The following is a 53,142-nucleotide window of genomic DNA, read 5'->3' as shown; positions in this document are numbered from 1 at the left end:
CACACTTCTCGTAATCTTATGATTGTTACCATGAATTGTTACATCTCTAGTTACATTCAAGTAGCCATCTACTTCGATATCTGCTCCTAGTTTGATTATAGGCACGTTAGAATCTGCCAATTTTGCAATTAGCTCTTCTTTGGTTGTAACAGTTACCGCACTTTGGGCACTAGGAGTAACTGACGTTGATATCCCTGCTTCTCCACGAATAGGGCTACTTTGACTTCCTTTGTATGCCAACACCTTAAATAAATATGGTAAATCATTAGTTAGTCCTGTCACAGTATAGCTAGTACCTGTTATTGGATCTGAAGTACTCATTCCACTAATCCAACCAGATGCGTTGCTAGGAGCGCTCGTTCCTTGATAATAATAAACCTCATACCCAACAGCACCTGAAACAGCAGTCCATGTTAGCGCAACTTCTCCATTCCCTGCACTTCCAGTAAGACTGGTGACTTGATCAACAGTTGGCGTACTACTTCCACCTCCACCTCCAGCTGGTGGTGTAACATTACCAACACGATCCTTCACACTATCATAGTTCGAAATAAAGTCTGACTCCTTCTTCCCATCTGCAAGAACTACCTTCTCAAGGGATGCTTTATCACCAACGTTCAACTTTGCATCTGGATTTTTAGCAGTGATCTCGCCAACTTTACCGTCCGTATTTAGCTTCATTGATGCATTGGATTCAACGTTTACTCGTTCAATATCTACTTTACCTGATAGTGTGATATCGCCCTTTGATTGAACAGCTAGATCGGTTACCTTTCCGCTAAGTTCTACTTCCTTAACACCGTCACGGATTGTTACCTTTGGAAGTGTAACTCCTTCTGCTGCGGTAATATTCGCATTTCGAGAAACACTCACATCTTTTACAGATGTGTTCCCTCTTGCTTCTACATTTACACCCGTTTTGTTTACATCAACGGAATTCAGCGATGAATTATTGAAGATCACTGTATTCTTTTTCGTATTAAGGATGGATACAGCTGCTGCTTTAACCTTAGCTTCTGTGATAAATGTTTTTCCTTGAACGGTTACGTTATCCGCATAGAAAACATTTTCAGCTTGACCGCCAACTTCAAAGTCGCCAGTAATCGTAACGTTTTTAAGAGTTACGTAGTCAGCACTCACTTTCACATGGCCATCAATTTTCGTATTTCCGCAATCTAGTACAACGTTGCCGCTATAGTTGGCATCTGTAGAATCTTTTCCACTGTTAGTCAGCACCAAGTATGTAATTTTATTAATTGTATTGTCTGAAGTTCCAAATAAAATTTTTGCACCTTTAAGTGCTTCTTTATTGTTTTCATTAAGTAAGCCTTTTAAATTATCGGCAATGTTATACGTTACTCCATTAATAGTAACAGTCGTATTCGTTACAGCTTCCAACACTTTTAGCTTTTCAGTTGGTGCAGGAAGTTGTGAACCACCAAGTAACTCAGAACGATAAACAAATGTAGCTGCTTGTCCACGAGTCACATTTTCCCCTGGTGCAAAAGTCGTTGAAGTCTTCCCAGTAGTAATCTCATAATCTACGAGAGTAGCAACCGCAGCACTATACCATGCGCCAGCTTTCACATCTGAGAATCTATTATTTGAACCACTCAAATCTAGGTTATATGCAGTTACAAGCATTTGAGCGAGTTCTGCACGGGTAATTGTTTCGTTTGGTTTAAAGGTTCCGTCTTTGTATCCATTGATAATCTTAGCATCTACTAAGGCATTGATTGCACCTGTATACCATTCACCAGCTTTCACATCGGTAAAATTTGATTTTGACGTATTCGAAGTATCAAGTTCGAGTACTTCTGCTAGCATTTGTGCAGCCTCTGAACGCTTAACATTTGCTTGTGGTTTATATGTTCCATCTGAATAGCCTTTAAGAACACCTTGTCCAACCAGATACTGAACAGCTTCATAATAAAAAGCATTACTTTGAACATCGGAAAAACTTGCACTAGCAGCATCAGCTGATGATACATTAACAGGGGCAATAGGAGCTGCGATCGTTGCAACTACAGCGGCACTTACGGAAGTGGCAAGAAATTTACGAAATGACCTTGGGTTATATGACATCTTACAAAATTCCTCCTTTTAAGTAGGTAGTAATATATGAATAGTGCACTATATATTTGTAAAAAACCTCCTTTTCCAGTAATGAACCTTAGTTAAAAATCATTATTTTTTAGGTCTATTGATACCTATTTCATAAAAATTGATAGTGCACTTCCAAATTAACAGGTTAATAGTCTTGTAATTTACGTAAGTCATTATGACTAATATATAGAAAATTATACCATTATTACCATTTGTCGAACCACTGTTATTTCTGGAAAGTTTCTACATTTTTTGACAACATCCAACTTTTTACGCGATTATATTTTGTATCTAAGGGTATATCTGTGTGTGTTTATGTCTTTTTTATGTCCATTTCTTGAAAATGTGACCTGGCGCACGATTGCTATAGACCTACTCCTATGTCCTCTAACTATCATCACAATACCTCGAACATTTTTTCTAAAAACCTTCCCAATATGAACTATAGTTCATGGTCTGATTCCTATTGCACATAGATAATAGGTGCAAAAAGGAAGGTGGTCCTCTTGGTTGACAAGCAAGCAATTAAAAAAAGCCTCGGCAAGTATATCAAACAACGAAGAGAGGCCATCGACATTCGGCAGGAGGAATTAGCATTTCGTGCTAACCTTTCGATGAGATATATAAGTCGCTTGAAAACGGCAAGCAAGCACCAACCGCCATAACACTATTTCATTTAGCCATTGGAGTTGAGGTGAAGCTTTCGGACCTTATTGAGTATGTAGAACAGGAAACTGATCCTTATAACCATATTAATCACCAAGATTAAGGCAAATATATTTCTCCTCAGCCACAACAACCACTTCCCTCCAACATATCCAACCAAATAAAGGAGTTCTCCAATATGACCACATTAGTACAGGATTATGAGATTTCTAAGCAAACTATGGCTCTACTCCCTGTTGCCCATATCGATTATTGTACAATTGTCTTAGAACCTGGCAGAATACAAATGCTAAATTAAGAATGTAAATAAGTGATCGTTTAAGTATGTACAGATTCGATAATATGGCTGCATAATATTCTTGAGGTGGATATTATGCATATGCAGATAAATATAAATACAGATATCGAAATTACTAGTCTTTTAGATCTACCTAAATTAAAAATGTTGATGGAGAGTTTAAAGATGAAAATCAATAAGAGTAAATTGGCTCGTGATATGGGCGTTGATCGGAGAACAATTGACAAATACTTAAAGGGTTATGAACAGAAAAGTACTAGGGAACGGTCATCAAAACTTGATGACTTTTACGAAGTCATTAAACTTCTTTTATCAGAAGAGTCAAAGCAGGTTTTTTATTACAAACGAGTATTGTGGCAATATTTAAAGGATAATCATGGGCTTGATTGTGCCCAATCTAGTTTCCGAAGGTACATATCTACTAAAGAGGAATTTCAAAGTTATTTTGATTCAGGAAAACGTAAGAGTTCAAATAGTGAGGTGATCCGTTTTGAAACACCACCAGCTGAGCAAGCACAATTGGATTGGAAGGAAAATATTCGGTACATTACCAAGGATGGTGAGATCCTATATGTAAATGTTTGTGTACTCCTACTCGCTCATTCAAGGTTTCGAACCTTTCACCTAGCTATCTCTAAATCTCAAAGTTTATTATTTTCATTCCTTACGGAAAGTTTTGAAGCATTTGGAGGAGTACCTAAAATGGTACTAACAGACAACATGAAAACTGTTATGGACGAGCCACGAACAGAATATCAAAAAGGAACAGTGAATGAGCGTTTTTATCAATTTAGTAAAGATATGGGGTTTGAAGTGAAGCCTTGTATTGCTGGTAGACCAAGGACAAAAGCGAAGGTAGAAGCTCCGATGAAACTACTCGATGAGATTCATGCTTATCAAGGAAAGTTTGATTATAAGGAACTTCATCAGTTTGTACAGAAGCTGTGTAATCGTATCAATAGTAGTTATCATCAGGGGACAGGGAAAATACCAATACTAGCACTACAAAAAGAAAGAAACCTCTTATCTCCATTACCACATGAACGAATAAGAGGTTTCTATAAAATTGATCGTATACAAGTGAAAGTAAATCCATCAAATATGGTTCCTTTCAAATCCAACCAGTATTCAGTCCCACCTGGATACATCGGGAAAACTCTTAGTTTACAAGTATACGATAACCATATCTATATTTATTATAACACGGAGTTAGTTGTCAAACACCCTATTAGTCAATCGAAGATTAATTACAAACCTGAACATTATATTGAGACTTTGGCTAGAGGGCTGCCGTCTTCCACCAACATAGAAGATCTGGCTAGAAAAAATTTAGAAGCAATTAACGAGGTGTATAAAAATGAATAGCAGTTATAACAAGCTTGTAGAGAATTTAGAGTATTTAAAGTTAAAACAGATGCTAGTACATTTGGATGATACGATTGATTTTATGACAAATAATCAATTGTCATTTACAGATACATTAATTAAGCTTACAGATTACGAAATAGATATGAAAGAAATAAACATGGTGAAATCAATGGTGAAGGTAGCAGCCTTCCCTCATCTAAAAGAAGTAAAAGACTTTGATTTTGATTTCCAGCCGACGATTAACAAACAACAGATATTAGACTTTACAACTCTAAGGTTTATTGAACAAAAAGAGAACATTGTTTTCTTAGGACCAAGCGGAGTTGGAAAGTCGCATTTGGCAACTTCAATTGGGATAGCAGCTGCCAAAAAAAGGACAAGTACGTACTTTATTAAGTGTAATGAGTTGATTATGAACTTAAAAAAAGCCAGACTTGAAAATCGGCTAGAAAATAGGCTGAAACATTATGCAAAATATAAGTTGCTTATTATCGATGAGATCGGATACCTCCCTATTGACGCAGAAGATGCGAAGTTATTTTTTCAGTTAATTGATTTGAGATATGAGCAGAAAAGTACCATTCTAACAACAAACGCTAGTTTTAAAAATTGGGGAGACATATTTCAGGATACCAAAATCGCCAATGCCATCTTAGACCGTGTTCTACATCACGCGACAGTAGTAAATATTATTGGAGATTCATACCGTCTAAAGGATCATTTTAAAAAAGAAAACACCAAACAGGGGGATAGATAATATGAATCCATCGAGACTAGCAGAAACAATACAGTTCTTTCGTTCATATGGAATAAAAAGTAATAATGAGCTAATAGAAGAATGGTTAAAAGCTATTTCAAACACACAGGCTTTTAATTTACCAGTAAGTGAGGAAGATCTATACGAATTTAATGAGTGGTGCAGATGGAAAGGCACGGCATATGAAGATGGCATTGATGATCAAACTAAAATCGCAAGATTATTAGAGGAAATAAAGGATCTAAAAAATGAAATCTCCAAGTTAAAAAATGAGAAAGCAAATATAGAAGATAAGCTAGGACTAGCTCCATTTTAATCAGTTATAACCTCCCCCAGCATCAAGGTTTGTAGGCTGGGGGAAACTTAAAAATATTCCTGAGCAAAAATGTACATTCTAAAATGATCAAAAGTGTACATTCTATAGTTGACATTTATAGCAGAAGACTCTATACAAATAAACGACCATTACAACTTATTAAGGAGTCCTGCTTAGATGGTGGTTCTACGTATGACGGTAGACGAACGGATGTCACTCATCTGACAGGTATACATAGTAAAGTACCGATCCCCATTCATCCGCTTGAAGAGATCTATTGCTTTCCAACTCATTCTGCAACCCAATTTGAGTGCAGCTGGCTTTTTTACAGGCACATTAAATCCTTTGATGCAAACAATCCATCATCGCAAACAATCATTACCTTTCAGGATTACCAGCAACTAGAGCTTGATGTCTCTCCTTATGTTATTGAAAAGCAAATGCATCGTACAGCGTTTTGCATGCTGCGCTTTGGCCATCGAACTGCTCCATCATCTTTCTACCAGCCTTCTTTTCTGTGAAAAAAAACCTCTGTTTCCCATTTACTCCTGCCACCATACCTGTACGCTCTTTCACCATAAATGAATATCTCAACTAAATTATTCTCAAACACTAGCACTTTTTCCTAGCCTATTGCTATATACACATTAAAGGAGGAGTTCAAAATGCTAAATAACGGTTCAATCGAAAAATTCTCTGCCTACTCACAGTTTACAACTGTGAAGGAATTCAATGCTCATGTCGAACAATGGCTCTCACAACATGGTCATAAGTTTTCAAAGGGAGAGCTCATTTGCCTTCAACGGTTACTTCGTTATTCTGTCAAAATCATCGGTGTTGCCAATGTCAAAATTGCCACCGTACTCAAGGTCATTAATGAGGAATATTACAGTAACGGCATCTCCCGCTCTACCTTCAAGCGAATGGGTGTCAAAGCAAAACAGCTTGGAATGGTTGAAGTGCTTGAGTTAAAGCGTGAAAGCGGCGGTCAATCAAGTAACCTCTATATTTTTCAACGCTATCCAGCATTCCGAAACCATAATGAACTACCGAACGACAAGCATACCGCAAACAACACTGATCATCATGGACAACATAAATACTCAACATGAACCACCAAACAGTGAACAATTGAACCACCAAAAAACTATTTTATCTTTAAAAACTACTACTAATAAAAAGATAAATAAACGTATAGAATCGCTAGTTCAACAATCTACTCTTGATCACACCTATACAAGCGACCGAGTCCCACTAGTATTTAAAAACCTAATGAAATCCTTCTGTGATCGTTTTGACAAAATTGAGGAATATTGGCGAATGGTCCAGATCGCTGCCTACAAAAACAACTACGACAATGGCCAACAAACAATGACCGATATTGCCATTCAATCGTTCAAGCAAATGATCCGTGGGATAAAGCAGCGAACAGTTCGAAAACCAATCGCTTATTTTTATGGGATTTTGATGAAGAAGTTTGAGAGTGAATATGTTAGAGAGTTAATTGAGTTAGTGCTTGGAGTTGGCTGTGTTACTGGTACATGGCTAGAGGGATGAGTATGGAGTGTAAGCATATGAGCATTCAAAGATCGAGATACTTGGTAGGGACTTATCATTTTAAAACTATGACTCTTTGTGATTAGGCTTGAAAGCCCTACAGAGATTATCCCTACAGAGCCTTTCTTATTTTATTTAACTATTTACTCTTTAGACAAGCTTCGTGTGGTGATAGGCACTGTTCCTAACTTCACAGGTTTTTTCACACATTTGGGCGGTGTCACCGTTACCCGATATATTTTTGAATTTACTTCATTTATTTACTTGATCATTTTTTGGTGTTCGTAGCAATAGACTTTACCTTCAAACTTTTTATTTTTTAGACAAAAAGTCTTCACTTTCTCTGAGACTACCTTTTTACAAGTTTCACATTGAGACTCTTTTCCTGGTTCCTTATCTGTTTTCTGCGCTTTTAAGGATTGCTCATGGTGTTGTCTAATTTTTGGATCGGCAATATTCGCTTTTGAGAATGCAGCGTAAATCTTTGATATATCATTTTCATTAAGTAATGGCTCTTTGTGTTCCAACTTCAATACAGATACTTTTCTATGTATAAATTCAGACAACTCAATGTCATAAACAATGATTTCATCTGAAGCAATTTTACGGAACTCCGTATCAACATTAAACGTACATCGCTTTGTAAAAGACACCATAGATACAAAATTTTTATGATACTTTTTGTCTATGATAGATTTAAGTGCTTGAATATGACCATAATTCTGCACAAATGGGTTCATCATTTTAAACTTTCCGTTGACAAGCCATGTCTTTCTGTCTTTGCTACCATAGATAGTACCTTGATAGTTTTTCGTTTCAATGACGATCACCCCATAGGGTGTGATAACTACATGGTCAATCTGGGAATACCCTGATTTTGCTTTTGGATTTTGGACAAGTAGATCACTTAGAAACCGACAATCCTTTGGCAACTGATCCAGTTGAATACAAATTTTGTACTCTCCTAATTCACCTTTTCTTTTCGAGATTTGTTCATTACTTCTTTTGGGCTTTGCAGCCTTTGTCTCCTTTTTCGGTTCTTTGTTTTTTGTTTGTATTTGATCTTTACTCTTCTTTAACAAATTCAAAAATTTAAACATAATTAACCCCTTTAACCATTCGCTGACTTTGCTATAATTGTATCTAACATTCTAATAACTTACATTTATTAGTTATGTATTCAATAATATTAAAACATTTAGAGTGGAGGTTTTTATGTCTATTTTTCGTTCGTTATATTTGTTCATTAAAGAGTCGCTACACTACCTCTTATACTTTCTTATACTTTACCTTAAGTCCTCTCACAACATCAAAATGGAAAACATTGCACTTAGGAGTCAATTAGCACTTTACATCCAGCACTATGAAAAACAGAAACTACCCAAACCGACACCAACTCCTGCATTTAGGCAGCTTTGGGTTTTCCTATCGAAGCATTTGGACAATTGGAAGTCTTCCTTAGTTCTTGTCAAACCTGAAACCGTTGTTAAATGGCATAGAACAGCTTTCAAATTTCATTGGAAATTAAAATCAAGAAAAACTGGAAGACCTAAAATATCTCGAGACACTATCCTCCTAATCAAACGTGTACATAAAGAAAACCCAATACTTTCACCAGAAAAAATTCACGAGAAACTACGTCTATTAGGAATAGAAAAACCTCCTGCGCCAAATACAATTGCTAAATACGTTCCTAGTACTAGAAAGCCACCTACTAACAAACAACTTCAATCTTGGAAGACATTCCTTAAAATTCACCAAAGTGATACTTGGGCAACTGACTTTTTCACCGTACCTACTTTAACCTTTGATGTTTTGTATGTTTTGGTGATTATTCATCATCAAACTCGTGAGATTATTCACTTTGGAGTGACGAGTAACCCTACTGCTGAATGGACAATACAACAATTTAGAAACGCTACACCTTATGGATATGTTCCAAAGTATCTCATCCATGATAACGACACCATTTTTCGCTCCAAAGCATTTCAAGGATTTTTAACCTCATCAGGAATTACATCCAAAAAAACAGCATATAAATCACCGTGGCAAAATGCGTATGCAGAAAGAGTGATTGGAACAATTAAACATGAATTGATAAATCAAATTATTCCGCTTAACCAATTACACTTACATAAGATTCTTTACGAATACATCTACGATTACTACAATACAAATCGAACTCATCAAGGTTTACGAGGGAATACACCAGTACCTTCTCCAGTTTACCTACCGACAACTGTAAAGAACACAAAATTAAAAGCTAATCCTGTACTGAATGGGCTTTACCATACATACAAAAAAGTAGCTTAAATGCTTACACCTTTATACTTACATATTTTTACTTTTCTGAGGGAAGGCTTCTTTGACATGCCTTTCTTTTTTGTGCTCATTCTACTTTCGAATATCTATCGCCATGATTGGCTAAAATTAACCTATTACTTTGTAAACTATCAATCTTGTAACGGCCAATACACTTTTTTTTGCTTCGGATCGACTTTTTGAAGGGCACATGTGAGCACACCCAATATTCATCGAGGAGTTAATCAATAATAAAAACTTGAGTAATTATTAAGCGATTTTTAATAAAAGTAATTTGATATTACATCTACTTAGAATAACTATTGCCTTTGTGTTTAAGGTGAGAAATTCAGATATAAGTTGGATTAATAATTACTTAGAAATGAATTGGAAGTCACTTGGAGAAAATGGATTGAGTGGGTAATTGGAAAAATTAAAAAGAAATAAAAGAGAGCTATCGCCTAAGCGATAACTCTTCTATTGTGTTCATCCGTAAAGAACATCATCTTCACTTCTGCCCACGAATGGTGCCTGGCACCGATGTTCCTTATGTTTCGAAACTTAGGAGTTTTACATTCAATGAATTGGAGCTAGTTTTTTTGAGGAAGGAGTTTGAGTTAACAATTAGGATGTAGGAAGAAAATAGAAAAGAGTTACCGCCGTTAAACGATAACTCTCTTCTTTATTGCTTAAAGTGTAGAGGGATTAAACCCCATAAGCACTTATTAAATTACTTCACTTCAATAGAACTAAAGTTTGCTTTATTACCAGCTGTGTCTTTAATATCGAAGTTAGTTCCAGTCTTAACTTTTAATCCAGCATTTAATTGGTCTACAGTAAATGCAGTTCCAACAGTGATTACAATTTTCTTATCATTAGTACCATGTGCAGCTGCTTCTACAGTACCTGTATAAGCTGTAGTACCATGTTCAATTTTGAAATCTACACCATTATTACCGTCAATAGTAGTAGCATCAATTGCTTCACTAAATGTTAGTGTAATTTCATTAGTATCAGTTAATTCTGCAAGTGTAACAGTTGGACGAACATTTTCAACTAAGTTTACAGATGTAGTTTTAGAATCCATTAATACACCTGCTTTAGATTTAACTCCACTAACAGTAATTGTTTTATTACCTGATGTAGTCACTGAATCATCATTTAATGTTAATAACACTCTTGCAGTTGCAGTATTTGATGTTAACTCGACTTTCTTAATAGATGCACCTTCAATGCTGTAGTTAGCATTAATAGCTGAGCTTCCATCTACTTCTCTATCGAATAATACTTCTACTGTGTTATTAGTTACTTGGTTTACTGCAGTAACTTCCGGTTTGTTACTTGTACTATCAACATCACGTTTGAAGTTGATATCTTTTTTCTCTGCACTTACATTACTAAATAAGTCAGTTACTATGCCTTCAGGTAATGTAATTGAATAATCTGCTTTCTCTAAGTTCTTAAGATTAATTTTAATCTGCTTAGACTTTGTAGCAGTAGAACTAACTCCATGTAGAGAAACAAAAACTTCGTTTTGTACATTAGTAGTAACACCAGTAGTAACTAATGTAACACCTGATGTTACATAGTCTTTTGTTTTCTTTGCAGAAGTAATATTATTTGAATTAAATCTTGGAGTGTCAGTAGAAGCACCATAGTTAGCAAGTTGTACTTCTTTATCATAAGTAACAATTAAATGCTCTACACCATTAATTTTTTGGACAACTGCAGTTTCTACTTTAGGTTTAACATCACTTACTGTTAAATTAACAACTCTTGACACAGCGTTTTCTGGAGTAACAAGGTTAGCACCTGCAAAATCATCTAAAACAACAGTAGTTAAACCAGTTGGTAATCCAGCTGTTTCAAAGTCCCCGCCAGTACTAGCGTCTAAAGTAACTACAACTTTCTTCTTGTTATCTTTATCAATTTCAACATTTGCTGCTGTAACTGTTACCGAACCAATATCAACTGTTGGTTTAATTGAAAGGTCACGGTCAAATAAAATTTCAACTTTATTTGTACCTGTTCTAGTAATACTTTCAACTTTAGCCTCTGCACTATCAGTTGTATTGTATTTAAGAGTTACTGTAGTAGGGTTTGGACTAATTAAATTGCCGTTATAGTCACTTACACCAACAATAGTCATAACAATATCTTTATCTCTATCCGCTGGGTCTAGAGCACTTAAATCAACATTAAATTTGCTAATGTCGTCAGCATTTCTTGATACTTTTGTAGCATCTAATGTTGTATTTGAATTGAAGCTTTTACCATCAGCACGTTTAAATTCGAATGTAACACCTGCAGAATTAGCTGGCTTAACAGGCTCACTAAAAGCAACTACTGCATCTGCAACATTTTTATAAGTTAACTGACCTAATGTAGGACGAGTTGTATCTTTAGAAGTGAAAGTACTTGTAAATTCTTTAATTTCGTTTCCAAGCTCATCAGTAACAGCTTTAGTAACTGCGATTGCATAAGTGCCATCAAAGTATTGTGTAGTAGGAGCAGTTAATGTAAGAGTTTTTCCGTCTGAACTTAATTCAGCTTTAGAATCATCAAAATCAGCAACATTTTTATCTAACTCTCCAGCAGCAGTAGCTAGAGGAACTCTACTTAAAGTAATGTTACCAGCTTGTAAAGTGTCATCTGAAGTATCGACAACTGTTGTTTTTTCTACAGCTTTATTAAATTTAATTTGAATTTGCTTAGAGTTAATCGCACTTACACTCGCAACAGCAAGTTCAGCTGGAGCTGGAGGTGCAGGAAGTTCTACACGTACTTCTTCAACTTCAGTTCTGTGTACGAATACAGCAGCTTGAGCACGAGTTACAGTTGCGTTTGGAGCAAATGTAGTTTTAGTTGTACCTTCAACTACTCCTAAAGAGTAAAGTGTATTTACAGCAGCTTCATACCATGCACCTTTAACTGTGTCAGTGAATGGGATTGTTACGTCTGCATCAGCTTCAAGCTCATATAATTCAACTACCATTTTAGCTAATTGAGCACGAGTGATTGTTGCATTTGGTTGGAATGTTCCGTTAGGGAAACCTTCTACGATACCAGCTTCTACTAATGCTTCAACAGCAGCAGAATACCATGCATCGTTCTTAGTGTCAGAGAATCCTAATGTTGGGTTCTCGCTAACTTCTAGTCCAAAAGCGTCAACAAGAATTTGAGCCGCTTGTGCACGAGTTACACCTTCACTTGGTTTGAAAGTTCCATCTGGGAAACCTTTGATTGCTTCTTTACCCACTAAATAATCTACTGCATCTGCATACCAGATTCCAGAAGTTACGTCTGGGAATGAAGAATCTGCAGCTACTGCTGAAGCGCCTGTTGCTACCATTGCAGCCGCTACTGATGTTGCTAAAAACTTACGATAAGACTTTGGTTGGTAAGCCATAAGAAAAAATCCTCCCTTTAATATGTACTATGTGTACGATGTATTTTCTAATTCAAGGTTGTTGCTAAGTTCTAAGACTATGAGATTACTATCTATCTATATAATCCTCTAATCTATAAACCTCGCCTCCTCAAATTAGCAAAGTCCAATTTTACCTGCAAGACTAGTATAGTTTCCTGAAAATATAATGTCAACTAGATTATGGTATATTCGACAAAACATTCATCGGTAAATTTTACCAGTCATTTTGCAAAGATGTAATTGGCAACTTTTACAGTTATGACTATTCTACAATACTTATTCAAAATTTCAAAGTTGTTTTTCTAATATTTTAATAGATGACACAAAATTGACCTTTAATTATGTATGTAGAGTGTCATAGTTTGATAATGTAACCAACACTCTTTGCGAACTCGTGATGCATCTGCCTATGCATCATGAGCACACGTTTATTTTCCCATTATTGACCCTTTTAGTCAATGGATTTCCTATTTTTTACTTTTAGCAATTATTACCTTGTGAGGCAGCTTTGAACATTTTGTTACGGAATTGTAATGTTTTAATAGATTTTCATATGTTAGACTTAAAATTGGTTATTTCGCCATTATCTGATAATTTCATTCACAGTTTTTGGTAACTGTTAAATAATAGAAAGAGTTTTGTTGAACTTAGGCAATATGTCGAAAATTTACATAAAAAAATAGGAGTGATAGTGTGTACAGAAGAATTTTCCTTCCATCATTGTTGTCTCTACTTCTTATGATTTTTACTTTAAACCCGTTGCAAGCAGATGCTAGTGTTCGAGAGTCGTTGGCCGCAAGTGCGAAAGCCCAAATTGGTGTTCCTTACAAATTTGGCGGTACGACGACAAGCGGTTTTGATTGTTCAGGCCTGATCGGTTATGTATTTCGTGAAAATGGAATTACATTACCTCGAACTGCAAGTGAACAATATCAATCTGGTACGAAAGTAGCAAAAGCTGACTTGCAGGTTGGAGACCTTGTATTCTTTGAAACATACAAACCAGGTCCATCCCACTCGGGAATATATGTTGGAGATAACAAATTTATTCATGCTTCTTCTTCAAAAGGTGTAACGACATCTTCCATTAATGATCCATATTATTGGGCACCGCGTTACTTAGGTGCAAAACGTATTGTGAAGGATGAGGAAGCAGAAGAAGTTGCAAAAACAGAAGTGTTAGCGACATTACCAGTCGGAGAGTATCATGATGTTCCTGAGAACCACTTTGCACATCAAGCGGTAAAAGAATTAAGTACAGCTGGAATTATTAGTGGCTATGAGCAGAGCTTATTTGAACCAAATGGCTTACTAACACGGGCACAGGTGGCTTCAATGATTGCAAAAGCCTTGGATTTAGATACGTCAGAAAACACTTCGATTTATAAAGATGTCCAAAGTGATAACTGGGCAGCTGGAGCGGTTTATGCCGTATATAAGGCTGGTATCTTAACTGGTTATGAAGATGGAACGTTTAAGCCGTCAGAGACTCTTAACCGTGAACAGGTCGCAGTACTACTTGCGAGAGCATTCCGTCTGCAACTACCTGAAGATGGACAAGCTTATAATGATATTGCTACAGACTACTGGGCTCATGAGGATATTCAAAAAGTAACAGCACGTGGGATTACACCTCGAAATGCTGAAAATACTTTCCGTCCGAAAGAAAATGTGACGCGTGCATCGTTTGCAGTGTTTTTACATAGGGCGCTTAATTAAATTTAGAATTTAGAATTAAAGAAATAAAGAAAAAGATCTGGAGCAACGCTTCCAGATCTTTTTTAATCTCTTGAACTTAATTTTTAATTCTAAATTCTTAATTCTAAATTCTAAATTCAAATTATTTTAATTTAAATTGGTCGTTGATGGCTCTTGTTAGGAGGACGCTGAATTCGGCTCTTGTGACGGGCTGATTTGGTTTGAAGGTGCCGTCTGGGTAGCCTGCGGTGATGTTTTCACCAACGAGTCGCTGGATTGCTCCGTGGGCGTAGTAGGTTGGTGATACGTCGCTAAATGTTATGGTTGCTGCTTTGTTAAGTGAAAAGGCGCGGACAAATAGGACCGCAAGCTCCCCTCTAGTTACATATCGGTTTGGACGAAATGTTCCGTCTTTGTAGCCAGCGAGCAGATTTTGTTCTTGTGCTGACTGAATAAAGCCTGATGCAAAATGGCTACTACTGACATCACTGTAGTCTGTTGCGCGTCTTGCACCGTTAATACCGAGGTGACGTCCAATCATTGTAATGGCTTCTGCTCTTGTTACTTCATTGTTCGGCTGGAATGTACCATCCTCATAGCCGCCGATAATGTTAGTTTTCGTTAAATAATCCACATGCGGGGCAAACCAATCTGTTTTTGTCACGTCTTTAAAGGAATGCAAAAGAATTGGATCATCGACAATGACATCAATCTTTGTATCTCTTTTCACTTCGATTTTGATTGGCTGACTTCGGTTTGATTCTTGCTTATCACGGTCGATCGCAATAATTTCATAGGAATATGTTCCTTCGTCTACTATATCAATATAGGTGAATGTTTGGTTTCCGACCTTGGCGATCCACTCTCCATTTCGGTACAGCTGATAGCTTTCGATTCCTGTTACACTCTCTGATGCTTTCCATGTCAGTTGGACTTGTAATTTGCTGTCCGTCTTATTGTCAATCATCGTTGCTTGAACACTTGTTGGTGGAGACGGTGGTGCTTTTTCTACCTTTAAGTCTTGCGGTACTTCAATCCTTCCGTACCCATATAACTCATCTTTTCCAGTTTCCCCTAAGTCAAAGGTGTGCTTATGAAGAAGCTCACGGAGATCCGTATGGGCAATACCTGGTCTCGCTTGTTTTAATAGAGCAAGCATTCCTGTAACATGCGGGGCCGCCATTGATGTTCCACTCATCGACTTATAGCTATTGCGTAAGTAGGTACTATAGATGGCAACTCCAGGAGCTGATACTTCAACTTCCTTTCCTATGGCTGAGAAATTAGTACGGCGGTCACGTTGGTCAACGGCGGCCACGGCAATAACATTTGAATAGGCGGCAGGATACTCAACAGCCTGTCCACTGTTCCCCGCTGCGGCAACGATTAATACACCTTTATTATAGGCTTGATCGATGGCTGCTTTTAAAAGCAATGATCCTTCTATCCCGCCTGCACTAAGGTTAATAATGTCCACATCTTTGTTAATCGCCCACTCGATCGCTCTGACTAAATCAGAGTGATAGCCGTTCCCCTCTTGATCAAGAGCTTTTGCGATATAAAGATCAATGTCCGGTGCCATCCCAGCTGTCCCAATGTCATTGTTCTGTGCAGCGACAATTCCAGCCACATGTGTCCCATGGCCATTGTCATCATTATAGTCTGTTGTGTAATTTGTAAAGGCAACCGCATCAGCAATTTTGAGATCAGGATGATTTTTGGCAATTCCCGTATCAATAAGCGCTACTTTGACACCCTTTCCAGTGACACTGTTCTTCCATACTTGTGGTGCATTTGTTCTATGTACTCCCCAATCAATCGTCTGTGTTACAGACACTTGCTTATCGACTTCAACAGATTTGATACGGGGATGATGTTGTAATGTTGATAGATAGTCGCTTGGTATGGATGCAGCGACGGCTGAAATACTAGGAAAACGGTGGTGGATCTCACCATTACCTTCTATTAATATGTGGTCATAAATTTTGTCATGAAAAGTAATGATGACTCGTTCGAACTCACCGGTTTCTGCTTGAATTCTATTATCGGTCGAAAAGCTAGGAAATAAAACTAGCAGAGAAAGAAGTAATAGTAAATAGATTGTTTTTTTCATAATGATGGCCCCTTTTAAACTCAGCTAAAATATCTTTTATTATACTATATCTAGAGTCTTCTAGTTTTGCTATATTTAAGAAATTTTTTGGTTGATTGTGGAAATTAGGTGCATGCACCCTTATTACTTTGTTGATGCTGGTTGGGGTGCGGGGTTTGGAGGATGCTGCAGTAAATGACGTGGAACGGAAAAAAGGGCTCAGAAAATGTATGGCGGCGGAAGGATGTTTTTTTGTTACGAAACTGTAATGTTACAATCATTTGCCATATGGTAGACTTAAAATTATAAATTCGTCATCTTTCGACATGTTAGCGAGTTGGTTGTTTGCTAGTGTCAGAATTGGATGAGAACATGAGATTGCTAGCTAGTAAGTTTTACAAAATAATAGAGGTGATGTTGTTTGTCAGCACGAAGGTTTTTTACTTCAATCATTGCTTTACTTATCATTATGATGGGGTTTCCTCCTCATAAGGCTGAGGCGAGTACGCGGGAGAATCTTGTCGCGAGTGCCAGGGCTCAGTTAGGCGTACCGTATTTATGGGGTGGGACGACGACGAGTGGATTTGATTGCTCAGGATTTCTTAGGTATATCTACAGGGAGAATGGGATTACTCTTCCTCGTACGGCAAGTGAGCAGTTTCAGGTAGGGACGAGTGTTACAAAGTCTGACCTACAGGTTGGGGATCTTGTTTTCTTTGAAACGTACAAGCCTGGTCCATCGCATTCCGGTATGTACATAGGTAATAATCAGTTTATTTCAGCTAAATCATCACGTGGTGTGGCGATTGCATCGATTAATGACCCTTATTATTGGGGATCGCGCTATATCGGAGCAAAGCGTGTAATTAATGAGGAAGCGGCTAACCAGCAGGTACTAGCGGCATTGGCTGTTGGTGAGTATCTTGATGTTCCTGAAAGTTATTGGGCTCGTCATGAAATTAAAATCATGAGTGAGCGTGGTATTGTCAGTGGCTTTGGCGAAGGGAAATTCATGCCAAATGAGCATTTAACTCGGGCACAGGCAGCATCAATGATTGCAAGGACGTTAGAATTAAATGTATCGAATACGACGTCCGTGTTTCCTGATGTGAAATCTGATCACTGGGCAGCAGCACCGATCTATGCGGTACAGGAAGCTGGGATTGTTAAAGGATATGAAGATGGTACGTTCAGACCAAATCAGGTGCTAACGCGTGAGGAAATCTCGATGTTATTGGTACGAGCATTTTCGATAGCCGAATCTAATGGGCAAACAACATACTCAGATGTTCGTGCTGACCATTGGGCAGCGGATGCAATACAGCGCATTACAGCGAGTGGGATTACGAGAGGCTTTGAAGATAATACGTTCAGGCCGAAAGAAAAAATAACGCGTGCACAGTTTACAGTGTTTGTGTACCGTGCGATGTAAGATGATTGTTGTTTGAGAGCGTTTGCGCCAGAGTGAGATGGTGCAAACGCTCTTTTTTTGTGGGGTGAGATGGTGCATTTTTTCTAATATTTGGGAGTTGGATTATAAATGAGTGAAATTGGCTTATAAATACTCAGATTTGGCTTAAAAAGTAGTAGATTTGGCTTATAAACGTGTGAAATTGGCTTATAAGTTGGGGTGTGGGATGGTCGGTGGGAGGCATGTTCTCTTGCGGTAGACAGATATGGTGATGATGTCTATATGTGGAGACATCATGAAATGTTTGTAGTTCATTTTTATCTTATTATTGTGATTGGTTACTGATCAATTAAGTAATAAATGGTTATGTACCATTTAGATTAATCACTTGTTATAATATAACAAATGTGGTGTATACAATGTCATTAAGTGAACGTATCATTCATGAAATTGATCAACTACGAGATAATGAGAAGCAAAAGTTCCTTAAGAAAATCAAAGAAAAATATTTTCAACTTCCAAAAGATGCTTTCGTTGTTGGAGAGAATTATGAGTTTGGCTAAATGATGAGGACGATGAGTCTGATAGGCTTTGATACCTACAAGATCGGTAGCACCAACATAGTTCTATATTTACTTAAATTGCAATTGTGACTTTAACTAATGTATAATATAAATAGATAAATTGTATATTAAAAAAGACTAGGCGCTGCGAACGCCTAGTCAATGCAACTACATGCCGCATGAAGAACGGCTGACCGAAATTAGATAGTTTATTTAGTAAGAAGTAACTACCCAACTCTTTGGTCGGAGCAAGGGGCGGTTACTTCTTCTTTTTGTTGGCGACAAGTGTAATAATCGATACAACTGCAATAATCATTGTAACGATTAATGTTCCAAATTGAATTAGCATATTCATTGCTTCGTATGTCACCATATTTTCACCCCCTCTCATGCAGGGAGTGTCAACCGCCATCCGCTATATATAGTTGCACTTCCATTATACCAAACGTATATTCCATTTTGTTATCTATTGATTTAATTTATTTGAAAATTTATCGTTTACTATATACAGAAAAAGCGGCACCCTCGGCGCTTTTTCTACTTTACTTATAAAGTTGCAGTAATCCTTGATAGATCGCTTCGGCGGAATCTTCGTCCACGAGCGGTGACAGACACTAGAAAAAATGATAATATAAAAGCATACTTTTTATTTAGAATATTTAAACGGCTTATGAATTGAATTACTTAAAATTTAATATTTCTTACTGGTGCCTCATGTTGAGGAGAATAGGGAAATCGAAAAACGATACGGAGCCCGCCACTGTAGTTGATGAGTCGCTGTTGATACCACTGGATGTAATCCGGGAAGGAGACAGTTGGACAATGATTCAGAGTCAGGAGACCTGCCAGTTTAAGAACATGTAATATCCCCGGCGCTTGGGATAATTATACTGGGTTTTGGCAGCAACCTCAGTCTATTTAGACTGGGGTTTTTTTATATTTATTTTTAAGGAGTGGTAAGTATGTGGTTAAATCAAGAAGAAAAAGAAGGCGTGTATAAGGCGATCTATAACCGGCGTGATATTCGGCATTTTCGTAAGGATCCAGTTCCCGAAGAAGTACTATTACGTATATTAAATGCAGCGCACCACGCTCCATCTGTAGGATACATGCAGCCGTGGAATTTTATCATTATTAAATCAGATGAAACGAAACAACAACTGAAAAAAGCAGTCGATAAAGAAATCCAAGCTCTCGGCTTGCACTTTGAAGGTGAAAGGGCGGAAAAATACAAAACCATTAAGGTAGAAGGGCTACTAGAAGCACCTGTCACTTTATGTGTGACGTGCGATCCAACCCGTGAAGGGCCGCACGTTATTGGTAGAAATTCGATACCAGAAACGGATGTATACTCCGTTGTGTGTGCAATTCAAAACCTTTGGTTGGCTGCATATGCAGAAAAGTTATCTGCTGGATGGGTAAGTTTCTACAAAAAGGGAGATATACGCCAAATACTGGGGATCCCGCCATACATTGATCCCGTTGCTTTGATTTCGATAGGATACCCCTATCATTATCCCGAAAAACCATTGTTGGAAAAAATCGGTTGGGGGAATCGCTACCCATTAGAAAACCTGCTTTTTGCAGATAAATGGGATGAAAAATATACATTGTAAGATTTAGGTTTAGGACACTTATTTGGTTTCTTAGACGACTTTCTTTTGTAAGCCCTAAACTTTAGTAGTAACGGACATCAGGTTAAAATACTGATACGCATATTCCAAAAAAAGCGCCTCTCTCGGCGCTTTTTTTCTACTTACTTATAAAATTGCAGTAACCCTTGATAGATTGCTTCGGCGGAATCTTCGCGGAACTGGGCTGTTTTCATTTTCCCTGCCTCGGTTTGGTTTGTGACAAAACCAAGTTCGACGAGAACGCTTGGCATTGTTGTATTTTTGATGACGTAGAAGCCAGCTTCTTTCACGCCGCGGTCACGCAGCTTTAGCTTTTCGGTTAGTTGCTTTTGAATCAAATCAGCTAATTTCTTACTGTCGGCACTACTGTTCGTTCTGTCCCAATACGTTTCCGTTCCGTTTGCAGACTCGGCACTCGCACCGTTCACATGGATACTGACAAAGGAATTAGCGTTTGCATTTTTGGCGATTTGCACTCGCTCATCAAGTGTCAGGAAAACATCGGTCGAGCGGGTCATCACCACTTTTGCACCTGCGGCCTCAAGCTTTTTCTGTAGTCGTAAACCGACATCGAGAACGATTTCTTTTTCAGTGACACCAAAAGCTGATGCCCCTGGATCACGACCGCCATGTCCTGGATCGACTGCGATCACTTTTCCATGAAGCGGCTTATCACTCGTATACGATATGTAGCTAGTATGAACGTATCCATGGATCGATTGGAACACAATTTCAGCCCAGCTGCCTTGAACACTTAGCACTTGCAGCCTTGTTCCATTTTGCAGACGAGCAATGGGATCCTGATCTGTGGATGGGGTTGGGCGAACATTAAGCCCTGTTGCTGCATTGACAACGATAGCATCTTTCACATCTGCCCCACTGATTTCAATTTCTGGCGGGCGGTATTCTGGATATAGCGTTCTTGCTAAAAATAAAGCGAACTCTACTCTTGTTGTTGCACCGTTCGGACGGAAGGTTCCATCTGGGTACCCAGTTGAAATTCGTGCGGTCGCTATTCGGTCAATTGAGGGGTAGGCCATATGGCTTTTTGGCACGTCAGAAAAGTTCGCTGCGCCTCCCTCTGTTAACGGGAACGCCCGTGTTAAAAACATCGCCATTTCCGCTCTTGTTACTGTTTTTGAAGGTCGGAACGCTCCGTCTTCATAGCCGCCAACGATTTTCTGATCTGAACCTGAAGCAATATAACCTGAAGCCCAGTGGCGAGCAGGAACATCTGAGAATTTGGTTGCTCTTTGTGTCCCATTCATGTTAATTGCCCGGCCAATCATTGTGACTGCCTCTGCCCTCGTTACAGGTGCATTCGGCTTAAATGTTCCATCAGGGAACCCTGCAATGATTTTGTCATCGACTAACCGACTCACTTCATTAATGTGCTCATTGCGAACATCGGAAAATTTTGTACTCGCCTCCACTACGGATCTACTACCCTTGAAATCTGCAAAAGTAGTAAAAGCCAAGACGAACACCAAAGCTAATACAACAAATTTCCTCATCTTTATCCTCCATAACTAAATTAAACACTCTAACTATGAGTCTATCATAATTTATTTTGTAGAAATACCACTAAAAAGGCCCAATTTTGGCGAAAAAAATAGTGTGAATTTAGTTTGGAGTTTGCAGTCATGGCGGGGTCAATCTGCTTAGATTTTCCTGCCACTTTTATCTAAAAATTATAACGACTTTCCTCGCTTCATCTCTTTGTACCAGTTTGTATGGCGTTCTTTGACATACCCTTTCAACATAACTGCTGAACGTTCCTGGTAAAAGATTGCGGTTTGCTTTATTGAATTGCAGTTTGATCCTGTGAGGATTGTTGATTACGGAGAGGACACCACAACGCTTATTTAGTTAAAATCAGCAATTATTTATGCTGCGCGGACATCAGAGACGTTATTCGTTTAATTTTTGTTCGGTTTATGCTATTTTTCGGGGAATAAGGTATCTCATGGCCGCGGAGCTCAATTCTTAATTGATTTTTGATATGATAACGTCCCTGGTGTCCGCCAACGGCATAAGCGGCATACTCACCGTCTAAAAAAGACCGCAAAAAAACACATCACAATTCCTCAATTAGAAATTACGATGTGCTTTTTCGTCAAAACATTCTCTTAGCACCCAGGTAGCGGTCGCTCCAGTATTTCGTATGTAAATTGCTGACGGTTACACCAGTCGAGCTGCCACTGTGGATGAAGTTGTTGTTGCCAATGTAGATACCGGCGTGCGATGGGCCAGTTGTATACGTTTCAAAAAAGACAAGGTCCCCGACGCGCAGCTCAGAAGCGTCCGATCCTTTGTTCCACATTTCAGCAACCGTTCTTGGCAGCTTAACGTCTTGTTTGTTGAAAACATACATAAGAAATCCGCTGCAATCAAATCCGGCAGGCGTCGTTCCGCCCCAAATATACGGCACACCGACATACTCTGCTGCATCTGCAATCATATTGAATGCATCCACTTTTTTCTGGGCTGGAGCTTCTTCATTTGCGCTCCCGCTTTTTGTATTTAAAACAAGAGTCAATTGGGCCGCAGTCTCAACAGTGTACAACCCATTTGCTGTTAAGCCTTGTTCCCTCTGAAAGCTGCGGATTGCCTCTTCGGTAACTGTCCCAAAATAGCCTGTAGCAGAACGGTTAAAGTGACCTGCTGAAGCTAAATTGTTTTGCAGCTGGGTTACGGCTTGTCCGCTGGTTCCGATTTTAATCAATGGCTCCGGCTGTGTTGGCTGTGGTGCCGCTGCCGGTGGAGTTGCTGTAGGATTAGGACTAGTATTAGAATTGGAGACTTGCTGTACAGCTCTTTCTTCACTTTTAACACCACTTAGCCTGCTCCATGTTTGTGGACCGACAATACCGTCAACCGTTAAGTTGTTGTTGTTTTGGAACTGCTCAACAGCTTTTTTTGTCACTTCACCAAAATAGCCAGTTGCCTCTTGGTTAAACACCCCTGCAGCTCGAAGCTGATTTTGCAGTTCAGTTACTGCTTGTCCACTTGAACCAACTCGGAGCAACTGTGTCAACTGCACGGGTGCTGCAGCTTGGGACGGTGCAGGAGACGGTGCGGACTTTGGAGCAGCTTGTGTGGTTTCGTTGACAGATACTTGCTTGTCACTTGTACCTAATAAGGCGGCTAATGTAAGTGGACCCGCTACACCTGTTTGCTGGATTTTGTGATCCCGCTGAAACTTCATTAGTGCCTGACGAGTGATTTCACCGAAATAACCTGTTGAGGTGTGGTGTGTAAAGTACCCTTTCTTTCTTAATGCTTCCTGGAGCTCTTTTACTTCGGGGTGATCCATCCCTAATCGAAGTGTTTGGTCGCCTAATGCTGCGTCTGTTACATTCGGCACCGCTAAAAATGCCCCGGCTGCTACCGTTGAAATAACAATTCCTTTCATATGTATGTGTTGATTTGCCATCGTAATCGCCTCCTGTCTTTCGTGTGTTTTCCTAATGTTCAGAATTTTCCTATATCTCATTCTACAATATAATTTTGTTTAACATAAAATAATTACACTAAAATTCCATTACAATTTTGTTAAAGTTAGCAGCTGTTTGCTACGATAACAAACAGAACACTCCATAATTTAACAATCATTATCATTCATTATAATCCAATCATGGGTAAAAAGGTGTCGAAAATTCAAAGCTTATGTGAAAAATTTGGGAAAATGTACTCTTTTTAGTAGGAATTAAGTAATTGTATCAGACTTTTTCCAAATTGGTTCTCGAGTATGATATGGTGACATGATATGGTGACAGACACCATAGAAAGACATTTGTAGTGAAATTGTCCACGGGCGGTGACTGTCACCAAAAAAATGTCACCACATAAAAACCACTGCCCCTATTCTTGGGCAGTGGTTGGCTTGCTCTTTATCATTATATGAAATTGGTGAGTTAACATCCTACTTAACTAAATTTCCGATCATTTCAGGTAAGAACAATGTTAATTGCGGAACATAGGTAACTAATAATAAAACTACAATTAAGATTAAGATTTGCGGTATGAGATACTTAAACATTGCCGGAACTTTAATATTTGCAATTTTTGCCGTAACGAATAGACAGACACCAAGTGGCGGCGTAACCATTCCAATCGTTAAGTTCACTGATAAAATAATCCCAAAGTGAACCAAATCAATTCCAGCTGCTATGACGAGTGGAAGGAATAATGGTGTAAAGATAGAAACCGCACTAATCGTATCAATAAATGTACCTGCAATAAGAAGGATCACATTAATTAATAGAAGTAATAAAAATGCGTTATCTGCAACTGGTCCTAGTAAATCGATCATCATTTCAGGAATACGATGATACGTTAAAATCCAAATAAACAAGGCTGCATTACCAATAAGGAATACAATTGAAGCCGTTGTCTTAGCCGTATTTAATAGAATCGGCATTAAATCTTTAAAACTTAATTCCTTATAAACAAACATTCCGATGATAATTGCATAGAATACCGCGATAACTCCAGATTCAGTAGCTGTAAAAACACCAGAAATAATTCCACCCAAAATAATTAACGGCATGATTAAAGCGAGCAATGCATCTTTGAAGCCAATCAGAAATTCTTTAAAACCAGGAAAACTGTCTCTCGCTTTATAGCCATTTTTGACTCCGACATAAAAGCAGTAAATCATCAGTCCAATTCCCATCAGAACTCCAGGTACGACCCCTGCAATGAACAAATCACCAATGGAAACACTTGCCATTACCCCGAATAAAATTAAGACAATACTCGGAGGGATAATTGGCCCGATTGTTGACGAAGTGGCAACTAAACTAGATGAAAACCGGTCATCATATCCTTCTTTTCTCATGGCAGGAATCATCATCCCACCTATTGCCGCCGCTGCAGCAATCGCTGTCCCTGTAAGTGCTGAGAAGAACATGCTTGAGATAACAACAACCATTGCTAGTCCACCAGGTAAAAATCCGACTAACATTTGTGAAAATCGAATTAGACGATTGGAAATTCCACCTTTCGTCATAATCTCCCCTGCTAGAATAAATAAAGGAACGGCAACTAATGTAAAACTTTCGATTCCATTAAATACCCTTCTCGGAATATTAACCAACATTGACGGATCAGTTAGGATAATTCCTACAAATGAAACAAAACCTAGTGCAAAAGCGATTGGAATACGAATAAGAATGAGTGCGAATAGTAACGGAACTAACCAAAGCATTTGATCACCTGCCTAATGTGGAAATACAACATAATGACACCGCTAATTGGAACTGATAAATAGACGTAAGCATATTTAATTGGCAGTAGTCCGACAATCTGTCCCGACGAAAAGTTTGCTTGAACAAGCTGATAACCGAAGTAGATAAAAATGACAATGATGATCCCGACAACAACAAACTCTAGGATCGTCGCAAGCTTTTTTACCCATTCAGGAGCATTATCCAACAAGTCAACTTGGAGATGCTCTTTATTTTTAATACATAAAGCAGCACCAAATAAGATACAGTAGACAAAACTAATTAATAATACCTCTTGGGACCATCCTAAAGGCTGTTTAAGAACATATCTAAAAAACACTTGTAAAAAAGTGACAATGACGGTAATTGCCAAAAAAGTTGAAACGAGTAACTCTAAAATTTTTCCTAAGAAGTAATCAACCTTCTCCATTTTTATCCCCTCAAATCTTTAAGATTTGCTTGAAAAGCGCAAGTGCCTTGCTCAGCCCGAAGAGACCTCGAGCGGCTAGCGCTTGCGCTAGACATCTTTGAAAAACAAATCCGGATGGAGCTCCATCCGGACCCGCCTATTATATTCCTTACTGAACGTTTAAAATGTCATCAATTAATGTTTGAGGTACTTGTTGACTTAACGTATCTTTCACATCTTTTGTTGCTTCAGCAAATGCTTCACGGTTTGGCTCAGTAACTGTAACGCCACTATCTTCAAGTGTTGCAAGGATTTCTTCTTCTTTCTCAAATAAGAAATCACGTTGGTACGTAGTTGTTTCTGCTACTGCAGCACGAACAATTTCACGATATTCTTCGTTTAATTGATCATATGCTCTGTTACTCATGACAACGATTGCCGGGCTGTACGTATGTGCTGTAAGTGATACATATTTTTGAACTTCATAAAATTTCATTGAATTAATTGTTGGTAATGGGTTTTCTTGTCCATCTACAACACCTTGATCAAGTGCAGAATATAATTCATTAAAGGCAACTGGTGTTGGGTTTGCACCTAATGCTTTCATATGTGCTTCCCATACTGGTGCAGGCTGAACACGGATATTCAATCCTTGTACATCTTCAGGATTCACAACTTCACTAGCGTTATTTGATAAGTGACGGAATCCAACTTCCCAATATCCTAAACCAACCATATTCTTTTCGTTCACTATATCTAGTAAGCTGCTGCCAACTTCTCCATCTAACGTAGCATACACATGATCACGATCACGGAATAAATATGGTAAGCCAAACACATTCATCTCTGGAACTGTATTGGCAAATGAACTGTCTGCTGCAACAGTCGTCATATCAATTGTTCCATCCAAAATTTGCTCTACTGCCTCAGCTTCACTTCCTAATGTAGCATTTGAATAGATTTCAATGCTTACATTACCTTCAGTTTTTTCCTCAACTAACTCTTTAAATTTTTCAGCAGCAACATGGTATTGGTGAGTTTCTGAACCACTATGCGCTAACTTTAATGTCACTTGCTCTGCTCCACTGTCTGTAGTGTCTCCACCTTCATTAGACGTCTCACTTCCGCCACAACCTGCTGCAAAACTAAGAATTCCAACTGCCGCTAATGCCATAAATGCTTTTTTAAATCTCTTCATTAGTAATTCCCCCTGTTTTTTAATTAATATATTTATATAATCTTGAAACACGACTCATAAATACGGGTACATTCTCTCTAACTTCGAGTACTTTTTGAAGATCAAGTTCTGTTGTAAGTGTCTCTTCTTTATTTTCTGTTCCTTGGAGCAGCACATCGCCCCATGGATCAACAAACATCGAATGCCCACAAAATTCTACTCCATCATGAACGCCAACTCGGTTTGCAGAAACGATATACATTTGATTTTCGATCGCACGGGCGATTTGGAGTGCCTTCCAATGATTTACTCTCGCTGACGGCCATTCTGCTAGAATAAATAACACTTGTGCGCCTTCTAGGGCAAGTGAGCGAGCCAGTTCTGGGAAGCGCATATCATAACAAATGATTAATCCCATCTTTACGCCTTCTAATTCAAAAACTTCTGCACCTGTTTGTCCACCTTCTAAATACAGATGCTCATCTAGCATCGGAACGAGGTGAATTTTATCGTATTGATAAATAAGTTCCCCACTTCGGTTAAACACGACGGCTCGGTTATAGATTTTGTCTCCTACCTTTTGCGCAATCGAGCCACCAATGATGTTGACTTGATGCTCAGAGGCTAGTCCACTTAAAAAGTCGATCGTTACTTGTTTTTCGTCATCAGCAATAGTTTTTAAATCTTCCAATGTGTAAGCTGTCGTCCACATTTCAGGCAGGACTAATGTGTCTGAATTCTCTTCCTTAACGACTTTTTCGGCCCATGCCTTAACTTTTTTACGATTTTCTTCTGGATTACCAGCGACAATATCCATTTGATATACTGAGATTTTCAAAGAAAAACCCTCCTAATCAACTAAGCTACTAACTAGATATTCAGAGCTAATTGAATCGTTTTTAATAGGATCAATCAGTTCCATTTTATAACCATCCCCGTAAACAAACCCATTTAAAAGAGGAACTGTGCCAGCAAATACAACCGCATTCGTTAACTGCACTGATTTATTTTTAAGGTACGTAAGTATTTCTTCAAGCGGAAGGATAGCGCTTACATTCTGCTCCTGATATGGCTTCCATTCTCCACCATCTAACACTTTTGAAACTAGTTTTAATTCATCCCAATACTCAACAACATCGTTTAGCTTCCAAGCCTTATTCGCCATTGGCTTTTCACAAATTTGTTTCGACTTATTAATATCAACCGTCTCTAAGCCTCGGTCAGTGTGATCGCTTCCGACTGACACATAAACATCTTCATTTGATTCTCCAAAAATAAGGACGATTTCAGCCTCGCCTGATGTTTCTTGACCAAGAACCTCAATTTCTTTTTCATTTGTTAAGCTTGAAAGTCTCACTGGATATAGCATTGGAACTTCTGGAGGTGCTGGAATTCCTAATTCAGCTAACTCATCAATATGTTCCTTTACTTTTTTCGTATCACGTCCTGAGTAACCTATACAGTATACGGATTCAACAGAAAAGTCTTTTTCCTCACCGTTCACTGCAATACTGATATTCTTTGTTGTCATACTATGCACTCCTAACTCTTTACTGTTTTTTCTATAATTGAAAGTAAAACTTTTTGACTGTTTTCAATATGTTCTTCAATCGCTTTCACAGCTTTTTCAACGGATCTTTCTTGTAATGCTTGTAAAATTGCTTCGTGTTCTTCGAGCGTTTCAGCTACCCGTTCTTTATTTTCAACAGCACGGATACCCAGACGGATAATCTGATCACTTAAATAATCAAGAAAATTGATCAGTCGATTATTATTTGTAAGTTTAGCAAGATACATATGGAACTCGCGGTCTTCATTGATAAATGCAACACGATCGACACTTTGTAATGCCTTCATTTTTTCATGAATGACTACTAGATCTTCGACATGTTTATCTTCAATTTTTTCAGTAACAAGCTCAACGACATATCTTTCGTTCGCATAACGGCACTGAAAAACTTCGATGACATCTTGCAGTTCGATATCCTTAACGATAACACCCTTCCAAGGAATCGTTTCAACCCAACCCTCATACTCTAACTTCTTCAGCGCTTCTCTAACGGGTGTTCGACTAACTCCTAACTCCTCTGCAATTCCACGCTCTTGTAAAAAGTCACCAGGATTAATCTTCCCACTTATAACTGCCTCTTTAAGCTCTTTATAAACTTGATCAGTGTATGAAATAAATTTACCAATCTTTCGCAAAACTAAATTCAATCCCCTCGAGTAAAATTATAAGTAAGTGATATTTGGTGCACGGTATGTGATATGTGGTGTGAGGTATGTGGTATACCAGTTAAGATATATTAAGAATAAAACATATCTTTAAAAAAGTCAAACTATTGTGTTAGATTTCCTGACTGATTTTCTCCCAATGTTCGGTGACACAATGTTCGGTGACAGTCACCAAAGAAAGACATTTGCGTTGAAAATGTCCACGGGCGGTGTCTGTCACCAAATTTCACCAATTGCCACTCATATTTTCTTAAAAATTGCACATAGTTAACTAGAGAATATTTTTGTATTAGTTACAATAATCTGGTCATATATGTTATTTTTGTATAGGGATTTTTTATAAGATTACATAGTAAAGGGGGTATTCAATGAATGTGACGAAGATCCAGTTGCCGTTACAAACACTGAGTCTTGTAGCGGGGTTTATGGTATGGGTCATTCTTTCCTCCCTTATGCCGTATATCCTTGAAGATATTCCAATGACGGCTAGTCAGATTGCTTGGGTAACGGCGGTTCCGGTTATTCTCGGATCATTGCTGAGGATTCCACTCGGTTATTGGACAAATCGGTTCGGTGCACGGCGTATTTTTTCGTTAAGCTTTGTTATTTTGCTGTTTCCTGTTTACTATATCAGCATCGCCACAACATTTACCGATTTACTCGTTGGCGGGTTATTTCTTGGGCTTAGCGGGGCTATTTTTTCCGTTGGTGTTACGGCCCTTCCGAAATATTATCCACAAAGTAAACTAGGAATGATCAACGGGATTTATGCCCTTGGGAATCTTGGAACAGCGATCACGGCCTTTCTGGCACCCGTACTCGCCAATCGCCTCGGCTGGTCAGGGGCAGTACAACTAAGCTTGTTCCTGGTTGCTCTGTTTGCCCTCCTCAATTTTTTCTTAGGTGATAAGCAAGAACGTAAGGTGACAACACCACTCGTTGATCAAATAAAAAGTGTCTATCGCAATCATAAATTATGGTTACTCAGTGCTTTTTATTTCATTACATTTGGTTCATTTGTAGCATTTACCGTTTATCTGCCGAATTTTTTAGTCAATCATTTTGGCTTAAACACCGTTGATGCCGGGTTACGAACAGCCGGGTTTATTTTGTTGGCTACCTTAATTCGGCCGCTCGGAGGCTGGCTTTCTGACAAGTTCAATGCGTACATTATTTTAATGTTTGTCTTTTTTGGAATGACGATTGCCGCAGTGCTTTTAGCGTTTATGCCGAACCTGACATTATATACGATCGGCTGCCTAACGATTGCGCTTTGTGCGGGTGTTGGGAACGGTGCTATTTTTAAATTGGTACCGATGTATTTTTCAAAGCAAGCAGGTGTCGTGAACGGAATTGTTGCTGCAACAGGGGGATTAGGCGGCTTCTTTCCTCCACTCATGCTAACGTTTCTCCATAATTTAACCGGGCATTATGCGATTGGGTTTATGGCGTTGTCACAGGTGGCACTAGCAAGCTTGATTCTTGTTGTATGGATGTACTACCAAGAAAAGCTCAGCTTAGCAGATAGGGTCATCGAAACAACAAAAGAAGCTGTGATGGTTACCGATAAGACTGGGACGATCACGATGGTAAATCCAGCATTTACATTATTGACAGGCTATGAAGCGAGTGATGCCCTTGGGAAAACACCAAGTATACTAAAGTCAGGCAAGATGGACCCGGATTTCTATGATTCGATGTGGAAAGTTTTGCAGAAAAAGGGATTTTGGCAAGGTGAAATTTGGAATAAGAAAAAGAACGGTGAGATTTATTTAGAATGGCTGACCATTAGCCCTCTGAAAAATGATGAAGGGGATATCGATGGCTACGTTGGCATGTTTTCAGATATTACGAAGGCATAGGTGGGCAATGTTTGAGCTGGTTGAGCGCGAGGGTGTTCGCCGTCAGCATTGTTGCCTGCCAAACCTTTGAATTTGGCAGTTTGGCGATTTGGCGGACATATAGTACGCTATTTTCCGGAAAAGGCCTGTTTTGAATGGCCAAGCGGACATATAGTACGCTATTTGACGTAAATCAGCCCAATAACTCCTCTAATTCCCTCAATAACGGAACGTATGTCCGTCAAACACCAAAAACGGTATTATTTCATGCAAATAAAGGATCTGTTGTCCGCGAGAACACCAACACTGGGTCTCACAGACAACTGATCTCTTATTTCGTTACTAGTGGTCCACACTCCAGTCCTTATCCTCACAATAATCCCATCCCCAATAAATCTAGTCATAACCTTTCACAGCACCATCCATTTGTAAGCATATATAAAAATAGCACGAGCGGTACCAGTCACTAGAAAACTCATCCCATAATGTTACAGCAAAAACGTCCTTTCTATATGTTACAATGGCTGTTGGGAAAGGAGCTGTATAATGAAGAAAATCTTTTTCACCATGTTGTTATTATTTATATCCTTGTTCATCACTTCACAAGCCTTAGCTGCAAATACCTTTTACTATTCAAAAAGTGAAATTCAAGACTTTTTATATGATAGTGAGAATAACCAGCTTGTTGCTGTTGCAAAGAATCATTTGATTTTTATTGATCCTGAAGATTTATCATTAAAGCATGAAATCAATCTTCATACCGATACAAAATGGAATGATTTTGTCATTGATCATGGAGATGTCTATGTAGCGATCCATGGCAATCAAATTTTACAAGTTGATTTAAACACATATGAGCAAAAAGGCATCCATCAATTACAGGAAGATGTGATTGAATTTGATGTTGTAGGTACAAAAATTTACTATTTAAATAGTCAGGGTGACTCTCTTAAAAGAGATGAAAGAATTCGAGTTTTTGACCGAACATCACAAACCGATCAGGTGTTATTTTCTCTAGGAGGCTATACGTACGATTTAATCATTGATGATTCCACTAATGTGATGTATATCCAAATGGAAGAAAAGAATGATACGTTTATCCAATCATTCAATTTAAATGATTCCAGTTTGATTAGTACATCTGATTCGTATCGATTAGAGCAAAACTTATCTCATCTTGATGATACGTTCCTTTATACTTCAAGAGGAAAATATGACAAAAACGACTTAATGAATATCACCTATCATAGTGATGATGACCGTTTTCTCTATTATTCAAACATCGTACCGTTAGATGAGAACACTTATTTCAAAATTGAAAATCACGGATTAGTAAAATATGTTTTCAATGGATCAGAATTTGTTATTGAAAAAGAAGCTCCTGTTCAGACCTATACAGACATTCAGCCATTAGACAATTATTTGTTAACTGATATTGACGGCCATTGGGCTTATGAAAACTTAGATCAATTTGTTAGTGCTAATCTTTTAGTAGGTTATGAAAATGCTGATGGTTCATTTAGTGCAAAACCAAATCGAACAATCACTCGTGCTGAATTTGTTGCATTACTAGTAAGGGGATTAGCGCTTAATACCGAAGAAATCGATGAGGAATTTAGTGATGTCAGCTCAAAAGATTGGTTTTATGAGCCGATCCGAATTGCAAGCGCCCTGGACATTGCAAATGGATTTGATGGTAATGAATTTAGACCTAAGAAGGAAATTACACGTGCTGAAATTGCCGCAATGATTTCTCGCTCATTTTCAAATACTATTTTATTTACTGGAAACGAGAAGCCATTTAAGGATGTTGCAGGCCACTGGGCAATCGAACCGATAACCAATACAAGCAAAGCTGGAATCATTGGAGGGTATCCTGATGGCAAGTTTGGTCCGGATAACAATGCTACACGTGCAGAAGCCATTTCCATGCTGACACGAGCATTAAATAAACAGTACACAGTGCTCCCTTATGATCATGAACTAACAAATGTTGTGATCAAAGAGCATATCCAAACAGAGCAATATTTGAACCATACAGATTATGAAACGGTAGCCAGTATTATTGAAACTACGACAACAGGTTATTATAAAACATCTGCTGTGTATTCATTGGGGACTTTTGCCGGACTAGCACAAGAAGGCATTCAGTTTAAGATGAACTCACAAGGAATCTTTGCTGAAGTCGTATCCAAAAGCAATTCATTTGCTGTTGTTAAAGTCGTTAATCCAAACCCTTACACTCAGTTTATGATAACTAACCTTGATGGTAAAATGGAGTACATTAATGAAGATTTAAGCGGTCTGTATTATTTAAAGAGATCAAGTGATTCAAATGATTGGAAAATTTATAATGTGATCTATAACAACTAATTTGTATCAACAAATTTGACTACTTCTTCTAAAAAAAGAAGTGGTCATTTTTTTCGCTTATCTTCCCGCATGTTCCCACTCCTAAAATATCATTTACTTAAAATCCTTCAAAATTTCACATAACCATAAGTTTGCAAAAGTATATACTTATAGTAAGGAAGAACATTAGATTCTTCCATTGTCGTTGTCCCAAATCCTTATATGAAAGGGGCGTAATAATATGAAAAGTTGGATTCATAAAGTATACGGAGCTACCAAGCACTATACAATGTGGGATTTTAGTTTGTTAAAAATTTGCCTGCTATCGTTGGGAATTTTATTTGGGGTGTATTTCTCACAATTTTTCGGATCATCTCTCGCTATCTTGTGGGCGATTTTCCTCGTTTCGTATTGCGTTATTATGTATAAAACCTTTGTGAAATATCTCCTTAAAAGGTGACTGTCACCGCAAAAAGACAATACCACCGCATTTGTACTGTGCGGTGGTCATTTTTTCACCAGAGCAATCCTCAAACCAGTGAGGAATTTCCTCTCCCCCACCATCAATCCTCCCCATGTAACGACACACGTTCACTGGACTCATTCACGTTTTTCATCAGCAATTCCAGTTTTTTCGCGCTTTGTTCCCATTCTTCTAAGTAAAGGATCGATTGCTTAAGTTCTCCTTCATCCCTTTTACATATCTTTTTGCTAGATTTTTATAATGAATAATATAATCAACGAACGTTAAAATGGTGCTCTTATTCCAGTAATTCCATTCAACTCTTCCTCGAGCAATAATGCTCTAGTTTCTTAAACGTATACAACCAATTTTCAACCGACATTCCGGCATGCTTTTTGAAATCAATAAAAGGTTGACCTAATGAACTAATCTCCATTTAAGTCAACCTCTTGCCGAAATAAAAGGTGACTAATAAAAGGTGACTGACACCGCAAATGGACATTTCTACCGTATATGTCCACGAGCGGTGTCAGTCACCAAAAAAAGACACTAAAAAAGAAAAAGCATTGCCAGAGTGCGGACACTCGGGCAATGCTTTCTTCATATATATTGTCTATTAGTTAGTTTGCTCTTCTTCTGCTTCTTCTTCTTCAGCTGGCTCTTCTACTTCTTCAGCTTCGTCAGCTGGTGCTTCTTCTTCAGCCGGCTCTTCTACTTCTTCAGCTTCGTCAGCTGGTGCTTCTTCTACTTCTTGAACGTCCTCAACTGGAGTTTCTTCTACTTCTTGCTCATCTACTTCTGCATCCCCACATGCTGCTAAAACTCCTACTGCTAATAATGCTGAAGCTGCTGTTAATAATACTTTCTTTTTCATTTTGTATTTCCCCCTAATTTTTGAAAGTTTGCTAACAACTTGCTTGCTAGCTCGAGATTAATATTAGCAAGCCCAAGGGAAACTGTCTACGAAATCAGATGGTTTTCTAAACTCTTTCACACTTTCACACAATTTAGTTATTTTTTACCGTATAGCGTACAAATAGCCATTCCACAGGTATTATTCCATACTTTTCGCCTAAAAAAAAGCGCCGCTAGCCTTTTACTAGTACGACGCCACCACTCTATCTATTCAAACAGCTATGCATCTCTTCCTCAAAAAACTGCTCCTTTGTCACTGGGCGACTAAAATGATAGCCTTGAGCATGATCACAGCCTTCTTCTTTTAAAAACCGCAGCTGTTCCCTTGTCTCGACCCCTTCACAAATAACAGAAAATCCAAGACTGTGTGCTAATCGGATGATGAACTTGATGATTTCAGCATCATCATCGTCACCATCACTAAATTGAATGAATGAACGATCAATTTTTAGACAATCAATCGGAAAACGCTTTAACTGACTTAACGACGAATAGCCTGTCCCAAAATCATCAAGGGCAATGCTTACTCCCAGTGATTTTAATTGCTTTAATTTTTCAATGGCCTGATCAACATTTTTAATCGCCATATTTTCCGTAATTTCAAGTGAAAGGCAAGCAGGATCAATCCCTGTCGTCTTTAACAGTTCTTCTACCTGGTTAACGAAATGATAATGATCAAACTGCTTTTGAGAAATGTTCACTGACAACTGTAGTCCGGCAAGACCTTTACTGTGCCATTCCTTCTGCTGCAAACACGCCGTTTTCATCACCCAATTATCAATGGCTACAATGAGGCCCGTCTCTTCCGCTAACGATAAAAAATCGCCCGGTGGTACTAAACCTTGCGTCGGGTGGTTCCAACGGACCAACGCCTCAACTCCAGACGTACCAAGTTCCTTAACATCAACCTGTTTCTGGTAATATACTTCTAACTGATTAAGTTCAATTGCACGTCGCAAATCCGTTTCGAGCTGCATACGCTCAAGCATATCTGCATCCATTTCTTCATTAAAGATCGTATAGTTATTGCGCCCTTCATCTTTGGAACGATACAAGGCACGATCGGCATTTTTCAGTAATGTGTTCGCATTTCTGCCATGTTCCGGATAAAAGCTTGCACCAATACTAACCGTTGTAAAAAACTCCCTCTCATCACTTTGGATTGGCCTGCGCAATGATTCAAAAAGTTCCTCAATTTTATCAGCTACTTCCTGTTTACTCGCAATATTTGGCAACATCACAACAAACTCGTCACCGCCAAATCGGGCGACGACACCATCTTCTCCAATCACCATTTGAAACCGTTTTGCAATCGCCTGAAGCAGCCGATCACCAACATGATGACCGAGTGTATCATTGACGACCTTGAACCGGTCGAGATCAATGAACAAAACCGCAAGCTTCTCCCCCTGCTTTTCGGCTTTTTCCAGACCTTTATTTAAGTGTTGTTCAAGTAACACCCGATTTGGCAACTCTGTTAATGTATCATGAAAAGCTAAATGTGTGATCGACGCTGACGCCTTCTTCCGCTCAGTGATGTCGCGAATAATTCCAATATAGTATGAATCTAGAGCACGCACTTTTTTTATATGTGTAATCGTAGCAAACGAATAATAGATTTCACCATTTTTCCGACGGTTAATTAACTCACCCGTCCATGTACCTTCACGGTGAATCGTCCCCCACATATCTTCAAATCGGCTTTGCGGTGTTTTCCCAGATTGCAGGAATTTGGGATTCTTAAACTGCATCTCTTCAAAATCATAACCTGTTATTTCTTCAAACGCAGGATTCGCTAAAATAATCCTTACCGCATAATCAGTAATAACGAGACCGTCCCTCATTTGATTAAATAACTTCCAAACATTCTCCTTATCATTGGCAAATTGTTCAAACGCTTCCTTTTTCATTTTACCTGCATCCCTCTACCCAATGTTTTGTGATCATTTTGCTTCGATTAAACTCCCTATTATTGTATCAGTCGAAAAACCTGCATTACATATAATATATTGTCAATTATTCAACACTGATTCAAATTATTCTATATTTATAAAAAAAGCCAATCCAAATCTCTTTGGATTGACTTTATGTATGTTTAGTTTTCCTTATCTCCTAACGCGAACATCAATTCAGTCTCTGCAACAACTTTACCGTCAACTGTTGCAACACCTTTTCCTTTACCAATTGAACCGCGAAGACGTGTAATTTCAACTTCAAGACGAAGCTGATCACCTGGCTTCACTTGTCCTTTAAAACGACATCCATCAATCCCGGCAAAGAACGCCAGACGACCTTTGTTTTCTTCCTTACTAAGCATCGCCACTGCCCCCACTTGAGCAAGAGCTTCAATAATAAGTACCCCAGGCATTACCGGATAATCCGGAAAATGTCCATTAAAGTACTCTTCATTTGCAGAAACATTCTTCAGCCCAACCGCACGCTGACCTTCCTCCATCTCCAAAATCCGATCCACTAACAAAAACGGATAACGATGCGGAATAATCTCCTTAATCTGTTCAATATTTAACAAGATGAAAACCTCCTTTTATTAGTTTAGAGTTTAGAGTGGAGAGTTTAGAGTTATGTATGTATAACTTCGAAGCTTTTTTAAAACACTTCGAAGTAATGGCTTGCTAAGATTTTAACTCTAAACTCTAAACTCTAAACTCTAAATTCGCTTTTAGTTTTTCTCCGTTCCTTCTGTCACTATATTAACGATGTGCTGCCAGGTTTCTACTTTCAGGGCGTCGGCGGGATGGCCGTCACCAATGATTCCGTAGCCAACAACGAGGCCTGCAACTAAACTGGCGGCAGCTAGAAAAATAATGATGATGAGACGAAGCCAAATCGGGATTAATCGAATTCGCCCCTTACGCTGTTTGCGAATTCTTTTTCGCCTTTCTCTTCTATTTTCATTATGAGGCTCTTGCTTTTGTTTCTCTTCTTTTTGCTCGGCCTTTTTGTTTTTTTCTCGCTTCTCCAATTCGTCACTCATGAAACTACTCCCCAATTGTTCACTTAGTTTGGCTTAACGAATTCCGTTGATAAGCCCCATCATTTGATCTGATAGATTGATTGCTTTTGCATTAAATTGATATGATCTTTGTGCGACAAGGAGATCGCTCATTTCCTTCGCTAGATCGACATTTGATCCTTCAAGAGCACCTTGCGTCATTCGGACTGCAGCCGGATTAACAATTTCTATTACGTCAGCCTGGTTAATATCCAGCTCAGCAAGGTTAGGCAGCGCAAAGCGGTTATCACCCATTTGCTGTAACAATTGCGGTCGATGTACCGTTGCAATCTCAATTGTATCGATAACTTGGCTCGTGCCATTTGCCATTTGTGCAACTACTTGTCCATTTTGATTAATGATAATCTCACTGTAATTTGCTGGTATAGTGATCGGACCATTATTTCCTAGTAAATAATGTCCTTCACTCGTTACAACATTAAGAAGATCAGGATTGGTACTGCTTGGTGTTAAATAAAAAGCGCCATCTCTCGTTAATTGGTTTGAGACAACATTACCATTACTCACTTGGATTTGAAAAAACTGCCCTTTATCGTTCAAAGCCAAGTCCAAAGCACGCCCAGTCGTTTGAACCGCGCCTTGATCCATCCGTATATTCGTCTGAGCCACTTTCGCTCCAGAGCCTACACGAATTCCATTTGGTGTTTGACGGTTGATTTCATGATAAGGCTGCGGCTGATTGTTCACCTGCTGAAAAAGCAAATCCGAAAACTGTGAGTCACGCCGCTTATAACCCGTCGTACTGCTGTTAGCCATATTATTTGATATCGTATCAATCTTCTTCTGCAATTGCCCCATCGTAGACGAAGCCGTTAACATGGATAAGTTCACGTTTCATAAACCCCTTTTTAGTTTAGAGTGTAGAGTTTATAGTGTAGAGTTGGTGCAGGTTTTTACAAGAAGTCTTTTAGTTAAAACCTTCGAAGCCTTTCACTCGAGGGTTTTAACTCTAAACTCTACACTCTTAACTCTAAACTATTACCCTATTCTCCCTACCTCATTAACCGCTTTTTCCAGGCTGCGGTCGTAGGCTTGGAGGACTTTTTGGTTGGCTTCGAATGCTCTGAAGGCGGTCATCATGTCGGTCATTGTGTCGTTAAGATCGACATTTGAGCGTTCGATGAAGCCTTGCTTTAGTTGATACGTAATATTCGGATTGCCGATCGCTGTAGGAAGAGCTTGTCCACCTTCAAGTCGGAATAAACCGCTTCCTTCCTTCACAAGGTTGGTTGGATCCTCAGCAAAGACAACATTCAGCTGACCTGCAACTCCTTGTGCGGTTGTAATCAATCCAAGTTCATTAACACTGAAATCTTCACTGCCAACTGCAATTCGTTGACCATTTTGGCCAAGTACATAATGTCCATCATTCGTAACAAGCATCCCTTGGCCGTCAATGGTAAAGTTACCATTTCGCGTATAGCGAGTCTCACCATTTTCAGCTTGTATCGCATAGAGCAGCATCCCTTGCTGCCCTTCATCATTAATTGGAACGAGTCCTTGCAATAGAGCGATGTCAGTACGATTCCCTGTCTCCTGCATGTCTCCTTGCAGAAACTTCGGAATCGCCTCTTGCATATACACCCCTGTGCTTAAACTGCCGATAGGATTTGAACCCGGAAGCTTCTTGGCATTGCTCATTTCATTAATGAGCATATTAGGAAATGAGCGTAATGTAGTTTGATCAGCTTTGAAGCCCGGTGTGTTGGCATTAGCCAGGTTATTCGTCAACATTTCTTGTCGTCGCTGTTGTGAAATCATCCCCGCAGCAGACGTGTATAAGCCTCGTAACATCGTTTTCCTCCATTAATGTTTCTTATATTTTCACCTTACGTCTCGAGATTCTATCGAGATTTTCCAGCATGATTCCTGTTCCTTTGGCTACACAGTGCATCGGCTCTTCAGCAATGAGAACCGGCACTTTCAATTCCTCAGCTAAAAGAAGATCGATTCCGTGTAATAATGCGCCTCCACCAGTTAAAATAACACCTCGGTCAATAATATCTGCCGACAGCTCAGGCGGTGTGCGTTCAAGTACGCTTTTTGAAGCTTGTACAATGCCGGAAACCGACTCTGCAAGCGCTTCTTGTATCTCTTTTGAGTATACGGTAATGGTACGTGGAAGTCCACTGACCAAGTCACGTCCACGAATGTCAATTTCTTCATGCCGAGCATCTGGAAATACTGTTCCTACTTCCATTTTGATATTCTCTGCTGTCCGTTCCCCGATCAAGAGCTTATATTCTTTTTTGATATATTGCAGGATATCCTGGTCAAACTTGTCCCCTGCCACTTTAATTGAAGAGGCGGTGACGATATCGCCCATTGAAAGCACAGCAACATCTGTTGTCCCACCGCCTATGTCTACGACCATGTTACCGCTTGGCTGAAAAATATCCATACCTGCTCCGATTGCTGCTACTTTCGGTTCTTCCTCTAAGAACACGTTCTTTCCGCCGCTTTTTTCAGCAGCCTCACGAATTGCTTTTTGTTCAACTGATGTAATATTTGTTGGACAGCAAATCAAAATCCGTGGCTTAGTTAAAAAGCCTTTTACATTGATCTTTGCTAAAAAGTGTTTTAACATAGATTCAGTAATATCAAAATCTGCAATGACTCCATCCTTCATCGGACGTAACGCAACAATATTTCCAGGTGTTCGGCCTACCATCCGAAAGGCTTCCTCACCAACTGCTAATACTTTTCCTGTGTTCGTATCAATGGCTACGACAGAGGGTTCGTCTAACACAATGCCCCTACCCTTCACATGAATAAGTACATTTGCTGTACCAAGATCTATTCCTATATCCCTACCAAACATCTTTAAATCCTCCCTGTTAAGCATGATCCGTTTCTTCGTCGGTCTATATGATAAATGTTAAATTACGTATTATCTTCTGTTGTTTGGCAATTAGTTATTATCAATATGATGTAATTAAGCTATCTTTGTTGGGAAATCATGTTGAGTAACTATTCTTTTCACTCATATTGTTAATTTCTACTCCAATGAACTATTTTATCACATTTTGTAATAACAGGGATTCAATTTTTTAAAATTTAAGGTTGCGTTTCCACTATTTTTGTTGCATCTTTTTGCGAACCATTTTTATACTTAACCTTCGTCGCCTCACCACCTCGCAAATGTCGGATTGATTTATGATATTCAAGGATTTCCTTTACTTGGTTGGCTAACTCTTGGTTAATTTCAGGCAATCGTTCTGTAAGATCTTTATGGACGGTGCTTTTAGAAACGCCGAACTCCTTTGCAATCGTTCGAACGGTTTTCCTTGTTTCCACGATATACCTGCCAATCTTGATGGTTCGCTCTTTGATGTAATCGTGCACACCACTCGCCTCCCTAATTTCGTTAATGTGTTGTTTATGATTTGTAACAGTTTATTAACGAAAAGAGGCATATATACCAAAAAGTCAAGAGGGACAAGGAAATATTTTTTATTTTTTCGAATTTTCCCACTATAACAGACTGAAACAGCGTGTCGAGGAGTGAAATCTAGTTTTTTCTATTAAGTAGTGGTCCACTTTTAGATGGCCAGCTATGACTGTATATCCGCTGAGCAAATCACGGACTTAGTTTCCGGATAAAAAATCTACGGGGACACAAGAGCCCTTATTTGACCACATATGGACTACTTTTTGAGTTTAGCGGACATGAGTGCACTTATTCAGCTCAATGAAAGGCAACTCTATGTAAAAAAGTTACAATAAGGTCTCCTGTGTCCGCATACACCATTAAAATGGTGATTTCCATCAAAATAACGTCTCTGGTGGCCGCTCAGCTACCTAACCACCCAAAAAAAAGAAACGCATTGTTATTACAATACGTTTCTCTCTAAAATGATAATACTCTTGTACGGTTTTCAGTATCTAAAATTTCAATCAGTTCACCTAATGTATTTTTACCTCTGTCTTTAGTGTGTTTAAGTAATTCACAAAAAAGATGGGCAGTCGTTAACGCATCACCAAGGGCACGGTGACGGTCATATATCCGTGTTCCAAATGCGCACGCATACTTCTCAAGATCCCTCATATCCCACGATGGATTTAAATAACCGATGAGGTCAAGAGTGTCAAAATAGAGTGGTTGCTCAAATGTGTACTTCTCCCGTTGCAGCTCTCGTTTAATCACCATAACATCAAAGCTTAAATAATGTCCTACCCACCCGCAGCTTCCGGTATCTTCTATAAATTGAAAGAAGTTTTCGATTGCTTCCAATGCAGAAGGGGCACCATCTACATCGTGCTGTTCGATACCTGTTAATTCGGTAATGTTAGCCGGAATATCACGATACGGATTCACAAACGTTTGAAAAGTTGTCTCTGTCACTTCAAGCTGACTCACATGAACCGCTCCAATTTCAATGACACGATCTTTCCCGCCAATCGCAAATCCCGTTGTTTCCGTATCAAAAACAGTAAAGGACAGTTCCTCAATTGGCGTCGACAACGGCGGTTGAACATCTAATTGATAATGTAAACGCTTACGTTTCCAGAACAAAGAAATCACTTCCTTTTAGGAAATTTAGAATGTAGAATTTAGAATTAGTTTTTAGTTTAGGGTTTAGAGTTTAGAGTGTAGAGTTTAGAGTTGAAACCTTTGAGGGTAATTGCTTCGTAGATCTTCCCCAAAGGGTTGATTTATTTGATTTTTTAAAAGAGTCAGGCACTTTATTATACAATAAGCTTCGACACTTACGAAAGAAAACCTTCTATAAAAGTTAAGAGTGTAGAGTTTAGAATTTAGAGTTAAAATCTTTGAGGATACTAGCTTCGTAGATCTTCCCAAAAGACTTCATAGAACAACCCACATCAACTCTAAACTCTACACTCTTAACTCTAAACTGCTTCTCCACTACATTGCAAACACAGCGAGCACTTGATTCTGCAAGGTTTTGATGATTTTCAGGGCGCGAATGAGTTGTTCTTTTTCCCGGGATTTCAAGTGGGTAAATTTAATTTTTGAGCTCCCTTTTTCATTGCGCTTGAACTTTGCCCATGTTTGATTCACACGGATGCCAAGGACGACTTCATAGGCGAAACGTAGGTCGTCGGCTTGTGCTTCGGTAAAGACTTTTTTCGAAACAAGGCGGTCTATTTTTTGTAATGGTGTTCCTTCAAAGATGCCGTTTTGAATCGCCAGCAGCTGGATGCAGTGGTGCAGTGGAAAGAGGGCGTTCTTTTTGATATCAATTGAATCTTTTTCTAAGCGGAACAGGGCACGAATCGGATGATCAAGCGATGGCACCGGGTGATCTTTTTCCATTTGGGCCATTCGGTAAAAGAAAATTCGGGCCTTGGAAAGTTGTCCTTTGATCATTTCTATAAATTGATCATGCAGTGATGGGTCTCCATATAAAAAACGGTAAGAATAAAAATTATGGCCTAATAACACATTTTCATTTGTTGCTCTTAGACTCCATCCACGAATACGATCACGCCATTTTGTTAGTGAGCCACGCCATACGTCTTCATTCGACATGTTCTTTCCGATACATTGTACATAGCCAGCTTTTTCTAATTGATTCACAATTTCCTGACCTAATAAAGCAAAGTAGTCATTCGCCACTTGCTGATCCTGCTCAGAGTCACAGTCTTGATACACTAAGAAATGATCCTGATCTGTTAATAAAAACTGTTCGCCCCGGCCGCCGCTGCCCATTTGGTACCAGCAAAACGCAACGGGTGGTTCTCCCTTGCCTTGAGCCTTTAATGAGGCAATCGCTAAATCGACGCAATGCTTCACAAGACGATCATACAGCTTCGTAATGACTTCCAACGTATGAATTGTTGGAACCTCATCATGAATGAGCGTCGACAATACTTCATAGATTGCATTTTTTACCGACGGAAGATTTTCATAGGTCGATTCTTCAATCGTTTGCAGCACTTGCATCATGCCACGGTTCTTTTTGCGAAGGAGATGTGATAGCGTCACAACTCCAACAACACGTTCCCCATTGAGTACAGGCAAGTGCTTAACACCATTCATTAATAAGGTAGAAAGTGCTTCATAATAGTAGGCATCTCGTTGAATCGTAATCGGGTTTTCCGTCATGATTTCTGATGCCGGACGATCAAGCGGACGGTTCTTCGAGACAACGCGGGCCACCAAGTCTTTTTCCGTAATGATTCCGGCAAGCGTCTCCTTGTTCATCACGATAACTGAGCTGATTGCCTTTGAAACCATCAGACTAGCTACTTCGTGAATCGGGTCCGTCACTTGAACGGAAATCACAGGTGATGTCATCACATCTTGAATGCGTTGAATAAATGCGTCACTTTCTCCCCACTGATTAGCAAGTTGAACCTGTTCTGCCAAAGACGCATAAATATCCTTCAAGCGAACGGCAACTTGACGGAGAACAAAGTCTCGTACATCATCAATGTGCCATCTCTCTTCAAGGACTGTGTAAGGGATGTGCAAACAATCCGTATTATCTACGGCTTGCACTTCAACTGTGTAGTTGTAATTATGATTTGTCGGTTCACCTAAGAAGTCAGCCAAACTGGAGAATCCAATGATATCACCAGTTTGGAGAATTTCCAGGACTTCTTGGGATTGATGAATATTGTCCCCGGCAATGAGGACCTCTGCCATCCCATCAAGGATGAGCAGAAGACCTTCACGCGGAGTCTTTGAATATAGTACCTTTTCGGATTTTTCATAGTGTCGTAGTGTGCAGTGTTCCATTAATTGTGCGAATTCTTGGCTGGTTGTTCCTCGAAACAGAGGATGCTTGCTTATTTGTTCATAAAACTCACTATTTTCCTGATGCCTCATCCATCCATACCTCGCCATCTTTATAAGTCATTTGCTCTGGATAGCGTAGATCCATAACCTCATCTTGTAAATGTTGAGGCGGTGCAGCAGTTGCTTTCGATACGAGGTACATTACTAGTAAGTTAACCGGAACCCCAAATACACCTGCAGCAGTGTCTAGCAATCCAAAGATCGTTATTCCTTGCTTAGCTAAGATGATATACGTAAGTGTAACACCTAAGCCTGATAACATCCCTGCAATTGCACCTTGGGCGTTCGCTCGTTTCCACCAAACTCCTAGAACAAGAACTGGTAAGAATGTACCTGCAGCTAGTGAGAAGGCCCATGCAACGATTTGCGTAATAACTCCTGGCGGGTCAAGTGCGACAATCCCTGCAGCAAGCGTTGATAATACGATTGCCCAACGTCCTGCAGCTAAACGCTTCTTATCACTTGCATTTGGATTCACGAGACGATAGTAAATGTCATGAGCAAATGACGAAGAAATTGTAATTAGTAATCCACCAGCCGTTGATAATGCCGCCGCCATCGCTCCAGCAGCAACGAGACCAACAACAAATACTCCAAGATTTGCAATTTCAGGTGTCGCCATAACGACAATGTCATTACTAATTATAATCTCTTGCCATTGTAGAATTCCATCCCCATTTGTGTCAGCTACTTGTAATTTTCCTGTATCTACCCATGTTTTTGTCCAAGCTGGCAGACCTGCAATTGATTGCCCTGCTACTTGTGTCATAAGAATGAAACGAGAAAATGCTGCATAGGCTGGAGCTGAAAGGTATAGTAATGCGATAAATACGATCGCCCACGCACCACTCCAACGAGCTGCCTTCATCGTTGATACTGTGAAGAAACGTACAACTACGTGCGGTAATGCTGCTGTTCCTAACATTAAACAGAACATTAACCCTAACATTTGAGCTTTATTTTCTGTTGGTGCAAAATACTCTGTTAAACCTAATTCACGGTCAAGTGCACCGAGTTCACTAACAATTGTTCCATAAGAAAGCCATGGTAATGGATTTCCTGTTACTTGAAGTGACATAAAGACGATTGGAATAATATAAGCAACGATTAAGATCATATATTGAGCAACCTGAGTCCAAGTTACCCCTTTCATTCCACCTAATGTTGCATAGATCGCAATAATGACAACCCCGATCATTGTTCCATACATCGCATCAATTTGCAGGATACGTCCGATTACTACCCCAGATCCTGATAATTGTCCGATAATGTACGTAAAACTGATAATAATTGTCCCGATTGCAGCAATTAGTCTTGCTTTGTGACTGCCAAAACGGTCACCGATAAATTCTGGAACTGTAAATCTGCCGTATTTACGTAATTGTGGAGCGAGTAAGAATGTGAGTAGGAGGTAACCACCTGTCCAACCCATAATATACGCTAATCCACCATATCCCATGATCATAACCGTACCGGCCATACCGATGAATGATGCAGCACTCATCCAGTCCCCGCCGATTGCCATACCGTTCCATAATGGTGGTACGCCACGGCTGGCTACATAAAAGTCAGAAGTTTGTTTTGCCCGACAAAAAATTGCAATACCGATATAAAGTCCGAAAGTCGCTAAGATAAGAGATAAAGACACGATTGATTGCTGATCCATTATATCCCCCCTAAAGAAGCTCCATTGCTTTTTTATTTTTTATAATTTTTATTGAATTTCTTACTATGATTAGTGGTCTAATGTATTTCCTGCACCGATTCGAACGCTCGCTTCATCGTCAATACCGAAGTCTTTGTCGATCTTATCACTGATCGCCGCATTAGCAACTAACATCGCGATAAAGACAAGAATCGCACCTTGAGCACCCATGTAGTAGTGGAATGGCATTCCTAAAAACGTAAACTGTGAAAAGAATTCCTGGAACATTACGACTCCGAATGATGCAAGAAAACCAATGGCCAGGTAGATGAACATATTCCGTGTACGTTTGCGAAAATACGCATCAGCAATACTCTTATCGATTTTTTTCATTTGTGTACCTCCTTTTGGATTCGTTTTTGTAAATCATGTCAGCCTTGCTTATGTATCTCAGAAGACTTACATGATCGGCAAACAATAAGTGGTGATTTCTTGGCTGCTATTCTTCCGTTGAAATGCAGAACGAATGGAATTAAGAAGAAAAATGCTAGATGTACAGTAAACATAAAGATGATCGCTACAAGTACTGGCAACGTTGATAGAAAGAAATTATACTGCGTTTCACTTATCACCCTCACATCTTCACTCTGGCAATGTTTGCATTGAGGCTGCTCTTGTTGGGCTACGGCTGAAATCGCGGCATTTCGATTTCGATTATTCATTAATTTCGTATCCTCCTCCTAACGTTTTCAGTATTCATTCGATATTTTGTAGGCGATTACCTGCAGTATATTCTAAATATTCTGTTTTTTGTAAAAATTCGCACAAAACGTCCGTAGTTGTGTTTGAATGGTCAAAATGAGTTACTTAAATGGCCACAAGGAAGGTCCTATGGACTTTCTGACAGTATGAACCGTACAAAGCTTAAGCGCGATAACATCTATATCGTTTTTTTGCGGACACCAGTGCTCTTATTCCTACTCTTATCCTCACTTTTTGTTTTTCGCGGCCACCACAATCCTTATTCTCATTTTTTTCACCGTTATTTTCTTTATTTTCCCTAATTAAGGGCTCTCGTGGCCGCTTCCCCCTCCATTTCTTGCTTTTTTGCCTATTTAACAGCTCATATGGCCGGCTAGCCAACTACCTTCAAGATAGAAAAAACGACTACCATTTGATAGTCGTTTCAACTTACATATGTTTACTCTTTCCCTTGCAAGATCTTCATCAAATCTTTCGCAGCGGCTCGGCTGACGGGGATTTTTGTTTTTGGATGATCTTTTAGTACTAAATTATAAGTCCGGTTAAACCAAGGCTGAATTTCTTCGATCACATCGAGATTCACCAAATAACTGCGGTGTGACCGGAAGAAATGATACGGCGCGAGCTTTTCTTCAAGCTCCTGTAATGTAAACTTTGACTCATATTCATTATCCTTCGTAAAAATACGAACGACCCGCTCATCTCGCATCACATAATAGATGGAAGCAGGATTGACAACCGACACTCGATTGCCGTCGTCTAATAGCAGTTTTGAAATTTTTGGCGATTGCTCTTTGTTTTTTGCAGTGGTCAGTTTTTCACTTTTTTCCTTCTCATTTGCCGAAGCTGGACGATCGAGACGCTGTAACTCTTTTCGAACCCGTGAAAGAGCCTCCTCTAGACGCTCCTCAGTATATGGCTTCAATAAGTAATCGACGGCATTCAGTCCAAAGGCATCGACCGCATATTGATCGTAGGCTGTTGTGAATACGATCAACGGTGAACTTTCTCGCTCCCGGAGCTTTTTCGCTGCGTCAATCCCTGCTAACTCAGGCATTTCTATATCCAAAAAGACGACATCCGGTTGATATTCCTCGACTTTTTCCAATAGCTCTCTCCCATTGATAACACTCGGACATAGCTCAATATCTGTATATTCGCTAAAAATAAACTCCAGCTCTTCTCTAGCTAACTTCTCATCTTCGGCAATCATTACTTTAATGCTCAATGTAATCACCCTCTTCTAAAGAACTAACATTAGGGATAACAAAGGAGATGCGTGTTCCCCCTTCATTTTTGTTACGAATTTTTAATGCTGATTTACTTCCTAACAATGTTGTTAGGCGCTGATTAACATTATAGACACCAACACCATTGCCTTTTTTCTGCTGCAATGGGATGATTCCTAAATAATCAAGGAGGTTTTCATCGACTCCTGACCCATTATCTTCTATTGATAAATACACTTCATTTTCAAGCTGTCGAATTTTGATGCCGATGACTCCTCCTGTTGCTGTGTTTTTTAAGCCGTGCTGTATACAATTTTCGACGAGTGGCTGAATTGTCGAAGGTGGAATGAATGCTTCTTTTAAGTCTTCATCAATGTCGATTTCGACATGCAGTTGATCTGAAAAACGGACATCGACAATTTTTAAATAGGAAAGAATATGATTGATTTCCTGTGTCAGTGAAATGAGCGGCTTCGATAATATTTTTAAATTTGCACGCATAAATTGCGCCAGCTCAATCGTTACATTTTTCGCCACTGCCGGCTGAACACGAATTAACGAAACAATCGTATTTAATGTATTAAAGAGAAAGTGCGGATTGATTTGAGCCTGCAATGTCCTGAGCTCAGCCTCTTTCATCAGCTTGCTCATTCTCTCGGCTTCAGCAAGGCTTAGCTGATTGGAAATTAACTTTCCTAATCCCTGTGCCAAAGCAACATCCGCACTCGTAATTTGCTGAGGCCGTTTGTAATAAAGCTTAATGAGTCCAGCAACCTGACCCGACTGACTAAACGGAACAACAATCGCTGCTCCAAGCGGACAATTCTTCTCTGAGCATTGCAGCTGTTCATGATCAGTATAAATTTCAACTTTCCCGCTCGCCAATGCCGTAAAAAAACTTTTCGTCAAAATCCGCTCACCGATCAAATGATGGTCAGAACCACTTCCGACATGTGCTAATATTTGCTTTGCATCGGTGACGGCGACCGCGGTCGGCTTTAACTCATCCATTAAAAGCTGTGCAGTCGTCCTTGCAGTCTCAAAATTTAATCCTTGCTTTAAATGCGGCAGTATTTGTTCAGCGATCGTTAACGTTCGTCTTGTTTCCAGTGCTTGAGCCTGCTCCTTCTCTGAGAGGGCAACGCGAATCATTAATGTAAAAATCGAGATCGCCACACTGTTACTGATGACCATTGGAATGCCAACAAGATTGACAAACTCAACTGACACGTGTGCAGGAGTAGTAAAGGCCAGTACAAAGCACATCGCCATAATACTCGCAAACATGCCGATAAAGAGCGATTTCGCCGGTGTAATGACCCGCTCTTTTGAAAAAAACCTCGCAAAAAAGCCAGCAAACACACCGATAAAGGGTGCTGCAACAGCATAAGAAACGGCAGTCATCCCGCCATTAATCGCAAAATGAATCCCAGCAATCACACCAGCTCCAAGGCCAACGATCGGCCCGCCTAATAATCCCCCCATCACAAGACCGACAATGCCTGTATGAGCGAGTCCAGCTGATTCACCTACAATAGGAATCAATAGCGTTCGGATAAATTCACCATCCTCGATCACAAACCCAGCCAAGGCTCCTGTAATACTGAACATCCCAAAGATGATTGAATAGTAGATAGCAATTTTCCAGTTCATTTCTCGATCCAATAGATTTTTAAAAGAAGGAATTCTCGTAAAGATAAATGCTAATAGCAAAAAGATCCCCATTCTTTCAAACAGAGCAATGGTGATGTGATCCACTATGCCTTACTCCCCTCTACAAAAAAAGGAACTTTATTTTTGGGTAATTACTTTGATTAATTTAGAATTGTTTGCTTATTCATGTGGACCTTGTGGAAAATGCTTCGTAGAATTTCCCACGCAAAAGTCCTATTAATTCTAAATTCTACATTATAAATTCTAAACTCGCCTTTGGTTATAGTTTACCATATTTTCTACAATTAGTACCAAAATTCGAAATATTTACTCAATGTACATCTTATGATATTATAAGGCTAACTACGTGGGCTTAAATTGGGGGTGCGCCTGCCTTGTCTCGGAAAATAGTAATCTATGATTCAACTACATTTAAACGCTTCGTGAGTAAGAAACGGACCTACATCTTGATTCTTACTCTCTTTTTCTTTTTGTATTATATTTCATTACCGGTACTGACGACATTTTTCCCAAATATAATGAATCACACCATCATTGGTGGTCTTCCATTTGCTTGGTTCTATGCACTCTCTCAATTTTTTGCGATTTGGTTGATTTGCTTTCTCTATTATAGAAAGGCCAAATCATTTGACGAAACTGTCGAACAATTAAAAAATGAATCGGTAAATCGAGGGAATTATTTATGACGATTACGACCTTTATCTTCTTTTTGGCAATTATTGTTGGAACATTGTTAATTACATACTGGGCTGCAAAACAGACGACCTCTACCACCCATTATTATACTGCCGGCGGACAATTGTCTGGCTATCAAAATGGCTTGGCGATCGCTGGTGATTATATGAGTGCCGCCTCATTTTTAGGTGTATCAGGAGCTTTTGCACTCTATGGCTTTGATGGCTTTTTTTATACGATTGGTTTCCTTGTTTCTTATTTGGTATTACTTCTCTTCATCGCTGAACCGATGCGTAATCTCGGGGAATTCACGATGGGTGATGTTATTGCTGCACGTTTTCCGGCAAAAAAAACAAGACTGTGCACAGCGATTAGCACACAGTTTATTTCGATATTGTATATGGTTGCCCAGCTTGTAGCAGCAGGCTCTCTTATCAAATTATTACTTGGGGTAGATTACGAGATTGCCGTGATCGTAGTCGGGGCACTAATGACGTTATACGTTGTTTTTGGAGGAATGATGGCAACATCGTGGATTCAAATTGTAAAAACCATGCTGTTGCTGACGGGTGTTCTGATGGTTTGTTTAATTGTACTGTCACGATTTAATTTTAATGTTTTTCAGTTCATTGAGGCCGTTCGCTTTTCGGAGCCATTTCGGGAAGGCTTTTTGTACCCGGGAAATCTCTTTAAAAATCCCGTTGATACAATATCGCTGCAAATGTCATTACTATTAGGTGCAGCCGGCTTGCCGCATATTCTCATCCGATTCTTAACAGTCAAGGATGCCATTACTGTAAGAACGTCAGTCATATCGGCCATTGGTGTGATCGGTATCTTCTATATTATGACGATTATCCTTGGCTTTGGCGCTTTATTATTTGTCGGATGGGAATATCTTAAGCTCGTTGATGAATCCGGGAACATGTCAGCACCCCTTCTTGCCTTTAGCCTTGGCGGTGATTTCTTGATGGCATTTATTTCAGCAATTGCCTTTGCAACCATTCTCGCTGTCGTTTCAGGCATTATCATATGTGCCTCAGCCTCATTTGCTCATGACTTTTACCGGCATGTACTCTGTAACGGCAAAGCATCCGAGCGGGCACAAATGGAAATTGCAAAACTTGCCGCTGCCGGTGTCGGGTGTATCTCTATTTTGTTCGCCCTGTTGGTTCAGCATCTCAATGTCGCAGCTATTGTATCGTTGATTTTTGCATTTTCAGCATCAGTCCACTTTCCGCTCATCTTCCTTTCACTCTACTGGAAAGGGCTTACAGCCATCGGCGCAATTGCAGGAATGATTACAGGCTTTCTCTCATCAACGATACTCGTTATTATCAGTCCAAACATGATGGGCGTATTTTTTGGAGAAAGTCCACTATTTCCATTGTACAACCCAGGAATCATTAGTATCCCACTCAGCTTCCTTGTTGCGATGATTACCTCGTACATAACTGCCTCTAAGCAGGATCAAGAACGGTTTGAAAGAGTATTTGTCCAAGGACAGACGGGGATTGAACAGAAGCTTTAAAATGTAGAATTTAAAATTTTGAATTTAGAATTAAGGGCTAGTTTAGAATTTAGAGTTTAGAGTTAAGGGATTTTAATAGAAAAAGGATTAGGTGCTGTTTGGCACTTAATCCTTTTTTGTTGATTTTTTTATTAACGAAGGCTGAAAATGAATTTTACGGTTTCAAAGAATCCCATCGGTACCATGGCAATTTGAACGATTAAATAGACAAATATTGTCGCAAACGGAACAGTTAACAAAATCGGTTTCCTCATCTTTAACGTGAAAAAGAGACTTAGAACAGTAATTGCTAGGAATAAATAGATCATTTCGAAAACCTCCAATTTAGTTTAGAGTGTAGATTTTATAGTTTAGAGTTAAAACCTTTAATTGAAAAGGCTTTGAAGAGCTTGTAATAACATTCCTTGATTAGATTTTCTACAACTCTACACTCTAAACTCTAAATTCTACACTAAGAGTTTTATTGTTATTTTCATCCAATCGGAAAAAATTATGCATATTAATTATCGTCTATTATTGTTATTATTTCAAATTTTCTGATTATTAGTCAAGGGGAAAAAGGTAAAACAATGTAGAATTTAGAATTTAATTATTTAGGATACAAATAGGTGTTACGCTTTTACACAGCTGTTGAAATACTTCGTTATGTATGTGCAATAGTCTATAACATAAAGGGTGCCACTATCATTGCTATCTGCTGATAAGCCCTCGACCATAGAGAATAACCTCTGACTAATAGTTGGAAGGTGCTCCTCTATTCAGTCGAACTAAAGCAAAAAAAAATAAGACTAATGATTAGTCTTATTTTTAGCCTGGCAACGTCCTACTCTCACAGGGGGAAACCCCCAACTACCATCGGCGCTGAAGAGCTTAACTGTCGTGTTCGACATGGGAACGAGTGTGACCTCTTCGCTATCGCCACCAGACTCTATGAAGGTTATTCCTTCAAAACTAGATAACATATTGAGTTTCTTGAGAATGAATTCATTCTACTTTTTATTTC

45 protein-coding genes, 1 rRNA gene and 1 riboswitch are annotated in these 53,142 nt (G+C 39.1%); of the genes, 16 read left to right on the top strand and 30 right to left on the bottom strand.

From position 1 onward, the window contains the following. Positions 1 to 2,085 (bottom strand): S-layer homology domain-containing protein (locus tag ACJ2A9_RS21150; protein ID WP_441423687.1); only part of this gene is annotated, 2,085 nt, incomplete at its 3' end. Between the two features lie 527 nt (positions 2,086 to 2,612). On the opposite strand from ACJ2A9_RS21150, the gene ACJ2A9_RS21145 reads away from it, so the two are divergent. The 7 genes from ACJ2A9_RS21145 (at position 2,613) to ACJ2A9_RS21115 (ending at position 7,068) form a co-directional block, all read left to right on the top strand. Beyond that, complete coding sequence (locus tag ACJ2A9_RS21145; protein WP_441423686.1) at positions 2,613 to 2,771, top strand: helix-turn-helix domain-containing protein; 159 nt, start codon at positions 2,613 to 2,615, stop codon at positions 2,769 to 2,771. 374 nt (positions 2,772 to 3,145) lie between these two features. After that, complete coding sequence (gene istA, locus ACJ2A9_RS21140; protein WP_441423685.1) at positions 3,146 to 4,435, top strand: IS21 family transposase; 1,290 nt, start codon at positions 3,146 to 3,148, stop codon at positions 4,433 to 4,435. Beyond that, a complete protein-coding gene (istB, locus tag ACJ2A9_RS21135) occupies positions 4,428 to 5,195 on the top strand; it encodes an IS21-like element helper ATPase IstB (protein ID WP_441423684.1) in 768 nt (255 codons plus the stop codon). The genes istA and istB overlap by 8 nt, the downstream gene beginning before the upstream one ends. Before the next feature lies 1 nt (position 5,196). Further along, positions 5,197 to 5,511, top strand: coding sequence for a hypothetical protein (locus tag ACJ2A9_RS21130; protein ID WP_441423683.1), 315 nt, complete (start codon positions 5,197 to 5,199; stop codon positions 5,509 to 5,511). An 83-nt stretch (positions 5,512 to 5,594) separates the two neighbouring features. Then, complete coding sequence (locus ACJ2A9_RS21125) at positions 5,595 to 6,032, top strand: competence protein ComK (RefSeq protein ID WP_441423682.1); 438 nt, start codon at positions 5,595 to 5,597, stop codon at positions 6,030 to 6,032. A gap of 144 nt (positions 6,033 to 6,176) precedes the next feature. Next, complete coding sequence (locus ACJ2A9_RS21120; protein ID WP_441423681.1) at positions 6,177 to 6,623, top strand: hypothetical protein; 447 nt, start codon at positions 6,177 to 6,179, stop codon at positions 6,621 to 6,623. 208 nt (positions 6,624 to 6,831) lie between these two features. Beyond that, positions 6,832 to 7,068, top strand: coding sequence for a hypothetical protein (locus tag ACJ2A9_RS21115; RefSeq protein ID WP_441423680.1), 237 nt, complete (start codon positions 6,832 to 6,834; stop codon positions 7,066 to 7,068). 260 nt (positions 7,069 to 7,328) lie between these two features. Here ACJ2A9_RS21115 and ACJ2A9_RS21110 read toward each other — a convergent pair whose 3' ends face one another. Then, entirely contained in the window at positions 7,329 to 8,168 is an 840-nt protein-coding gene (locus ACJ2A9_RS21110; RefSeq protein ID WP_441423679.1) for a nuclease-related domain-containing protein, read from the bottom strand. A gap of 115 nt (positions 8,169 to 8,283) precedes the next feature. On the opposite strand from ACJ2A9_RS21110, the gene ACJ2A9_RS21105 reads away from it, so the two are divergent. Further along, complete coding sequence (locus ACJ2A9_RS21105; protein WP_441423678.1) at positions 8,284 to 9,381, top strand: transposase; 1,098 nt, start codon at positions 8,284 to 8,286, stop codon at positions 9,379 to 9,381. Between the two features lie 718 nt (positions 9,382 to 10,099). Here ACJ2A9_RS21105 and ACJ2A9_RS21100 read toward each other — a convergent pair. Continuing rightward, positions 10,100 to 12,778 (bottom strand): S-layer homology domain-containing protein, encoded by a 2,679-nt coding sequence (locus ACJ2A9_RS21100; RefSeq protein WP_441423677.1) that lies wholly within the window; start codon positions 12,776 to 12,778, stop codon positions 10,100 to 10,102. Between the two features lie 714 nt (positions 12,779 to 13,492). On the opposite strand from ACJ2A9_RS21100, the gene ACJ2A9_RS21095 reads away from it, so the two are divergent. Next, positions 13,493 to 14,518, top strand: a complete 1,026-nt coding sequence (locus ACJ2A9_RS21095; RefSeq protein WP_441423676.1) for a C40 family peptidase — start codon at positions 13,493 to 13,495, stop codon at positions 14,516 to 14,518. A 121-nt stretch (positions 14,519 to 14,639) separates the two neighbouring features. Here ACJ2A9_RS21095 and ACJ2A9_RS21090 read toward each other — a convergent pair whose 3' ends face one another. Further along, entirely contained in the window at positions 14,640 to 16,610 is a 1,971-nt protein-coding gene (locus ACJ2A9_RS21090) for a S8 family serine peptidase (protein ID WP_441423675.1), read from the bottom strand. Between the two features lie 400 nt (positions 16,611 to 17,010). Here ACJ2A9_RS21090 and ACJ2A9_RS21085 point away from each other — a divergent pair, with 400 nt between their 5' ends. Next, entirely contained in the window at positions 17,011 to 18,021 is a 1,011-nt protein-coding gene (locus ACJ2A9_RS21085; RefSeq protein WP_441423674.1) for a C40 family peptidase, read from the top strand. 398 nt (positions 18,022 to 18,419) lie between these two features. Next, positions 18,420 to 18,563 carry a hypothetical protein gene (locus ACJ2A9_RS21080; RefSeq protein ID WP_441423673.1) on the top strand — a complete coding sequence of 48 codons (144 nt, stop codon included), beginning with the start codon at positions 18,420 to 18,422 and terminating at the stop codon, positions 18,561 to 18,563. A gap of 259 nt (positions 18,564 to 18,822) precedes the next feature. On the opposite strand, the gene ACJ2A9_RS21075 is transcribed toward ACJ2A9_RS21080, so the two are convergent. Then, entirely contained in the window at positions 18,823 to 18,936 is a 114-nt protein-coding gene (locus ACJ2A9_RS21075) for a putative holin-like toxin (RefSeq protein WP_441423672.1), read from the bottom strand. A 315-nt stretch (positions 18,937 to 19,251) separates the two neighbouring features. Beyond that, positions 19,252 to 19,427: riboswitch (cobalamin riboswitch) on the top strand. A gap of 98 nt (positions 19,428 to 19,525) precedes the next feature. On the opposite strand from ACJ2A9_RS21075, the gene bluB reads away from it, so the two are divergent. After that, complete coding sequence (gene bluB, locus ACJ2A9_RS21070) at positions 19,526 to 20,179, top strand: 5,6-dimethylbenzimidazole synthase (RefSeq protein ID WP_441423671.1); 654 nt, start codon at positions 19,526 to 19,528, stop codon at positions 20,177 to 20,179. 140 nt (positions 20,180 to 20,319) lie between these two features. On the opposite strand, the gene ACJ2A9_RS21065 is transcribed toward bluB, so the two are convergent. From ACJ2A9_RS21065 to ACJ2A9_RS21030, 8 genes are all read right to left on the bottom strand, one after another. Next, positions 20,320 to 21,711, bottom strand: coding sequence for an N-acetylmuramoyl-L-alanine amidase (locus ACJ2A9_RS21065; RefSeq protein WP_441423670.1), 1,392 nt, complete (start codon positions 21,709 to 21,711; stop codon positions 20,320 to 20,322). Positions 21,712 to 22,313: 602 nt separating this feature from the next. Next, positions 22,314 to 23,633 carry a C40 family peptidase gene (locus tag ACJ2A9_RS21060; protein ID WP_441423669.1) on the bottom strand — a complete coding sequence of 440 codons (1,320 nt, stop codon included), beginning with the start codon at positions 23,631 to 23,633 and terminating at the stop codon, positions 22,314 to 22,316. 489 nt (positions 23,634 to 24,122) lie between these two features. Continuing rightward, the gene (locus ACJ2A9_RS21055) at positions 24,123 to 25,409 is read right to left on the bottom strand and encodes a TRAP transporter large permease (RefSeq protein ID WP_441423668.1); all 1,287 of its coding nucleotides are present in this window, start codon (positions 25,407 to 25,409) and stop codon (positions 24,123 to 24,125) included. Then, on the bottom strand, positions 25,397 to 25,858 hold the full coding sequence (locus ACJ2A9_RS21050; RefSeq protein WP_441423667.1) for a TRAP transporter small permease: 462 nt from the start codon (positions 25,856 to 25,858) through the stop codon (positions 25,397 to 25,399). The genes ACJ2A9_RS21055 and ACJ2A9_RS21050 overlap by 13 nt, the downstream gene beginning before the upstream one ends. Positions 25,859 to 26,006: 148 nt before the next feature. Next, complete coding sequence (locus ACJ2A9_RS21045; RefSeq protein ID WP_441423666.1) at positions 26,007 to 27,035, bottom strand: TRAP transporter substrate-binding protein; 1,029 nt, start codon at positions 27,033 to 27,035, stop codon at positions 26,007 to 26,009. Between the two features lie 19 nt (positions 27,036 to 27,054). Next, positions 27,055 to 27,852: a carbon-nitrogen family hydrolase gene (locus ACJ2A9_RS21040; protein WP_441423665.1), complete on the bottom strand. Its 798-nt coding sequence runs from the start codon at positions 27,850 to 27,852 to the stop codon at positions 27,055 to 27,057. 12 nt (positions 27,853 to 27,864) lie between these two features. Next, positions 27,865 to 28,545 (bottom strand): DUF2848 family protein, encoded by a 681-nt coding sequence (locus tag ACJ2A9_RS21035; RefSeq protein ID WP_441423664.1) that lies wholly within the window; start codon positions 28,543 to 28,545, stop codon positions 27,865 to 27,867. An 11-nt stretch (positions 28,546 to 28,556) separates the two neighbouring features. Then, positions 28,557 to 29,219, bottom strand: a complete 663-nt coding sequence (locus tag ACJ2A9_RS21030) for a GntR family transcriptional regulator (RefSeq protein WP_441423663.1) — start codon at positions 29,217 to 29,219, stop codon at positions 28,557 to 28,559. 398 nt (positions 29,220 to 29,617) lie between these two features. On the opposite strand from ACJ2A9_RS21030, the gene ACJ2A9_RS21025 reads away from it, so the two are divergent. Continuing rightward, on the top strand, positions 29,618 to 31,111 hold the full coding sequence (locus ACJ2A9_RS21025; RefSeq protein WP_441423662.1) for a nitrate/nitrite transporter: 1,494 nt from the start codon (positions 29,618 to 29,620) through the stop codon (positions 31,109 to 31,111). A gap of 525 nt (positions 31,112 to 31,636) precedes the next feature. Further along, positions 31,637 to 33,463: an S-layer homology domain-containing protein gene (locus tag ACJ2A9_RS21020; protein WP_441423661.1), complete on the top strand. Its 1,827-nt coding sequence runs from the start codon at positions 31,637 to 31,639 to the stop codon at positions 33,461 to 33,463. A 1,058-nt stretch (positions 33,464 to 34,521) separates the two neighbouring features. Here ACJ2A9_RS21020 and ACJ2A9_RS21015 read toward each other — a convergent pair. The 15 genes from ACJ2A9_RS21015 to ACJ2A9_RS20945 form a co-directional block, all read right to left on the bottom strand. Further along, positions 34,522 to 34,779: a hypothetical protein gene (locus ACJ2A9_RS21015; RefSeq protein WP_441423660.1), complete on the bottom strand. Its 258-nt coding sequence runs from the start codon at positions 34,777 to 34,779 to the stop codon at positions 34,522 to 34,524. 244 nt (positions 34,780 to 35,023) lie between these two features. Further along, positions 35,024 to 36,730 (bottom strand): putative bifunctional diguanylate cyclase/phosphodiesterase, encoded by a 1,707-nt coding sequence (locus ACJ2A9_RS21010; RefSeq protein ID WP_441423659.1) that lies wholly within the window; start codon positions 36,728 to 36,730, stop codon positions 35,024 to 35,026. A 185-nt stretch (positions 36,731 to 36,915) separates the two neighbouring features. Further along, positions 36,916 to 37,350, bottom strand: a complete 435-nt coding sequence (gene fabZ / locus ACJ2A9_RS21005; RefSeq protein WP_441423658.1) for a 3-hydroxyacyl-ACP dehydratase FabZ — start codon at positions 37,348 to 37,350, stop codon at positions 36,916 to 36,918. A gap of 150 nt (positions 37,351 to 37,500) precedes the next feature. Beyond that, on the bottom strand, positions 37,501 to 37,815 hold the full coding sequence (locus tag ACJ2A9_RS21000) for a DNA-directed RNA polymerase subunit beta (protein ID WP_441423657.1): 315 nt from the start codon (positions 37,813 to 37,815) through the stop codon (positions 37,501 to 37,503). 33 nt (positions 37,816 to 37,848) lie between these two features. Next, positions 37,849 to 38,685: a flagellar hook-basal body protein gene (locus ACJ2A9_RS20995; protein WP_441423656.1), complete on the bottom strand. Its 837-nt coding sequence runs from the start codon at positions 38,683 to 38,685 to the stop codon at positions 37,849 to 37,851. A gap of 147 nt (positions 38,686 to 38,832) precedes the next feature. Continuing rightward, positions 38,833 to 39,648: a flagellar hook-basal body protein gene (locus ACJ2A9_RS20990; protein WP_441423655.1), complete on the bottom strand. Its 816-nt coding sequence runs from the start codon at positions 39,646 to 39,648 to the stop codon at positions 38,833 to 38,835. 22 nt (positions 39,649 to 39,670) lie between these two features. Next, positions 39,671 to 40,675, bottom strand: coding sequence for a rod shape-determining protein (locus ACJ2A9_RS20985; protein ID WP_441423654.1), 1,005 nt, complete (start codon positions 40,673 to 40,675; stop codon positions 39,671 to 39,673). 236 nt (positions 40,676 to 40,911) lie between these two features. Next, a complete protein-coding gene (spoIIID, locus tag ACJ2A9_RS20980; RefSeq protein WP_441423653.1) occupies positions 40,912 to 41,199 on the bottom strand; it encodes a sporulation transcriptional regulator SpoIIID in 288 nt (95 codons plus the stop codon). Positions 41,200 to 41,704: 505 nt separating this feature from the next. Continuing rightward, positions 41,705 to 42,370 carry a 3'-5' exonuclease gene (locus tag ACJ2A9_RS20975; RefSeq protein WP_441423652.1) on the bottom strand — a complete coding sequence of 222 codons (666 nt, stop codon included), beginning with the start codon at positions 42,368 to 42,370 and terminating at the stop codon, positions 41,705 to 41,707. Positions 42,371 to 42,724: 354 nt separating this feature from the next. Continuing rightward, the gene (locus ACJ2A9_RS20970) at positions 42,725 to 44,653 is read right to left on the bottom strand and encodes a DUF294 nucleotidyltransferase-like domain-containing protein (protein ID WP_441423651.1); all 1,929 of its coding nucleotides are present in this window, start codon (positions 44,651 to 44,653) and stop codon (positions 42,725 to 42,727) included. Next, positions 44,634 to 46,289: a sodium:solute symporter family protein gene (locus ACJ2A9_RS20965; RefSeq protein ID WP_441423650.1), complete on the bottom strand. Its 1,656-nt coding sequence runs from the start codon at positions 46,287 to 46,289 to the stop codon at positions 44,634 to 44,636. Before ACJ2A9_RS20965 ends, ACJ2A9_RS20970 begins: the two co-directional genes overlap by 20 nt. A gap of 69 nt (positions 46,290 to 46,358) precedes the next feature. Beyond that, positions 46,359 to 46,661, bottom strand: a complete 303-nt coding sequence (locus tag ACJ2A9_RS20960; protein ID WP_441423649.1) for a DUF4212 domain-containing protein — start codon at positions 46,659 to 46,661, stop codon at positions 46,359 to 46,361. Positions 46,662 to 46,699: 38 nt separating this feature from the next. Beyond that, entirely contained in the window at positions 46,700 to 46,990 is a 291-nt protein-coding gene (locus ACJ2A9_RS20955; protein ID WP_441423648.1) for a hypothetical protein, read from the bottom strand. A gap of 479 nt (positions 46,991 to 47,469) precedes the next feature. After that, complete coding sequence (locus ACJ2A9_RS20950; protein ID WP_441423647.1) at positions 47,470 to 48,258, bottom strand: LytR/AlgR family response regulator transcription factor; 789 nt, start codon at positions 48,256 to 48,258, stop codon at positions 47,470 to 47,472. Then, positions 48,248 to 50,017, bottom strand: coding sequence for a LytS/YhcK type 5TM receptor domain-containing protein (locus ACJ2A9_RS20945; protein ID WP_441423646.1), 1,770 nt, complete (start codon positions 50,015 to 50,017; stop codon positions 48,248 to 48,250). Before ACJ2A9_RS20945 ends, ACJ2A9_RS20950 begins: the two co-directional genes overlap by 11 nt. 290 nt (positions 50,018 to 50,307) lie before the next feature. Here ACJ2A9_RS20945 and ACJ2A9_RS20940 point away from each other — a divergent pair, with 290 nt between their 5' ends. Both ACJ2A9_RS20940 and ACJ2A9_RS20935 read left to right on the top strand, forming a co-directional pair. After that, positions 50,308 to 50,619, top strand: coding sequence for a DUF485 domain-containing protein (locus ACJ2A9_RS20940; protein WP_441423645.1), 312 nt, complete (start codon positions 50,308 to 50,310; stop codon positions 50,617 to 50,619). Then, positions 50,616 to 52,139, top strand: a complete 1,524-nt coding sequence (locus tag ACJ2A9_RS20935) for a solute symporter family protein (RefSeq protein WP_441423644.1) — start codon at positions 50,616 to 50,618, stop codon at positions 52,137 to 52,139. The genes ACJ2A9_RS20940 and ACJ2A9_RS20935 overlap by 4 nt, the downstream gene beginning before the upstream one ends. 131 nt (positions 52,140 to 52,270) lie before the next feature. Here the strand turns inward: ACJ2A9_RS20935 and ACJ2A9_RS20930 are convergent, their stop codons facing one another. Continuing rightward, positions 52,271 to 52,447 carry a hypothetical protein gene (locus tag ACJ2A9_RS20930; protein WP_441423643.1) on the bottom strand — a complete coding sequence of 59 codons (177 nt, stop codon included), beginning with the start codon at positions 52,445 to 52,447 and terminating at the stop codon, positions 52,271 to 52,273. 502 nt (positions 52,448 to 52,949) lie between these two features. Continuing rightward, positions 52,950 to 53,065: ribosomal RNA gene (gene rrf / locus ACJ2A9_RS20925) — 5S ribosomal RNA — on the bottom strand. Positions 53,066 to 53,142: the final 77 nt, after the last annotated feature.

The organism is Anaerobacillus sp. MEB173, assembly GCF_052119505.1.
GTDB lineage: Bacteria > Bacillota > Bacilli > Bacillales > JBJMAU01 > JBJMAU01.
Note: the sequence above shows the minus strand (reverse complement) of the source record. Positions and strands in the feature narration are given on the sequence as shown.

What these genes read in the sequence shown, in the direction of transcription:
- istA (WP_441423685.1), top strand. Translation starts at nt 3,146, where the DNA reads ATGCATATGCAGATAAATATAAATACAGATATCGAAATTACTAGTCTT.
- istB (WP_441423684.1), top strand. Translation starts at nt 4,428, where the DNA reads ATGAATAGCAGTTATAACAAGCTTGTAGAGAATTTAGAGTATTTAAAG.
- ACJ2A9_RS21130 (WP_441423683.1), top strand. Translation starts at nt 5,197, where the DNA reads ATGAATCCATCGAGACTAGCAGAAACAATACAGTTCTTTCGTTCATAT.
- ACJ2A9_RS21125 (WP_441423682.1), top strand. Translation starts at nt 5,595, where the DNA reads ATGATCAAAAGTGTACATTCTATAGTTGACATTTATAGCAGAAGACTC.
- ACJ2A9_RS21120 (WP_441423681.1), top strand. Translation starts at nt 6,177, where the DNA reads ATGCTAAATAACGGTTCAATCGAAAAATTCTCTGCCTACTCACAGTTT.
- ACJ2A9_RS21115 (WP_441423680.1), top strand. Translation starts at nt 6,832, where the DNA reads ATGGTCCAGATCGCTGCCTACAAAAACAACTACGACAATGGCCAACAA.
- ACJ2A9_RS21110 (WP_441423679.1), bottom strand. Translation starts at nt 8,168, where the DNA reads ATGTTTAAATTTTTGAATTTGTTAAAGAAGAGTAAAGATCAAATACAA.
- ACJ2A9_RS21105 (WP_441423678.1), top strand. Translation starts at nt 8,284, where the DNA reads ATGTCTATTTTTCGTTCGTTATATTTGTTCATTAAAGAGTCGCTACAC.
- ACJ2A9_RS21100 (WP_441423677.1), bottom strand. Translation starts at nt 12,778, where the DNA reads ATGGCTTACCAACCAAAGTCTTATCGTAAGTTTTTAGCAACATCAGTA.
- ACJ2A9_RS21090 (WP_441423675.1), bottom strand. Translation starts at nt 16,610, where the DNA reads ATGAAAAAAACAATCTATTTACTATTACTTCTTTCTCTGCTAGTTTTA.
- ACJ2A9_RS21080 (WP_441423673.1), top strand. Translation starts at nt 18,420, where the DNA reads ATGTCATTAAGTGAACGTATCATTCATGAAATTGATCAACTACGAGAT.
- ACJ2A9_RS21075 (WP_441423672.1), bottom strand. Translation starts at nt 18,936, where the DNA reads ATGGTGACATACGAAGCAATGAATATGCTAATTCAATTTGGAACATTA.
- bluB (WP_441423671.1), top strand. Translation starts at nt 19,526, where the DNA reads ATGTGGTTAAATCAAGAAGAAAAAGAAGGCGTGTATAAGGCGATCTAT.
- ACJ2A9_RS21065 (WP_441423670.1), bottom strand. Translation starts at nt 21,711, where the DNA reads ATGAGGAAATTTGTTGTATTAGCTTTGGTGTTCGTCTTGGCTTTTACT.
- ACJ2A9_RS21060 (WP_441423669.1), bottom strand. Translation starts at nt 23,633, where the DNA reads ATGGCAAATCAACACATACATATGAAAGGAATTGTTATTTCAACGGTA.
- ACJ2A9_RS21055 (WP_441423668.1), bottom strand. Translation starts at nt 25,409, where the DNA reads ATGCTTTGGTTAGTTCCGTTACTATTCGCACTCATTCTTATTCGTATT.
- ACJ2A9_RS21050 (WP_441423667.1), bottom strand. Translation starts at nt 25,858, where the DNA reads ATGGAGAAGGTTGATTACTTCTTAGGAAAAATTTTAGAGTTACTCGTT.
- ACJ2A9_RS21045 (WP_441423666.1), bottom strand. Translation starts at nt 27,035, where the DNA reads ATGAAGAGATTTAAAAAAGCATTTATGGCATTAGCGGCAGTTGGAATT.
- ACJ2A9_RS21035 (WP_441423664.1), bottom strand. Translation starts at nt 28,545, where the DNA reads ATGACAACAAAGAATATCAGTATTGCAGTGAACGGTGAGGAAAAAGAC.
- ACJ2A9_RS21025 (WP_441423662.1), top strand. Translation starts at nt 29,618, where the DNA reads ATGAATGTGACGAAGATCCAGTTGCCGTTACAAACACTGAGTCTTGTA.
- ACJ2A9_RS21020 (WP_441423661.1), top strand. Translation starts at nt 31,637, where the DNA reads ATGAAGAAAATCTTTTTCACCATGTTGTTATTATTTATATCCTTGTTC.
- ACJ2A9_RS21015 (WP_441423660.1), bottom strand. Translation starts at nt 34,779, where the DNA reads ATGAAAAAGAAAGTATTATTAACAGCAGCTTCAGCATTATTAGCAGTA.
- ACJ2A9_RS21010 (WP_441423659.1), bottom strand. Translation starts at nt 36,730, where the DNA reads ATGAAAAAGGAAGCGTTTGAACAATTTGCCAATGATAAGGAGAATGTT.
- ACJ2A9_RS21000 (WP_441423657.1), bottom strand. Translation starts at nt 37,815, where the DNA reads ATGAGTGACGAATTGGAGAAGCGAGAAAAAAACAAAAAGGCCGAGCAA.
- ACJ2A9_RS20990 (WP_441423655.1), bottom strand. Translation starts at nt 39,648, where the DNA reads ATGTTACGAGGCTTATACACGTCTGCTGCGGGGATGATTTCACAACAG.
- ACJ2A9_RS20985 (WP_441423654.1), bottom strand. Translation starts at nt 40,675, where the DNA reads ATGTTTGGTAGGGATATAGGAATAGATCTTGGTACAGCAAATGTACTT.
- ACJ2A9_RS20970 (WP_441423651.1), bottom strand. Translation starts at nt 44,653, where the DNA reads ATGAGGCATCAGGAAAATAGTGAGTTTTATGAACAAATAAGCAAGCAT.
- ACJ2A9_RS20965 (WP_441423650.1), bottom strand. Translation starts at nt 46,289, where the DNA reads ATGGATCAGCAATCAATCGTGTCTTTATCTCTTATCTTAGCGACTTTC.
- ACJ2A9_RS20960 (WP_441423649.1), bottom strand. Translation starts at nt 46,661, where the DNA reads ATGAAAAAAATCGATAAGAGTATTGCTGATGCGTATTTTCGCAAACGT.
- ACJ2A9_RS20955 (WP_441423648.1), bottom strand. Translation starts at nt 46,990, where the DNA reads ATGAATAATCGAAATCGAAATGCCGCGATTTCAGCCGTAGCCCAACAA.
- ACJ2A9_RS20935 (WP_441423644.1), top strand. Translation starts at nt 50,616, where the DNA reads ATGACGATTACGACCTTTATCTTCTTTTTGGCAATTATTGTTGGAACA.
- ACJ2A9_RS20930 (WP_441423643.1), bottom strand. Translation starts at nt 52,447, where the DNA reads ATGATCTATTTATTCCTAGCAATTACTGTTCTAAGTCTCTTTTTCACG.